The organism is Gallicola sp. Sow4_E12 (assembly GCF_052116305.1).
Taxonomy (GTDB): domain Bacteria; phylum Bacillota; class Clostridia; order Tissierellales; family Peptoniphilaceae; genus JBQKLI01.
Genome location: NZ_JBQKLI010000001.1, coordinates 1 through 57,671 on the forward strand (window position 1 = coordinate 1; position 57,671 = coordinate 57,671).

Genomic DNA, 57,671 nt, shown 5'->3' on the forward strand with positions numbered 1-57,671 from the left:
AATGAAAGAATTCAAAGCAAAACAAAATGGATGCCTCCTACAAAATATAGGCTAGCATCCACTTGTAAATAATTAATTTAATATTGTGTCCAGTTTTATGGGTACACATCATTTTCAGGACGATCTTTTTGTTATTTATTTTGTTCTTCAATATTTACAGTAGTTTCAGAAGGGTTAATTTCTTTTGTTACTTCAATTTTTTTGTTATCCTCGCTGCTGTCCACAGCTTCTTCTTTAGTTGTAGTTGTGCCTGTATAATTTTCTCTGATCTCTTTAACTGTTTTGATCTCTTTTAGTTTCACGATCTCATCTTTTACTTTGTCAGATACTGCATTTGTTCCGCCAAGAATAAAGATATTTTTAACAGAGGGTGATTCTAGATATTCTTTCGTTTCAGGTGCAAGGTAGTCTGTATTTGTAAGAAGCAGAACAGATCTGTATGCATTTACAAGGGGTGCGGCTGCTAGAGCGTCTGGATAGTTTTGTCCGCTGGCGATAATTACAGTTTGTCCTGGAGTATATGGACCTGTTAAGCGGTAAGATTCTGCAATTTTTACAGCTGTATCATAGCGGTTTAATCCTGAGAATCTCTTCTTTGCATTTTTTATTTTAGGCAGTGCTTTTTCTCCACCGAATACCATGTCTGGATTTTCTAATGTGAGAGCTGGATTATGAAGAAGAAGTGATCCTTCTTTTCCGATATAGGGTCCAGCCACCAAGGCGTCTGCATAACCCATACCAGTAGCGTAGCCCAATCGAGTTCTAGTGCTTTTATCTAAACTATTTTGGTATTCGTTGATTTCTTTTCCTGTTTCATAACGGTTGTCGCCGCTTAGTCTTGTAACAGTATAATCATTCTTTAGTACATTTTCTACTTTTTGGCTTACGGCTTTTGTACCACCCAAAATAATAACTTCTTTTACCTTAAGTCTTTTTAATTCTCTCGATACTGAATCCTTGACACTAGTCGAAGATAAAAGAATCGGTCCGTTGATTTGAATAGACAAAGGTCCTCCAGATAAAGCATCAGCATAACCGCTATCTGAAGCGATAATAGCTTTCTCAGCTTCAGGGAAAGAAGCTTTGCTGATCGCTACAGATGTTTCTACTCGGCCGCTGCCATATACTCTAGTTAAATCTCCTCCTGCTGCTTGAGATAGAGGGGAAAATGTTCCGATGGATAGTGCTGTTAATGCACAGACTGCTAATAATTTTTTCATTGTATTCTCCTTATTTAGTCTTTTTGAATGTGTTGATATTAAATTCTTTTATCGATACAGTTACTGTTTCAAAATGATCATAATAAACCATGCCGGGCTTTGCTGATCGGGATTTTTTAACATTTTTCTTTTGGGTAAAATCTACGTCTACAAATTTTTCTGAACCGGCACTGCTGTAGTAAGCTGCAAGAAATGCTGCTTCTTTAAAATCTTCTTCATTCAGCTCGTTGTTTCGCAGGATTACATGGGAGCCGGGTATATCTTTTGCATGGAAGAAATAGTCTTCCCGATTCGCTGTTTTTAAAGTTAATATATCGTTTTGCCGATTGTTTTTACCAACATAAATATCTTGTCCGTTGGAACTGATAAAGTGATAGGGTTTTGATTTTTCAAATCGTTCTTTTTTCTTTCTTTTTTTAATCAACCCGTAATCGATCATTTCTTCCCGTATCTCTTCGATTTCGCCTACTTCAGTGATATGATTCATAGAGTCTAAAAGCTGGCTGATATATTTTAATTCTTCCCTGGTTTTTGGAATCTGTACTTCCAAAAGTTTATGGCGGTTTTTCATTTTGGAATACATTTTATAATAATGCTGGGTATTTTCCCAAGGAGATTTTTTATGGTCCAGCGGGATTGTGATCTTTCCGAGATTTGGATCATAGAAATTTTCTACTTCGATAGATTTTGTACCTTTTTCGATTCTATGATTATTTGCAGATAGAAGATCGCCGAAGATTTTATACTGCTCCCGATCCTTGCTTTCAATCAACTCATTTTCCATCGTAGCTAATTTGTTGAGATCGCGATTGTACTTTCTCTGAACAATTTTTCGCAGAGAGCTTACCTTTTGAGAAATACGATCGTCTACTGCACTTTTTTTATAATATTCTTCAAGCATTTCCGAAATCGTATCAAATCTTATTTTCTCGTTTCCCAGATAACGGATATCTAGACCATGGAATTCTTTGAAACTTTCATCTTCCGGATCGAGGATAATTTGAGGGTCGATGTCTCTTTGGATTATTCGTTCATACAGCTTATAAAACTCTTTATCAATTCTTTCCCATTCTTCTTGCTCAATATAATGAAGCCTTGTGGAAGGCGCAAGGTTTGCGAGATTCGATAGTTCACGACCTAGTATGGGACTAAAGCCGGTATAGTGGCGATAGAAAAATTGAAAGAGCTTCTCATCATCCATTTCTTCGTTATAAAGCTCAGAAGGATTTTTATAACCTTGTTTTTCTAAATCCCATTTATCATCTTTTATGGTGCTGTAGGAAAGTCCTGGTATGATCTGGCGGACTCTCGAGATATCTTTTGAGATTCTTTTTAATGCATCAATAATAGTATGATCTTCTTTTACGAGGATCAGATTCGAATGTTTTCCCATCAGTTCGATAATCAGTTTTTTATTGACGGGAAGACCCAGCTCGTTAAAGGTCTTGATTCTAAATGCAATAACCCTGTCAAAACCGTCTTGTTCGATGTCTTCTATAATACCGCTTTGAATCTGTTTGCGAAGAAACATACAAAAGTTAGGAGCCGTCAGAGGGTTTTTTCGGCTTTCTGAAGAGAGATATACTCTAGGAATGCTGCTGGATACTCCAAGGAGAAGCCGATAGTTTTTTCGATTATGATAAACGGTCAGATGGATCTCGTTTCGATCCGGTTGATTGATTTTATTGATTTTTCCGCCGATTAATTTTTCTTTTAATTCATCCACTACAAAGTGGGTTACGATGCCGTCATAGCTCATCTTATCACCCTTTCTTCTACTCAGTATAGCATAAAACTACAAGTATATTATGACAATTTTGTCATAATATATTGATCTTTGCATTTTTTTGTTTTAACATATATCTACCAAGTAAAAAGATTAGGAGTTTATGCATGACGTATTCAATGACTGGTTTTGGAAGAATAGAAGGCGAAAACGAAGATTTTCAGATTAGTATTGATTTAAGAGCTGTAAATCACAAGTACTTCGATATTCAATTTAAAGCTCCTTATTTTCTTAAATTTGCAGAAGATGCAGTTAAGAGCAAAATAAAGGAATATGTTGAGAGAGGACGTATCGAAGTTTTTATTAATGCTGAAAAGAAAACTTCGGAGAAGGCAGATCTGAAAGCTGATTTTTTGTTAGCTGAAAAATATTTTCAGACAGTTGTAGCCTTAGAAGAAAAATTCAAAAGTCCTTTTAAAGACAAGCTTAAGTGGATATTAGAAAGAGACGGGATCCTTCAGGTCGAGTATGAAAAGATCGACGAGAAAAAAACAGAGGAGTTTTTGATATCCTTATTGGAAAAAGCTTTAGAAAGTTTAGATATAATGAGGAAAACCGAGGGAGAGGAGACAAAGAAAGACTTATTAAACAAACTCGACTCTATCGAGACAAAAGTTAAGATTATCGAAAAAAGATCTCCTGAAGTTTATGAGGAAATCAAAGAGCGCCTTGAAAAAAGACTGGAAGAGATATTATCTCCAGAAAATATCGATCAGAACCGAATCCTGCAGGAAGTGTGCTACTATGCGGATAAAGCAGATATCAATGAAGAAATTCAAAGAATCCGATCTCATCAGGAACAGTTTAAACAAAGTTTGAATTCCGAAGGGAGCATCGGTAAAAAATTAGATTTTATTATTCAGGAAATGAATCGAGAAGCAAATACGATGGGATCAAAATCGAATGACCCTCTTTTGACGAAAAATATTATCGAAATTAAGTCTGATATCGAAAAAATGAGAGAACAGGTACAGAATATTCAGTAGGGGGAAGTATGAAATTAGTTAATATAGGTTTCGGAAATTTTGTTTCCCTTGAGCGGGTGGTGTCTATTATCGGACCGGACTCTGCTCCTTTAAAAAGAATGATTCAGCGGGCTCGGGAAGAAGGGAAAATTATAGATGCTACTTTTGGAAGAAAAACAAGATCTATTATCAATCTAGACAGCGATCAGATCGTGCTGTCGGCTCTTCAGCCAGAGACTTTAGTAGCAAGAATCGATCCAAAAAATAATGAAGAAAACGAGGAGGAAAATAATGCGTGATGGTTTTCTATTAGTCCTTTCCGGTCCTTCCGGAGTTGGAAAAGGTACAGTTTGCGAAGCTTTGATGAAACACAGAAAAGATATAAAATACTCCATTTCAGCAACAACTAGAAAAAAACGTCCTTTGGAAAAGAATGGCGAAAATTATTATTTTATGAGCCAAGAGGAGTTTAAAGAGAGTATAGTGAATAAAGAATTTTTGGAATATGCACAAGTTCATGGAAACTACTATGGAACACCGAAGAGATTTGTTACAGAATCTGTTGATAGCGGTGATATAGTTATATTGGAAATTGACGTGCAGGGAGCTTTGCAAGTAAAAGAAAATTGTCCAGAGGCTGTATATATTTTCTTGCTGCCGCCGGATCTGCAGGAATTAAGAAATCGAATTGAGAAGAGATCTACAGAAGATGAAGATACAATTAACTTGAGAATGAACAACGCTCAAACCGAACTTACTTTTATCGACAAATACGATTATGCCGTTATCAATGACGATGTAGATAAAACAGTAGGAAAAATTGAAAGTATTATCGAAGCAGAAAAATTAAAAGTTACAAGTATACAGGGGGTAGAATTATGATAAATCCATCATTTGAAGAATTAGCAAAAATCAGCAACAGCCGTTATGCGATATCCGTAATGGTATCAAAAAGAGCCAGAAGGATTATAGCAGGTTCAGAACCTATGGCAGATGTCAAAAGAGATTCTCCAGTAACTCAAGCCTTAGAAGAAATCGTAGAAGGCAAAGTGTTTGCAGTAGAAAATGAAGACGAATAAAAAGATTCTTTTAGGGATTACTGCAGGAATTGCCATTTATAAAGTCTGCGATTTAGTTTCAAGGCTTATTAAAAGAGGTTATGAACTGGAGATTATAATGACAAAAGATGCAGCTAAGCTTGTTTCGCCATTGGTATTTGAGACGATGGGAAGATGCCGAGTATATCAAGAGATGTTTCACGACGGTCATCACGAAGAAGTGGAGCATATAGAATTAGCCTCTAGAGCCGATATCTTTTTAGTGGCACCTGCCTCAGCAAATACTATGGCAAAAATTGCCCATGGTATTGCAGATAATCTCTTAACAGCTACAGCTTTGGCTTATACAAAACCGATACACTTCGCTGTTACGATGAATACAAATATGCTTCAAAATCCAGCAACCCAAGATAATTTAGAAGTGCTTAAAAGGAGAGGCCATCAGTTCATCGAGTCTTCTGTAGGGGAGCTTGCATGCAATACCTTTGGAGACGGCCGTATGGCTGAACCGGAAGAAATTGCTGAATATATCGATGTTATTGCTTATAAAAAAGATCTTAAGGGAAAAAGAATTATTGTTACAGCTGGTCCTACCTGGGAAAGAATTGATCCAGTAAGATATTTGTCTAATGATTCCAGCGGAAAAATGGGTTATGCTATTGCAAAAAAGGCAATCCTTCGAGGAGCCGATGTGGTTTTGATTAAAGGACCTACAGCTATTGAATCTCCAAAGGGCTGCAAAACGATTGACATCACAACAACTCAAGACCTTTTAGATGCACTTCGCAATGAATTTCCAACGTGCGATGCTTTGATTATGGCAGCTGCTCCTTCTGACTATAAAGTTCCCGTTCAAGCTTTAGAGAAGATCAAAAAATCAGGGGAAGGTTTGGAAATTCAATTAATAGAAAATCCGGATATCCTAATGGAAATGGGAAAGAATAAAAAGAACCAGACGGTTATTGGCTTTGCTGCAGAAACAGAGAATTTACTTGAAAACGGAAGAAAGAAACTCCATAAAAAGAATGCGGACTATATTATCGCCAACGATGTTTCGAAAGAAGGTGCAGGATTCAATGTGGATACAAATATCGCAGTAATTTTGTCAGAGAAGGAAGAAGTTTTTCTTGATAAAATGACGAAACTGGAATTGGCTGATAGAATTTTAAATTTATTAAAGGATGAACAATAATGTTTTTTCAAGTTTTATTGAAAAACAAAACAAAAGTTACAGACCGGCTCTACACTTATTCTTATGATAAAAATATTAAAAATGGGTGCAGAGTCATTGTTCCTTTTGGAAAAGGCAATAAAAAAAGGATGGGTATCGTTGTCGGAACAGTAGAGGAAATTGAATTCGACAAGATTAAATCGATAGAGAAAGTGTTGGATGAAGAGCCGATTTTAAACGAGGAACTGATATCCATCGCTTTTTTTATGGTAGAAGAATATCTGTCAGATCTATCAAGTGCTATGCAGACTGTTCTTCCTCCTGGAAATTTTTCGGAAATTGTAGAGTATTTTTATTATGAGGGAGATTCCAAGGAAGATCTTCTCATCTATCTTAAAGAGCGAAGAAGCTGGGAAGAGATACAAATTAAATTTTCTATATCTCATCTTGAATTAATGGAAAGGGTAAAGAAGGGAGAACTGGAATTTTTTCTGGAAAGGAAAAATAGTCTTTCTGAGAAGAAAATCCGTATTGTCCGTTTAATTCAGGATTATAATAAAGATCTTGTGTCCAGCCGAGCTGTCGCCCAAAAACGTGTTGTAGATTATCTTGAGGAAAAAGGAGAGATTCTTTATGAAAATCTTTTGAGAGAAACGAATACAAGCTCTACTGTGGTTTCTGCACTTCTAGAGAAAAAAATAATTGAAGTTGAAGAGCGGAAAGTTTTTAGAAAAATTGCAGAAGATAAACCTGAAAATTATGAAAAAATCAAATTCAATGATGAACAGAAAAAGGCCTTTCAAAAAATAACCGAGCTTCGGAAACAGGGAAAAAATAAATTTCTTCTACAAGGGGTAACAGGAAGCGGAAAAACGGAACTTTATCTTCAGCTTGTAGAAAAAGCAATAAATGAAGGCAAAGGAGCCATCGTTTTAGTACCGGAAATTTCTCTTACGCCTCAGACTATCGCACGGTTTTCCGGCAGGTTTCCAGGAATGGTAGCGGTACTTCACTCGAGACTTTCTGTAAATGAGCGTTTCGATCAGTGGAAGCAGATTCAGACTGGACATTTTAAAATTATAATCGGTGCGAGGTCAGCTATCTTTGCTCCGGTTAAAGACTTAGGGCTTATCGTTGTAGATGAAGAACATGAACTTAGCTATATCAGCGAAAAAAACCCAAAATATGATGCTATAGAAGTTGCAGAGTTTAGATCCCGATATCATAATTGTCCTATAATATTAGGCTCGGCGACTCCTTCTATAGAACATTATTTCAAAACAAAAGGTAATGAATATCATCTTTTAGAATTAAAAAAACGGGCGAATAAAACAGCTCTTCCCGAAGTCCATATCGTGGATATGAGAGAAGAAATGAAAAATGGAAATTTTTCCATGTTCAGTGAGGCTTTACAAGAAGGAATCGCTGAAAACTTAGAAAAGAACGAACAAAGCATACTTTTTTTAAACAAACGAGGACATTCTTCTTATATTTTCTGCAGACGATGCGGTTATGTTATGGAATGCGATCACTGCGATGTGGCCATGACGTATCACAAAAGGCAGGGAAGACTTGTCTGCCATTTATGCGGAAGAACGAAGATAAAAGAAAATGTTTGTCCCAACTGCGGAAGCAAGGCGATTAAAGAGTTTGGTGCCGGGACAGAAAAATTAGAAGAAGAAACAAGAGCAGCCTTTCCAGAGGCTAAAATTCTAAGAATCGATTCAGATACGATGACACATAAAGATAGTTATAATCAGCTTTATAAAAAAATGAAGAATCATGAAGTAGATATCCTTATAGGAACTCAGATGATTGCTAAAGGGATGGACTTTTCGGCAGTAACCTTAGTGGGTGTAATCGCTGCAGATATTAGTTTAAATCAAGGCAATTACAGAGCATCGGAAAGAACATTCCAGCTTTTAACTCAGGTAGCAGGCAGAGCCGGCAGAGGAGATTTGAAAGGCAAGGTATTTATTCAAAGTTACAAGCCGGATCATTATGCTATCCAAGCAGGCAGACATCAAGACTTTCAAGATTTCTACGAAGAAGAAATTCAAAAAAGAAAACAATTTAAATATCCGCCCTTTTATAATTTAGTAAATATTAAAGTTTTTCACGGGAACCGCTACAGAACAAGGGAAAAAATATTTGAAGTATCAAAACTTCTTCAAAAAGAGCTCTTAGCATCGGGAGTGGAGTTTTATTTATCAGGACCGAATCCTTGTCCTGTAGAGTGGATTAATAACTTTTATCGTTTCGAAATCAATTATAAATTTCCCAAAGGAAATGATGAATATAAAAAGGTCTTAAAACGGGTATTAAATGACAATATATATAAGATCGACTGGAAAAATTATAGAATGACTATGACCATGAACCCGGTCAATTTTTATTAGAATATAGAAAGGAAGAAAATATGGCTATTAGAGAAGTAAGAATAGAAGGGGATCCTCTTTTAAGAAAGAAATCCCGAGAAATAGATGAAATCAATGATCGAATCCTTGTTCTTTTAGAGGACATGATTGATACAATGTATGAAAAAGACGGAATAGGGCTTGCAGCACCTCAGGTCGGAGTTCTTCGAAGAGCTGTCGTTATAGATATGAGAGACGATACTGGAGTATTTCGTATGATCAATCCTGTCATTGTAGAAAAATCTGAAACAGGACAAATCAATGTAGAAGGATGTCTATCTGTACCGGAACGTCAAGGCTATGTAGAAAGACCGGAGTATGTTTTGGTTGAATATACAGATGAAAAGGGAGAAAAGAAAAAAATCAAGGCTGAAGGCTATTTTGCAACCTGTATCTGCCACGAGCTGGATCATTTAGACGGTGTACTTTATATCGATCGAGAAATCGAGCTGACTCAAGAGCAGATCGATGAACTTGGTAAATCCATGGATGAAGAATAGAGGTTATTATGTGTAGAATCGTATTTATGGGAACACCTGATTTTGCAGTAGAAAGTCTTTCTTTATTATTAGAAGAAGGGTTTGAGATACCTCTAGTAGTTACTCAGCCGGATCGTCCCGGAAATCGCAAGAAAATGACTCCGACCCCCGTTAAGCTCCTTGCAGAAGAAAAAGGTTTGGAGATCATAACGCCGGAGAATGTCAACGATGCGAAAGTTGTAGAAAAAATCAAGGCTCAAGAACCGGATTTTATTGTGGTGGTAGCTTTTGGTCAGAAGATCGGAAGAGAAATCCTCGATTATATAGGGGAAAGAATCATCAATGTTCATTCTTCTATCCTTCCTAAATACCGAGGCGCAGCGCCGATCAACTGGGCTATTATCGAAGGAGAGGAAACTTCTGGGGCAACGATTATGATGATAGATGAAAAACTGGATCGGGGAGATATTCTTCATACCGTGGCCACTAGGATTGGAAAGGATGAAACTGCACCTGAACTTGAAGAAAAAATAAAAGTTTTGGGGGCGGAGGGACTTGTAGAGGTTCTGCGGAATTTTGAAAAATATTATGAAAACAGAAAGAGCCAAAAGGAAGAAGAGGCAAGTTATAGAGGTTATTTAACAAAAAGTATGGGGAAGATCGACTGGTCCGAAACTGCAGAAGTTATTTATAATAAGTATAGAGGTCTCAAACCTTGGCCGGGCATGTTTTTTGTTTATAATGGAGAAAATATAAAGGTTCATAAAATGAACATAATTAAGAATTATAATGAATCTAAAGAAATAGGCGAAGTGGCGGAAATCTGCAAAGATCATATAACAATTGCTGCAGCAGAAGGGGCAGTAGAAATATATGAACTTCAGTTTCCAGGCAAAAAAAGAATGACTGTGGAACAATTTTTAGCCGGGAACACTTTCCCTAAAGGAATTAATCTTCAAAAGGAGGTTTAGTATGTTTTATTATGATTCTAGTTTTTTATTATTAATACCAGCTTTGATAATAGCAGCCTATGCACAGTTTAAAGTCAAGTCAACCTTTCATAAATATAATAAAGTCTCCTCTCAAAAAGGATATACGGGAAGAGATGTTGCACGGAGTATATTAGACCGTTCCGGGCTGAGCGATGTACAGGTTATGGCTGTAAGCGGAGAATTATCAGACCATTACGACCCTATGCAAAGAGTTGTACGGCTCTCAGAGTCTGTCTATAATAAAAGCTCTATTGCAGCAGTTTCTGTTGCGGCCCATGAGGTAGGCCATGCTCTTCAGCATCAGGAAGGCTATGCTCCTTTAACATTCAGAACTTTTTTAGCTCCTGTAGCAGGAATCGCATCTCAATCTGTTTGGGTTTTGATTTTATTAGGAATAATTTTTTCAATTCCATCGTTAATTAATATCGGGATTGTAGTTTTTTCTGTAACGGTACTTTTTCAGATCGTTACATTACCGGTAGAGTTTAATGCCAGTTCTCGTGCGATCGTTCAATTAGAAAATGAATTTCTTACTCAGGAAGAAACAGGTTCGGCAAAAAAAGTTCTTCGTGCGGCAGCCTTAACATATGTTGCAGCAACCTTAGTTGCGATCGCCCAGCTTTTAAGACTTATATTGTTATCAGGCAACAGAAGGGATTAGTATGAAAGAAAGAGAAACGGCAATTGAAATTTTATTGAAAACCCACTATGAGAACGGGTATGCTTCTGATCTATTGAAAAATTTGGAAGCCTCTAAAGAAAATCAAAAGGAGATCGGTTTTGTTAAAAAGCTGGTTTACGGAGTTTTAGAGGAACAAAAAGCGTTAGATTATTTTATTAGAGAATACAGCAATACTCCTTTTGCTCATTTAGACAGGGAAATTTTAGAGATACTTAGAATTTCTATTTATCAGTATTTGTTTATGGATAAAGTACCGGAATATGCCATAGTAAACGAGGCTCAGGAACTGGTTGAGAAATATTCTGAAGACCGAAACAAGGCCTTTGTCAATGGAATTCTTAGAAATGCAATACGAGATGAAATCAGCAAAAGCGATATTAAACTAAAAAACAAATGGACTCGTTTGGAAGTAGAGTATTCTGTATCGAAAGATCTTTTGGATCTTTTGAGAAAGAACTATTCTGATAAAACCATCAAGAAAATTCTGAAATCCTATAATTATTCTTCAGATACTATGATTCGAGTTAATAAAAGCAAAACAACAAAAGAGGAATTAGTCAGCTTGTTAACTGAAGAGGGCTATAAACTTCGCCAGCATGAAGAAATTGATGCTGTTTTAATTCTAGAAAATTCCTTCGGTTTAACAGAAACGGAAGCTTTTAAAAAGGGGTATTTTACGATTCAAGATGCAAGTTCCGTACTCTCAGCATTCTACGCTGATCCGGAAAAAAATATGAATGTGCTGGATTTATGTGCGGCACCCGGATCTAAAACTTGCCAAATGGCTGAGATAATGAACAATACCGGCAGTATAACGGCAAATGATCTTCATCGAAACAAGCTTCGCTTTATAGAAGAAAATGCAGAAAGACTTGGGGCTGAAAATATTGAAACGGCTTCTTTCGACGGTACGGTATTCAGACCGGAATGGGAGAAACAGTTTGATCTTGTTCTGCTGGATGCGCCTTGCTCGGGAACGGGAATCATTTCAAAAAAACCGGAGATAAAGCTTCGCCGAACAAAAGAAGAAACGAAAGAACTGGTAGAGACTCAAAAGAAGCTAATTGATCAAGCCGTGAAATATGTAAAAAAAGGCGGATATCTGCTCTATTCTACCTGCAGCATTCTATCTGAAGAAAATGAAGATCAGAGGGACTATATTCTAAAGCATTATAATGTGGAAGGTTTTCCCTTGTTTTATAAAGGCGCAGAACGAGACTATCTCAAAATTATGCCGTACGAAATAGATCAAGATGGATTTTTTATCGCCAAGTTTAGAAAATTATAGTATAAAAAGAAGATTGTGTGTCGGAAGCATACAATCTTTTTTAGCGAGTGTATAAAGAAGAGCTGTTAATAAGTGTGAGAGCGTGGAGTGTTAAAAAAGAAAGAAAAGAGAAGAGTGAAGGTAGGGAAGAAAGTGGATAATCGACTTTCTGTTCGTAAAAAAATAGATACTATACTTAATCGAACGAATCGACATCATCGATCGAGTAAGATCTGCTTCTTTTACTATGGCGAAAATGAATATGTTTTTCATTTTCCACCGTAACTCCACCCTTTCGCTCTCCCGACTCTCACACTCTTTGGTTAATAATTACAAAGTCATGATGCAAACTTAATCAGGATAATAACATAGATATTACAAAAGGTCCCTATATATTTGCCGGAAAAGCATTTTTATAAGGATATCTATTTATGATATAATTTTAAAATAGGAGTATACTATGGAAATATATAATAATATGAGTTTGCTAGAACTTGAAAAAAAACTAGTACAGTGGGGGGAGAAGAAGTTTCGAGGCCGCCAGATTTATGAAGGGATTCATAAACAGGGGATTTCATCGATTGACGATATGACGAATCTATCGAAGTCTCTTAGAGAAAAGCTGAAGGAAAGAGGCACTATTGCGAAACTTGAGATTCTGGAAGTCTTTTCATCTAAACTAGATGATACAAAGAAATTTATTTTGGAATGCAAAGACGGCAATGTGATAGAGGCAGTTTACATGAAATATTCCAGCCACTCTACATTATGCATATCTTCTCAGATAGGCTGCAAGATGGGCTGTGTATTTTGTGCTTCCACAAAAGAGCGCTTTGGAAGAAATTTAGAAAAGCATGAGATGCTGGACCAGATCTATGCAGTCAATGAGTATTTAAATACTCGTATCGACAATGTAGTTCTTATGGGAATCGGAGAACCTCTTGAAAATTATGATAATGTGACAGGTTTTATTGAAATGATTTCCGACGAGAAAGGTTACGGAATGAGTATTCGTTCTATCACTTTGTCTACCTGCGGCATCGTACCGAAGATTTATCAGCTGGGAGAGGATCATTTTCCGATTAATTTAGCGATATCTCTTCACAACCCTTTCAATGAAGAAAGAAAAAAACTGATGCCTATCGGAAAAAAATATTCGATAGAAGAAATACTAGATGCTTGCGATTACTTCTTTAAAGAAACAGGACGCAGGGTAAGTTTTGAGTATACCTTGATACAAGATGAGAACGACAGCCTTAAATACAGCAAAAAACTTGTACAGCTGCTTAGGGGAAGGAATTGCCATTTGAATCTGATTCCATTAAATCCGATAAAAGAATATGACAGAAGTTCTTCCTCGGAGAAAAGCGTACAGGAATTTTACAATTACATGAACAAACACGGTATTACCACTACGATACGAAGGAAACAAGGGCAGGATATCGAAGGTGCCTGCGGTCAGTTAAGAGCAAATTATATTCGCGAGGAAAGGAGCTAAACCCTTTGAGAGTTTATTCAAATACGGATATCGGAATGATCCGAGATCTCAATGAAGATTATTATGACAATATTATTGAAGAAAATTGGGCGCTCCTAATAGTCGCAGACGGTATGGGCGGCCACAAAGCTGGAGAAGTAGCTTCGATGATGGCGGTTGAAGGGATCAAGAACTTTATCTGCGAAAACACGAGTAGGATAACAAACCGCTTAGAATTATTAGAAAAAGCGATAGAAGAAGGCAATAAGAAAATATACGGTTTAGCCACCAGTTCGGAAGACTGCAGCAATATGGGAACAACGGTTGTCTTGGCTTTTATTGAAGGGGATTGTCTATATGCTGCAAATGTGGGAGACAGCAGAGCTTATTTAATGAATGAGTATGGTTTTAAACAAATTTCTAGAGATCATTCTCTAGTCAATGATCTGCTTCATTATGGAACAATCACCGAGGAAGAGGCAAAAACCTATAATCGAAAGAATGTGATCACTAGAAGCGTCGGATTGGAAGAAGCGGTGGAAGTTGATTCTATCGCAATGGAATTTTCAAAAGGCGACCAGCTTCTTTTATGTACAGACGGCTTAAATGGACAACTGGAGGATTCTGAAATAGAAGCCGTGCTTCGAGATTCTGCCTTGGCATTAGAAGACAAGGTGGAGAAGCTTATCGACATGGCTAATGAAGCCGGAGGAGCCGACAATGTCACAGTAACATTATTTGATAATGAGGAGGTGGCAGAATGATCGGAGAGATTTTAGGAAACCGCTATGTTGTAGAAAAAAAGGTCGGAATCGGCGGTATGGCTATTGTCTATAAAGCAAAGGACACTTTGCTTAATCGTACGGTAGCTGTAAAGGTTTTAAAGAACGAGTATGTAGACGATGATGATTTTGTAAAAAAATTTGCAATGGAGGCGCAGTCTGCCGCAAGTTTGACTCATCAAAATATTGTTTCAGTCTTTGACGTAGGTTCTTCTTTGATTGATGATCGAAAATATAATTATATTGTTATGGAATATGTGGACGGTCCTACTTTAAAAGATATTATCAATGAAAAAGGCGCTTTATCTACAGAGGAAGTTGTACATTATGGAGTGCAGATAGCGAAAGCTTTGGAATGTGCACACAGAAAAAATATAATTCATAGGGATATTAAACCTCATAATATATTAATTGATGATAATAATGATGTTAAAGTAACGGACTTTGGGATAGCGAGAATTTCATCTTCATCGACTATCACCTATACATCAACAGTTTTGGGAACAGTTCATTATATTTCCCCGGAGCAGGCAAAGGGAAAATTTATAGACGAAAAATCCGATATCTATTCTTTGGGGATTGTTTTATATGAAATAGCTACGGGAAAAGTGCCCTATGACGCAGAGAACTCAGTAGGTATTGCATTAAAGCATATACAAAATCCTCTTGTTCCTCCTAATGAAATCAACGAATCCATACCAGCGGGCATCAATGCGATTATTGTAAAGGCGCTGGAAAAAAGTCCGACGGATCGTTTTCAGTCTTCTACAGAGCTAAGAAATGCCCTAGAGAACTATAAAACTTTCGGCGCTGGAGCTATAGATGAAACGAAGGAACAGACAGCGAGAATTATTCCGCCAATTCCATTGGATGAAGTAGAAGAAGAGGAAACGCCAGAGGCGGTCTATACCTTAGAACAGGAAAAAGAAGAGGAAGAAGTGCCGGAAGAAAAAAAATCTTTCTTTAAAACTTATATTCTTCCAGTCCTAGCAGCTTTGCTGTTAGTTGTGCTTTTTGTTTTTATCCGTTCTGCTATGGGGTCGAATAATCCGAATGAAGGCAAGGTGAAAGTTCCGCCGCTTATAGGACTTACTCAGGATGAAGCAGCAAAAAGGGCAGAAGAAATTGGTCTTACTTTAGAAGTTGAAGAGAGAGTTGAGGATAGTTCTGTAGAAGAAGGGCTTGTTATCAGCCAGAACCCAGAGTCTACTTCCATGATAGAAGAAGGGGGAGTGGTAAAGGTCTCTATCAGTTTAGGAGAAAAAAAGGCAACAATACCTAATCTCTCCAATATGACGATTGAAGAAGTACAAAATACCTTAAAATCAAATAATCTGACTTTAGGAGAAGTGAATAAAAAATATTCAGATCAGTATCCAGAAGGCAAAGTAATGAATCAAAACCCGGGATACGGTCAAGAAGTTCCTGAGAATACAGCTATCAGCATTACCGTTTCCAGAGGGCCGGAGATAAAGACCGTTTCAATGATAAATTTATTAGGAAAAGAGATTTCTCAAGCGACTTCTATGCTTCAAGAGGTAGGGCTAAGTGTAGGAACTTTGCAATACGAATATAATGACAGCTATGCAGAAAACTCTGTTATGTGGCAGGAGTTCAACGCAGGAACAAACTTAGAAACTGGAAGTTCTGTAAACCTTGTGGTAAGCAGAGGGAAAGATCCTACTCTTGAAGAGGATGAGCCGGATGAAAATGAAGAGAATAACGGTGAAAATACAGAAGATCAAAGGAAGATATTTAATTTCAAAATTCAACAGCCTGAAAATGTAGAAAACTACAATGTAAAGATCAAGAAAGTAGCCGATGACGGAACAGAAGAAACGGTTGTGGATCAGAATCATAAAGCAAGCGAAGGAGATATTACGATCCCAGTAAATGGTCTTACTTCGGATGAATATAATGTTTATATCGACGATAAACTAATGACTACAAATTAGGAGAGTGATTTCAATAAAGGGATTGATCATTAAATCAGACCGGGGAATATATTTTGTTAAATTGACTAACGGCGATGAATATCAATGCAAAGCCAGAGGCCTCTTTCGAAAAGAGGATAAGAAACCCCTGGTAGGGGATTATGTGGACATTAGAATTTCAGATGAGGATGGTTCCGGTTATATAGAAGAGCTGTATCCTAGAGTTTCAGAATTGTTAAGGCCGCCTGTGGCAAATATTAATCAAGTGATTATACTTATGAGCATACGGGAACCGGATATTAATCTTAGACTTCTGGATAAATATCTTTTAATGACTGAAAAAGCAGACATCAAAACGATTATTGTCTTTAATAAAACGGATTTAATCGAACAAGAAGAGAAGGATTATTATCAATCTATCTATGAAGACATCGGATATGATTTGTACTTTAATTCAAATGTAGAAGGAACAAAGCTGCATTTAAAAGAGCTTTTAGAAGATAAAACGACTGCGATAACGGGACCATCTGGAGTAGGGAAGTCAACAACCCTTTCTTATCTTTTTCCAGACAAATCTTTCCCGATAGGAGAGATCAGCCAAAAGCTGAGGAGAGGGAAAAATACCACCCGCCATACTGAAATTAAGGATATCGGGTTTGGATATATATTGGATACACCGGGTTTTAGTTCTTTAAGTCTTGATTTTATCGATAATAAAGAAGAGATTCCTTATCTTATGAAAGATTTTCAGTCCTTTATTTCAAAATGCAGATTTAAAAACTGCATGCATCTAAATGAACCGGACTGCGGCGTGAAAAAAGCTGTAGAGTCCAATGAAATCGCGGAATCCAGATATAAAAATTATGTTTCTTTTGTAGAAGAATACGAAGAAAAGAGGAGATATTAATGGCGGAATTAGCACCTTCCCTATTGGCGGCTGACTTTTATAATTTAGAAAAGCAGCTTAAAATTTTAGAGGAAGAAAAGATCAAATATTTGCATTTGGATATTATGGACGGGCATTATGTGCCGAATATTTCTTACGGTCCAGGAGTTGTAGGAAAATTAAGAGATCGAACTGACTTTATCTTTGATGTTCATTTAATGGTGGAAAAACCGGCGGACTATATCGAAGAATTCAAGAAAGCCGGAGCAGATTATTTTACCTTTCATATCGAGTCTGCAGATCACAGCCATCGCGTGATCCAGAAGATTCATGAGGCTGGAATGAAAGCTGGTATTTCTCTAAATCCTGGAACTTCTTTAGATCCTATAAAATATCTGCTTCCAGATTTGGATTTAATATTAATCATGACAGTAAATCCGGGCTTTGGCGGCCAAAAGTATATTGAGACGATGAATCAAAAGATCATAGATGTTAGAAAGATGATTGACGAGTCTGGTTATGATATACTATTAGAGGTTGACGGAGGCGTAAAGTTGGACAGGCTGGAAGATTTAAAGGAAAAAGGCGTAGATTTAATCGTCTCAGGTTCTGATATATTCAATGAAAATATTTGCCGGCAAATCGCGGATTACAAAAAAATATTAGATTAAACACTAGGGGTGCTATTGCTGAGAGTCTTCGGACAACCCTTGAACCTGTAAGGTTAATACCTGCGTAGGAATGTGATATAAAAAGTCCATTTTCTATGGGCTTTTTGTTTGTTTAAGGAGAGATATTATGAATAAAAAGACAAAAATGTTGATAGAAGGCGGAGTAATGATTGCCTTAGCTGTAATTTTGAACCAGATTAAATTATTTCAAATGCCAAATGGAGGATCCATCACTTTAGGAGGTTATGTACCTATATTTATCTATGCACTTAGATGGGGCGGTATTCCAGGGATTATATGCGGCGCTTTATACGGAGTACTAGACGGGATACTAAATCCTTTTTTCTTCCATCCAGTTCAAGTACTGTTAGATTATCCCCTTGCCTATGGGGCTTTAGGTTTAGCAGGATTTGGAAACAATGGCGGTTTGGATCATAAGCTGGAATTAAAAAATATTTTAATGATTGTATTTGCATCTTTTATGCGCTTTGCATTTGCTGTAGTTTCAGGGGTAGTGTTTTTTGCTTCCTCCCTGCCGCAAAATGTAAATCCTTGGATTGCTTCAGCAGGATATAACGGGCCATACGTTACAGTAAATACCATTGTTGCTATACTTCTATTGTTCTTGATCTGGAAGCCTCTTCAGAAGGGTTTAAAAAAATGATCGGATTGATTACAGCTGGAGGAGAGATTACGTCGCCGAAAGTATTTATGGAAGAATATAACCAGTCTGATTTTCGAATCGCTGCAGACAGCGGCGTTGAGTTTTATTTAAGAAATGGGGTTGTGCCTGACAGAGTGCTGGGGGATTTCGATTCCATTTCGAAGGAAGGCAAGAGTTTTATAAAAGAAAAGAAAATTTCAGTTTCCTCTTTTCCACCGGAGAAAGATTATACGGATCTTGAACTTTGCATCGACTTTCTTATAGAGAAAGGCTGCAAAAATATCACGATTCTTGGAGGGGTAGGAGACCGGATGGATCATAGTCTTGCGAATCTTTTTATGATGATTCGTTTTTATAAAGCGGGAATTACTATTACACTCCGAAATGATTTAATGAAAATTCAAGTCTTGGAAGGGAAACTGTCCTTAAAAAAGGAGTATGAGTTTTTATCCGTTGTTCCGGCAGATCCTTTAGGCATAGTTGCAAGTCTAGAGGGTTTCTATTACCCTTTGGATAATAGAAAGATCCCTTTAGGCAGTACCTTGGGCGTGAGTAACTATATAATAGAAGAAGAGGGACATATTGATATTGCGGAAGGAACGGCTTATATAATTCAAACAAACGAAAGGAAAGCATAAAAAAAACGTCTCACGAATGAGACGTTTTTTATTGTGGACGAACTACTTTACCAGATTTCAAGCAATTTGCACACACGTTGATTTTTTTTGTTCCACCGTTGATTACGGCTCTTACTCTTCTAATATTTGGCGACCAACTACGATTTATTTTTCTATGAGAAAAGGTAACTTTATTACCGAACACCTTGCTTTTGCCACAGATTTCGCATTTCTTAGACATACTTACACCTCCCAAGATTAAATTGACTCAATAACAAACTATATTATAACAAATCATTTTTTATCTTTCAAGAAAAAAATGCAATAAGTTTCAGAAAAGCCGAACTTCTAATGTATTTACAAGAATTCTTTTTTAAGATAAGATAAAGAATATATTGAAAACAAATTAACATCAAGGAGGTTCCTATGGCTGCAAAAATGGTCAATGAGATGGGAGTCATTACAATATCGGATCAAGTAATCACAACAATTGCCAGCAATGCTGCAATGCAGACGTACGGTATTGTGGGTTTAGCTTATAAAAATGCAAAAGACGGTCTGCTCATAATGCTTAAAAAAGACAATATGAGCAAAGGCGTGACGATTACTACTCAAGAAAACCGAATTACAATCGATTTAACAGTTGTATTGGAATATGGAGTAAGAATTGCTGTAGTATGCGAGAATATTATAGACACTGTACGTTTTAATGTTGAGAATCAGACAGGTTTGATTGTAGATGAAATTAATGTATTAGTACAAGATATGAGGATGCAAAATGTATAGGAGGCAGAGATGAGAAATATTAATGGAGAAATTTTAAGCAAATGTTTTATCTCTGCTTTCCAATACCTAGAAGTGCATAAGGAAGAAGTAAATGCTCTAAATGTGTTTCCTGTTCCAGATGGAGATACTGGAACCAATATGTCCCTTACTATGCGTTCGGCAGCGAGACAGATAAATGCTTTAGAGGAATTTACAGCAGGTACAGTTGCGAAAGCTGCAAGCAGCGGTTCTTTAATGGGAGCACGGGGAAATTCAGGGGTTATTCTTTCCCAGATCCTTCGAGGTTTTGCGGTGGGCTGCGGCGATTCTGACACCTTGGAGATAGAAACACTTAAGGATGCCTTTTCAAATGCGTATAAGACAGCATATAAGGCTGTAATGAAGCCTACAGAGGGTACAATACTAACTGTTATCCGTGCGATGGGCGAATTCGCAGAAGAAAATTATGAACATTATGATGAAATTTTTGTTTTCTTCGACGACATCTTAGAAGCAGGACAGATTGCCTTGGATAATACTCCCAATCAGCTTCCAGTGCTAAAGGAAGCCGGTGTAATCGATGCGGGCGGCCAAGGACTTTGTTATATTGTAGAGGGTATGATCCACTATGAAACAGCACCTGCATTAATCAAAGAAACAAGAAAAGAGCGAGTAGTTCAAGAAACACATCAGCCAGATCAGGATATTGAATTTGGATATTGTACAGAATTTATGATTCATTCGAATGAAGATTATGAAGCCTATCGTGATTTTATTTCATCTTATGGCGATTCTTTGATTGTAGTGGGAGCCGACGGTTTGATTAAAACCCACATTCATACAAATAATCCTGGAGAAGTTATCGAAAAGGCGCTGCAGTTGGGAAGTCTAAGCGATATTAAAATCGACAATATGAGAATACAGCATCAGCATGTCTTAGCTACTGACGAGGAGCTTAAAAAGAATACGGAATCAAAACCTAGAGAAAAATATGGTTTTATTGCTATTTCCAGCGGAAAGGGCCTGGATAAGATATTTACAGAACTTTCAGTAAATAAGATTATATCCGGGGGTCAGACCATGAATCCTTCTACCGAAGATATACTAAAAGCTATCGATGAAGTTCATGCGGACAATGTTTTTGTGTTTCCGAATAATAAAAATATTATTCTAACAGCAAAACAAGCGAAAGATCTTTCCGATAAAAACATTATTGTCATCGAAACGACTTCTATCCCAGAAGCTTACTCTGCTATTTTGGCCTTTGATGAAGACAATGAGCCGGAGAAAAACGAAGCAGATATGAATGATGCCATCGTAGAAATCAAAACAGCACAGATAACTTACTCTGTGCGGGATACAACGGTTGAAGGTATAAAAGTAAAAAAAGGCGACTATTTATGTATTCTAGATAACAAAATCATAAACAGCGGCTCAGATATAGAGAATATGTTCAAAGAACTTTGCAAGAAAGCGATTGACGATGATGTTTCTATTGTAACAATTTATTGTGGAGAAGATTCTGATTCCTTAACTTCGGCGAATCTTAGAGCATTTGTCGAAGAAGAGTATGAGGATCTCGATATCGATGTAGTAGAAGGCGGCCAGCCTGTATATTCCTACTTGATTTCCTTTGAATAGGAAAGAAGAGGTTTGAATAGTTAAATAGATTTTAGAAAGCCTTACAGTTTGTAAGGCTTTTTGTTAGGAGTTTTAATGAAAGTTGAAAATTTAAAAGGAATTGGACCTAAAAAAAAGCAGTTCCTTGAGAAACTATCTCTTTCCGATACGAGAGATCTGCTGGATTATTATCCTAAAGGTTATGAGGATCGCTCGACATTATATCATGTTAATCAAACAGAAGATAAAAAATCATATTTATTAAGATTAAAAATAATCGATGGCGGAAACCTCAGATTTTCCGGTCGAAAATCTGTTTTAACCTTTAAAGCAGCAGATGATACAGGTTCCTGCCAGATAGTCTGGTTTAATCAGCCATACTTGAAATCAAAGATAAAAATAGGAGAGGTTTATTATTTTTATGGAAAAATCAGCAGAAAAAACAATCGTATAGATCTCCAGACGCCTATAGTAAACAAAACTTTAAAAAAGGAACTAGGAAATTTTACAGCTGTCTATCCTTTGACAAAAGGATTGACGCAGAAAGATTTTCGAAACATAATTTGCCAGGCATTGGAAATTGAAAAAATCGAGAATATAATTCCGGAGGAAATCCGCCTCAAAGAAAATCTTTTAGATCGACAGCATGCCTATAGAGAAATCCACGCACCAAGTTCTCTTCATTTCCAAAAAGCTGCGAAAAGAACTTTAATTTTTGAAGAGCTTTTGATCGTTCAGCTAGCTATGAAAATGCTTAAAAATAAAAAGAGACGCAGAGGTTACGCCTTTGTATATGATAAAAAAATAGAAGAGTTGATTGGAAGTCTTGACTTTCCCTTGACACATGCCCAAGAACGCGTCCTTCAGGAAATTTTTCAAGATATGAAAAAGCCGATTTCTATGAACCGCCTTGTGCAAGGCGATGTGGGCTCTGGAAAAACAATTATAGCTGTTGCTGCCATCTATTTATGTTTTTTGAATCAGAAACAGGCTGCATTTATGGCACCAACAGAGATCTTGGCAGCTCAGCATTATGAGTCTGTTTGTGGAATTTTGGATTCTTTCGGTGTCAAGACTGCTTTGCTAGTGGGAAGCTTAAAGAAAAAAGAAAAAGAAGATATTATCCAGCGTTTAAAAGAGGGAGATATTGATCTTATTATCGGGACCCATGCAGTGTTGGAAGACTATGTGGAATTTCAAAATCTTGGACTTGTGATTACCGATGAGCAGCACCGTTTCGGTGTAAAGCAAAGAGCAGTATTGACCGGGAAAGGTGAAAGTCCAGATACATTAGTTATGACAGCAACACCTATTCCAAGAACTTTGTCCCTTGTTTTTTATGGGGACTTGGATGTTTCAAGTATTGATGAACTTCCCCCTGGAAGAATACCCATCAAGACATATGCTGTACCAATTTCAATCGAAGAGAGGATTATGAAATTCTTGATCGATCATCTAGAAAAAAGAAAACAAGCATATGTCATTTGTCCTTTAGTTGAGGAGAATGAAGAACTGCCTTTAAAGTCGATTGAGAAGATGCAGATCTATCTCAAGAGAAAATATTTTAAAGATTTCAAGTTGGGAGTCATTCACGGAAGAATGAAGGCCGAGGAGAAAAATCGTATTATGGAAGAGTTTTCAGAAAACAAGATTCAGATTCTTCTTGCGACTACCGTTATAGAAGTGGGGATCAATGTTCCAAATGCTGTGATAATGGTTATATATAATGCAGAAAGATTTGGATTGTCCCAGCTTCATCAGCTGCGGGGCCGTGTGGGACGGGGAGACAGCGAATCCTATTGTATCTTAATCCATGAAGGCAGAAGCATGATTTCAAGGGAAAGAATGAGAATTATGCAGCAGACCACAGACGGCTTTCTGCTTTCAGAAAAAGATTTGGAATTAAGGGGTGAGGGGGATTTATTAGGCACGAATCAATCTGGACTTCCCCAGTTTCGAATAGCCGATCCTTTTAACGAAGGAGAGCTGGTTCGAAAGATTGCTGAAACTTGTTCGGAAATTTTAGAGAAGGATCTTTTGTATACAGAGAATTTTGAAAATTTATACAAAGAAGCAGAAAGTTTTTTAAATAGATTGTCAGAAAATATAATTTTTAATTAAGAAAGGAACATTTATGAGAGTAATATCAGGAGAAAAAAGAGGGAAAAAGTTATTTTCCCCTTCTGAATCAACAAGACCCACAGAGGATCGTGTAAAAGAGGCTCTTTTTAATATATTGACAGAAATCGAAGAGGGTTCGGCGGTACTGGATCTTTTTGCAGGCTCGGGGGGAATCGGAATAGAGTTTCTTTCTAGAGGAGCTGACAGAGCTGTTTTTTCTGAATATAAAAGAGAGAATATCAACACGATAAAGAAAAATCTGGAACATGTAGGATATGAAGAAAAAAGTGCTATCTATTCAGGAGATTATAATAGAAACCTTTATCAAATTTCTCAAAGCCGATACTCTTCTTTTGATTATATTTTTATCGATCCTCCTTTTGATAAGATTGAATATTACGATAATGCATTGGAACAGATTAATAACTTATCATTGCTTAAAAAAGATGGTATAATTATTCTGGAGTCTAGAGGAGACCTTAATTTGGACTTGGATGTTTTCGAATGTATTAAGGAAAAGAAATACGGAAAGCATATAAGACTTTATTTTCTAAGAAGGAGAGATCAAGATGAGAGTACTGTATCCAGGTAGTTTTGACCCTATTACAAACGGGCACCTCAACATCATAAAAAGATCCTCCAAAATTTTCGACGAAGTCTGCGTTGCGATACTTAACAATCCTGGAAAGTCTTCTTTATTTACAGTAGAAGAAAGAATGAAGATGATCAAGGATTCCTGTTATAATATTCCTAATATTATTGTAAGTTCTTTCAACAGTCTGACAGTGGATGCAGCCAGAGAGTTGGAATGCAGTATTATTATTAGAGGACTTCGGGCAGTCACTGATTATGAGAGCGAAATGCAGATGGCTTTAGTGAATAAAGAGTTGAATGATGAAATTGAAACTTTTTTTATGGTAGCTGATGGAGAGTATTCTTTCTTAAGCTCTAGTATAATAAAAGAAATTGCATCTTTCGGGGGAGATTTCGAATCTTTGGTTCCGGAAAATGTATCAAAAAAATTATTGGAAAAATATGGGAGGAAGTAAAATGGATCTAATTCAATTAATTGAAGAGATGGAAGATTTAATGGACGGGGCGTCGACGGTGCCTTTTTCAAAGAAAGTTATGGTAGATGCGGACGAGGTTTTGGAAATCTTAACAGAAATGAGAGAAGCGCTGCCAGAAGAAATTAAACAAGCACAATGGGTAACAGAAGAGAAAGAAAGAATTGTAACAGAAGCAGAAAGAGAAGCTGATGCAATTCGCAAGGGTGCTCAAAAAGATGCAGATGATATGAATAAAGATGCTCAAAAACGTTTTGAAGCTTTGATTAACGAACATGATATTACAAAACAAGCAGAAAAATACGGCGAAGAGATCGTGTCGAAAGCAGAACAAAATGCAAGAGTACTTAAAATGCAATCTATTACTTATGTTGACGAGATGCTTGCAACCACTCAAAACAAAATCCAAGATCTTTTAATTGTATTAGAGGACAATAGAAAAGAATTAAAGAAAGATAAATAAATTTATTTTATTATCTCTATAGATCTGTTATAATCACAAACATAAATAAGAGGAGGTGTCACATGAAAGGAATATTTACCATTATACTTGCGATTGCCAGTGTTGCAGTAATAATAGCTGTTTTATTGCAGGATTCAAAATCTGACGGGATAGCATCCCTATCTGCTGAATCTACAAATATCGCAGGACAGGGATCTCACAATACTAAAGAGACCTTCCTCAATAAAATTGTAGTAGGAGCAGGGATTATTTTTATGGTCTCAGCTTTAGCACTAGCGATTATTGCATAATCGCTAGTTTTCAATTAAAAGGAGAGTGTCAAAAAATGAATGATTTTAGTATGGTAGGAATTGCAGCAATTGTCGTCGGTGTTATCGCCTTGGCTTTCGCAGGGCTGAAGTACACAAGTATTACAAAAAAAGACGAAGGCAACGAACGAATGCGGGAAATTTCAAAATATATCCAAGAAGGTGCTATGACCTATCTTACCCGCCAATATAAATCATTATTGATTTTTGTTGTTGCTGTAGCAATATTATTAGCAGTATTTATCAGTTTATATATGGCAATTTGTTTTATTATTGGTGCTATATTTTCTGTATTAGCCGGATATTTCGGCATGCAGGCGGCTACAAAGGCAAATGTCAGAACTACAGAAGCCGCAAGATCTTCTGGAATGGGCAAGGCTTTAGACATTGCGTTTTCAGGCGGTACTGTTATGGGGATGAGTGTTGTCGGGCTGGGAATTATAGGAATTACCGGAGTATATCTTATTTTCAAAGATCCTGCAATCGTTACAGGATTTAGTTTCGGGGCTTCATCTATAGCGTTGTTTGCCAGAGTCGGCGGCGGTATCTATACAAAAGCAGCTGACGTAGGTGCGGATTTAGTAGGGAAAGTCGAAGCGGGTATACCAGAAGACGATCCTAGAAACCCTGCTGTTATCGCTGATAACGTTGGAGATAATGTAGGGGATGTTGCCGGAATGGGTGCGGATTTATTCGAATCCTATGTTGGAGCGATTCTTTCAGGAATTACTTTAGGGGTGATCGCATATGGCAACAATGGAGTTTATTTCTCTATTGCAATAGCTGCCATAGGTGTAATCGCATCTATTTTAGGAGTATTCACGGTTAAAGGAGACAAGGATCCTCAAAAAGCGTTAAATAGAGGTACCTATGCAAGTTCCATTTTAACAATTATAGGAAGCTACTTCCTTTCTGTTATGATATTAGGAAATATGAGACCCTTTATCGGTGTAATAACAGGCGTTGTTGTCGGTTTGTTAATTTCATTTTTCACAGAGTATTATACTTCAGGAGATAAAAAAGAAGTTCAGAAAGTGGCAGAAGAATCTCAAACAGGAAGTTCAACAAATATTATCCAAGGACTTGCTGTAGGAATGAAGTCGACAGCAGCACCTTTGATTATCATTGCAATCGGTATAATTATCGCATTTACATCAAACAACGGTGCATTAAACCAGCGTGAAGGATTGTTTGGTATAGCAGTTGCAGCGATTGGGATGCTTGCAACATGCGGTATGACGATTGCAGTTGATGCGTATGGTCCGATAGCTGACAACGCTGGCGGTATTGCTGAGATGTCAAATTTAGATGAAAGTGTTCGCGATATTACAGACAAACTGGATGCAGTAGGAAACACAACTGCAGCGATCGGCAAAGGTTTTGCAATAGGTTCTGCAGCCTTAACAGCACTATCCTTATTTGCTTCTTATACTGAAGTAGTACAGCTTACAGCGATTAATATTGGACAGCCCCAGGTAATGGCCGGAATGTTTATCGGCGGAATGCTTCCATTTTTATTCTCTGCATTGACTATGGAAGCTGTTGGAACAGCGGCAAATGAAATGATTCAGGAAGTAAGAAGACAGTTTAAAGAGAATCCAGAGATAATGGCGGGTACTATGATTCCCGATTATGCAAAATGTGTAGATATTTCTACTTCTGCTTCTTTGAAACAAATGATTCTTCCTGGAGTTATTGCAGTAGTTACTCCTGTTTTAGTCGGATTCCTATTAGGGGCAGAAGCATTAGGAGGCCTGTTAGGAGGAGCTTTAGTTACAGGCGTGCTGATGGCAATCTTTATGTCGAACTCAGGCGGAGCATGGGATAACGCTAAAAAGCATATAGAAGATGGAAATTTCGGTGGAAAAGGTTCAGAAGCCCATAAAGCGGCAGTCGTAGGAGATACAGTAGGGGATCCGTTTAAGGATACATCAGGTCCTTCTTTAAATATTTTGATAAAATTAATGACTGTAGTTTCTCTTGTGTTTGCACCATTGATTCTTCAGCTTGGAGGAATCTTATTCTAAAGAATTTAATGTAATAAAAAAGACTTTTCAAAGCGCATCTGTTTTGGAGAGTCTTTTTTTTGTTTTGAAGTCGAAAAGGATTCTGGTCAGCTGGAGATCTTATATGATATTATAAGAGTAGTTTTATTTTATTAAGGAGGAAATTATGGATCCAGATCCCAGTTATATTTCACAAATTTTAATCGTTTTATTTTTAATTATTGCACATGGTTTTTTTGCTTCGGGAGAGCTTCTTGTTGTTTCTAAAAATAAAAGAAAATATCATCATAATAGCGAAAAAAACAATAGCCGAAACTCTAAAAAACTGACTCAAATGGTTTCTGAACCGTCGAAAGCTATCGCAAGTATGGAAGCAGGTATGATCCTAACAGAATTCTTAGCAGCCTGTGCTTCTTTTGTTTATTTTTATCCTTTGTGGAGAGATTATCTCTTGTCATGGAATATTCCATATCCCTCGGTGATCGCATTTATTACTGTTATATTTGTGCTGGCTTTTTTAATGGTGATCTTCGGAGTCTATGTTCCTAAAAGAATTGCGATGCATTATTCAGAGAGTTTTGCATCAGTGGCTGCCTTTCCTCTTCTTCTATTTATAAAAATCATGAAGCCTTTTGTAATCGTAACGCAAAAAATTACGATACTCTTAAGCAATATACTTGGTATTTCAGGTACAAAGATGGAAGAACGTATCACGATGGAAGAAATAAGAACGATTGTTGATGTGGGTCAGGAGCAGGGAGTTATCAATAGCTTGGAAAAAGAAATGATTAATTCAGTGATCAATTTTGACAACAAATATGCAGAAGATATTATGACCGCACGGACAGAAGTATTTATGATCGATGTGGAAAGTCCTATAGAAGAATATGTAGGGGAAATGCTAGAATTAAGATATTCACGTATCCCTGTATATGAAGGGGACATTGACAACATAATCGGACTTCTTTACGTAAAAGATTATCTGCTTCATGCTTATCAGTACGGCTTTACTAAAGTGAATCTTCGAAAACTGATTCGTCCGGCTTATTTTATACCGGAGAGAAAAGGGATAGATGAATTATTTTTAGAACTTCAAGAAACAAGGAAGCATATGGCGGTGCTTATCGACGAATACGGAGGATTTTCCGGGGTTGTTACAATGGAGGATATTTTAGAGGAAATCGTAGGCGATATCGATGATGAATACGATCACGATGAGCCGGATATCCGTATTATAGATTCGAAAAATTTCTACGCAAGGGGTTCTGTCTCTATAAAGGAAATTAATTCAAAATTAGGAACGGATTTCGATGAAAATTCAGACGATTTTGATACTTTAGGCGGATTATTGATTACAGAAATGGGTTATATTCCCGAAGAAGAGGAACATAAAACAATAGAAATTATGAATGCACGTTTTTTTATCCATAGAATAGAAGACAAGCGGATTATGACTGTCCGTATAGAGCTGCTGGATGAAGAAAATACAGACGAAGAAAATGAAAGCAGGGAGGAATCAGATTGATCATCATTAAGACAGAGGAAGAAATCGAAAAAATGGATCGGGCTGGAGATATTGTTTCCGGTATGCATGAGGCGTTAAGAGATTTTATCGAGGTTGGGAAAACTACAAAGGAAATCAATGATTTCTGCGAAGAATATATAAGAAGCCATGGAGGGATTCCTTCTCAGATAAATTATCAGGGCTATCCTTATGCTACCTGTACTTCAGTGAATGACGAGATCTGCCATGGGTTCCCTACGGATTATAAACTGCAGAATCATGATATTATTACAGTAGATACTGTTGTTGAATTAGACGGTTTTCTAGCAGACTCCGCATGGAGCTATCAAGTAGGAGAGCCTACCGAATTAACAAAAAAACTTATGGATGTAACAAAAGAAGCTTTATATATCGGTATCGAACAGGCAGTCGTTGGAAACAGACTTGGAGATATCGGTTTTGCTATTCAAGATTTTGTAGAATCTCAGGGATTTTCAGTCGTAAGAGATTTTACGGGCCATGGTATCGGCAAAGAGATGCACGAGGATCCTATGGTTCTTCATTATGGAAAAGCAGGAAGAGGACAGCGTTTGATAGAAGGAATGGTTCTGACCATAGAACCTATGGTGAATACTGGAAAGTGGAACAGCAAACTGGATTCTAATGGTTGGACAGCCCGTACTGTGGATAAAGGTTTATCCTGCCAGTACGAGCATACTCTAGCGATTACAAAAGACGGTCCAAGGATTTTAACGCTGCAAAAAGACTAATCTTTTATAATTATGGGGATTTGGCGAAAATAATCTCCAAAATTATCCTTGGAAAAATAATATAGATTGCAGCTGTCAACCTCTTTATCAAATTGTTTTTTTCCGAAATCGGATAAAGCATTATATTGTTTATATTGGGTCAAGAAGATCATGTCGCTTTCGTTTTTCGAAGAGTGAAGAAAATCTTGGCCTTTTTTATTGAAACCGAGCACCCGCACCCATTCAGGTATTTCTCTTATAGATTGATCGATGAATACTTTTTTGTTATCCAAAAGCATATTGATTATAAATCTTTGGATTCTGTTTTTGCGATATCTTGATGTTGTGCTGTTTTCAATAAACTCATCATAAGAGGATGATTTCATGAGATTTTTTCGAAGATGACCGCTCAAACCTTGTTCAAAGCCTGTTATAGTTTCAAGAGGGATGCTTTCGATGATCAGTTTATACTTTATTAAATCAAAAAGTGTATTTTTATCGATAAAACGGCTTTGGATTAGACCGGAGTAGCTTTCTTTCGGAAGTATATTTTTCACTTTTCCGGGCGCTTCTTTGAAATGCTTTCGAATAGCTGTGGCACTGGGAAGTTTTTCTTCCAGTATTTCAGTATCGTTATAACGTTGGCCTGATCTCTTAATACTAATCGCAGAAATAGAGGATTTTAATTTAATCAGAGATTTTATATATTCCAAAGCGAGTATATTATTGGATTGAAAAAGATCTTGTGAGATTTTCATATCATTTTCATCGGCAATAGCACAGCAGGCTTTAATCAACCCTTGATTAAAATTCAAACCTTCTTTCATAAATTCTATTCTCTTTTCGTCAATAGATAGCCCATTATCCATTTGGAATCGGGCGAAATTATAGAGCTCAGAATAATCCGATTCAGCTCCAAATACAAGGTGGTCAATATGTTTAAACCGATTTAAAATAGAGACAGCACCATAAGCAAAATGTTCAGCGGACTGGAGACTATAAATCGAAGGCAGTGCAAGAACAAGATCTGCGCCGTTTTTTAAGGCTGAGGCTGTTTTAAATTTCGGGTCGAGATATGAGGGTTCTCCGCGCTGGACAAAAAAAGTTGATATAATAACAATTATAACCGCTTTCGGATCCATTTTTCTGATCATGTTTATTTGATACAAGTGGCCGAAATGAAATGGGTTATATTCAGCAATAATAGCATAGTTTTTCATAAAAACCTCCTTAATTCTTGTTCTATTATACACAATTAAGGAGAAGCAGTATATTTCAGGGGGGATCATATGGATATTCGTTTTACCGATAAAAATATTTTTGAAGCAGAGGCGCAAAGTATTGTGTTTTTTACAGATCATTCATTATTAGGAAACAAGACTACAAGCTTGATTGAAAGAGCAGGAGAAAGAATAATAGAACCGCTGATTAAACAATCTGGATGCGCTACAGGAGAAGTTAAAATCGTTCCTGGTTTTGATTTGTACTCAAATTATGTTTTGCTATCTGTCCTTCCGACAAGAGATCATCCTCTTGCTGAAAAAATATTTGAAGATATGTTATTTCAAATATTTAACATTCTCGCAGAGTATAATATTCACTCTGCAGCTATTGATTTATTTTATATTCAGAAGGTTTTTGATCAGGAGTATGTAGCCCTTTTAAACGATGTAGTAAAGAAAAACAGAAGAGAAAACACGGATGTTTTATTGTATCTATGCAAGGGAGAATTCGTTGACAACAGGCTTTGATTGCTTTATTATAGAGTAAGACGTTAGAAAGGACGTGTTTAAAATTTTCCCACAAACTCATAAAATTATAGCAAGCGAAATAAATAAAAACATAAAAAATGAGCATCATATTGTATTAGATGAAAAGGTGATACGAAAAAGTTCTGTGATTCCCGATTTTTCACTTAAATACAAATTAATCCGCCATTACCAAGATGAAAGTTTAGATTTTATTGCTAGTGAGATTGTCAACTTGATTTACATTTCCAAATTTTTAAATTATACTGCTTTGGACCGAATTAACAGAAAATTATTAAGCACAAAAATTGGTGTTATCAGCCACTATCTTTCTGACTATGTATGTCTTCCTCATAGAGAAAGATGGACGTTTAAAGACTCTATGAGTCAGCATGTCCGATATGAAAGTCAATTGGGAAAAGTTGCATTAAATCATGAGTTTAATAAAAATATTTTAACAGTAGAGGATATGGATCCATTCCATGGAAAATCAATCAATCTAAAAAAAATGGTTAAATCTTATATTGAACAAGTAGTTGAAGAATATTCTATTAAGAGAGACTATCAAAGAGATTTAGATTTTGCCTTATCCTTGAATATAAAAATAACAAACTTCATTATTGAAGTTGTGTTAGAAATGAACAAACAAGAAAGCTTGGCGAAATCCTTAGTATTTTAATCGCTGAGTGCAGCGAATAGATATTGAAGGAGTCCGCAATGACTGCATCTGAATACACGGATATAGAAATAAAAAAAGAATTAGAGGCACGTTTTCTATATCATGACGATGTAGATGCTATGGATCTTTTATTATCCATTATCGATCATAATCAAAATTGCAATACGCTTAAACCGAAATATGTCTGTACCGATCGTGTCCGAACGAGTCTAAGGAGAATGCTGTACTATAGAGAGGACAGAGAACTTATAATCTCGGCTGTACTGCAGGGAGTGCATAATGATATCAATCGTATGGAATTATCTTTGTACTTGGATTACTATACGGAAGGATATAATTATAAGGAAGGCGTAGATCTTTTGGAGAGAGAAGTTCTAAAACGCTATTCTGCGGCATCCTTAGCAGATAAAGGCAAACTGTATCATGAAACCAATGATCTAAAAATGCGGAAGCTTAAAAAAGAAATTTTAAAAAATTTTAGCGACAGCAATACAGCCTATTATACGTTGAGATTAATTGAGAATTATTGTGAAAAAACCATGAAGCCTAAGATTATGCAGCTTAATAAATCGATGAATAAACAGCTTCGGTTTTATTATGACAGTAATAAAATCTATATTCACGACGAAGTGTTTTTATCGAAAAAACTTTTAAATAAAATGTACCGAAGAGTTTTGTCCACATTTACTAATGTTTTATTAAGAACAGCAGCAAATGCTGTATGGTATGGTGTAAATGACAGAGTTTTAGAGCGCTATAAATAAAGCATCGTTTTATACGGTGCTTTTTTTGTGCAAATAAATATTGAAAAATACGCTTTCCTAAATTTAAAAATTAGGAGTGTTTTGCCCTGGATTGAAGAAATCGCTGAATAAGCAAATTTTTTTTGCCTAATCATTTAATTTATACTATAATAATAGTAGTAAAATTTATTTTGGGAAAACGAATTTTACAATTGATTAATGAATTTTAATTATGAAAGGATGATTAGAAATGGGAGATTTTAAAAGCGATATCGAGATTGCTCAAGCTACCGAGCTGTGGCCGATAGAAAAAGTTGCTGAAAAGATTGGCATATCAGCAGACGAACTTGATTTTTATGGTAAATACAAAGCTAAGGTAGACTACAATGAATTAGGTGCAAACAGAGAAGACAAAGCGAAATTAGTTCTTGTTACTGCGATCAACCCTACACCAGCAGGTGAAGGAAAAACAACTACAGTTGTAGGTTTAGGAGATGCATTAAACAAAATCGGCAAAAAAACGATTTTAGCATTGAGAGAACCATCTTTAGGACCGGTATTCGGAGTTAAAGGGGGAGCTGCTGGCGGCGGTTATGCCCAAGTAATTCCAATGGAAGATATTAACCTTCACTTTACAGGGGACTTCCATGCAATTGGAGCTGCAAACAACTTATTAGCAGCACTTATTGACAACCATATCCAACAAGGAAATGCTTTAGGTATTGATAATAGAAAAATCACTTGGAAACGCTGCGTTGATATGAACGACCGTCAATTAAGAAGCATTGTTTGCGGTCTTGGCGGAAGAGGCAACGGAGTACCAAGAGAAGATGGATTTGATATTACTGTAGCATCAGAAATTATGGCTATTCTTTGTCTTTCTACAGGAATAGAAGATTTAAAACAAAGACTTTCTGATATTATCATCGGTTATACTCGCGACGATCAACCCATTACAGCAGGCCAATTAAACGGACAAGGCGCTATGGCTGCTCTTCTTAAAGAAGCTATCAAGCCAAACTTAGTTCAAACATTAGAACACAACCCTGCATTTATCCACGGTGGACCATTCGCGAATATTGCACATGGCTGTAACTCTGTTATGGCTACAAAACTTGCGATGAAATTCGGTGATTTCGTAGTTACAGAAGCAGGATTCGGTGCTGACCTTGGAGCAGAAAAATTCTTAGATATCAAGTGTAGAATGGCAGACCTTAAACCATCTGCAGTTGTTATCGTAGCTACAATCAAAGCTCTTAAGATGCACGGCGGTGTTGATAAGAAAGATTTAGGACCTGAAAATCTTGAAGCATTAGAAAAAGGACTTCCAAACTTATTAAAACATATCGAAAATATCACAAAGAACTTCGGTTTGCCAGCAGTTGTTGCTATCAATAAATTCCCTACAGATTCAGATGCTGAGTTAAAATTAGTAGAAGATAAATGTAAAGAATTAGGCGTTAATGTTGCTTTATCTGATGTATGGGCAAATGGAGGCGCTGGTGGAGAAGAATTAGCAAAAGAAGTTGTTCGTCTATGCGACGAAGAAAACAGCTTTGATCAATTATATCCGCTTGATATGTCTATCAAAGATAAACTTAACGAAATTGTTACAAAAGTTTATGGCGGAGACGGAGTTGAATATTCTCCAAAAGCAAACAAAGAAATTGCAAAACTGGAAAAACTTGGTTTCGGCAATGTACCTATTTGTATGGCTAAAACTCAATATTCATTATCTGATGATCCTTCCCTATTAGGAAGACCAGAAGGTTTCAAAGTTACAATCCGCGATATCAAAATTTCTGCAGGTGCTCGTTTCATCGTAGCATTAACTGGAGAAGTAATGACAATGCCAGGATTGCCAAAAGTTCCATCTGCTGAAAAGATTGATTTATTAGAAGATGGTACAATCACTGGTTTATTCTAAGAAATTAAATATCAATAAGACTATCCATCTAGGGTAGTCTTATTTTTTATTTATCAGGAGGATATATGGATAGAAATCCAGTTAAAAGTTTAGAACTTTTAAAAAAATATAATAAAGAGCCCTTTCATATCAAGCATGCTATTACAGTAGATGAAGTCATGAAATATTTTGCTGAAAAACATGGTGAAGATGAAGTTTTTTGGGGGAATGTTGGACTTCTTCACGATATAGATTTTGAAGAGTATCCCGAAGAGCACTGCTCGAAAGCGGCTGCGATTTTAAAAGAGGAAGGCTACAGCGAAGATTTTATTCGTGCTGTGACAAGCCACGGCTACGGTATTGCTTCCGACACAAAACCGGAGCATTTTATGGAAAAGGTTCTCTTTGCAGTAGATGAACTGACAGGTTTAATCGGTGCAGCAGCATTAATGCGTCCTTCTAAAAGTTTTCAAGATATGGAGATTAAATCTGTAAAAAAGAAATTCAAAGATAAGAAATTTGCTGCCGGATGTTCAAGAGAGGTAATTTCAGAAGGGGCAGATCGGCTAAACTGGTCTTTAGAGGAGCTAATGAAAGAGACATTGGAAGCGTTAAAAGTTTCTGAAAGTAACATCGATCATAGACTAAAAGCGGCGTTTACATTATAGTTCTAATATCGTTTAAACTTTGACAAATACCTGTTTTTAAGCCATTAATAAATTGACAAAACAGGTATTGTTCTATATTATTATATAAGGGGTATGTTCCATATTTGGAACATCTATTTATTGATTTAAGGAGGTCAGTATGGAGTTTAAATTTGATTATGATGAAAATAAAGAAAAGTTAGAAAAACTAGAAGACGTGATTAAAGCCAACAGAGATAAAAGAGGTGCTTTAATGACTGTTCTTCACCAAGCCCAGCATTTATTCGGCTATCTTCCACTTGAGGTTCAGGAAATCATTTCCAGTAAAATGTTTATTCCTTTATCTGAAATTTATGGGGTAGTAACATTCTATTCTCAGTTTTCCCTAACACCCAAAGGAAAATATGAAATCGGGGTATGCGAAGGTACAGCCTGTTATGTAAAAGGTTCTCAAGCGATTAAGGAAAAGGTTATGGAATCCTTAAATATCGCTGTAGGAGAAACTACACCTGATTTGAATTTCTCTATGCAAGCTACGAGATGTATCGGGGCCTGCGGTCTTGCACCTGTTATGACTATTGGCGGCGATGTGTACGGAAAGCTTAAAGCGAATGATATAGAAGAAATTTTAGAAAAATACAGAAGTAAATAATCAGGGGGCTAAAATGATAAGTTTAGATGGTTTAAATAAAATCCAACAGGAAACTCTTCCAAAGATGGTCTATCGTAAGGAAGAATGGGAAGGTATTGAAAGTACATATAAAAAGCAGGTTTTGATTTGCGGCGACACTGGTTGTAAATCTTCCCGTTCCGACGTAGTGGAAGAGGAAATTCGTGCGGTAATAGAAGAAAAAGGCGAAACAGATAATATAGATGTTGTAAGAGTAGGGTGCTTTGGTCTTTGCGAAGCGGGTCCTATCGCTATCGTATACCCAGGTGGAAAATTCTATGCTCGTTTGCAAGAAGGGGACGGCAAAAGAATCGCTGAAGAAGATCTTTTAGGCGACAATACAATAGAAGAATTAATCTATGAAGAGTCTTTAACAACGGATCAGATGAAATCCATTTATGAAGTTTCTTTCTACGGCAAACAATACAAGATTGCTCATAGAAACTGCGGTTTGATCAATCCGGAGAGTTTAAATGAGTATATCGCTGTAGATGGATATAAGGGTTTAAACAAAGCTGTAACAGAAATGACTCCTCAAGATGTAGTAGATGAGATTAAAAAATCAGGTCTTCGCGGAAGAGGGGGCGGCGGTTTCCCAACAGGATTAAAATGGGAATTTACTGCAAATGCCCAAGGTGATCAAAAATACGTTATTTGTAATGCGGATGAGGGAGATCCAGGGGCATTTATGGACCGTTCTATCTTAGAAGGGGATCCTCATTCAGTGTTGGAATCTATGGCGATAGCAGGATATGCAATTGGGGCGAATCAAGGTTATATCTACATCCGTGCTGAGTATCCATCAGCAGTTGCGAGACTTGAAAAATCGATCGAAGAAGCAAAAGAGCTTGGAGTTTTAGGAAATAATATTTTCGGAACAGAGTTTTCTTTTGATATTGAATTAAGACTAGGTGCGGGAGCATTTGTCTGCGGGGAAGAGATGGCTTTAATAGAATCTATTGAAGGAAAAAGAGGTATCCCTCGGAACAAACCGCCATTCCCTGCAAATGAAGGACTTTGGGGAAAACCGACATTAATTAATAACGTAGAAACATTCGCAAATATCTGGAAAATCATTTACCAAGGAGCGGACTGGTTCTCTTCTATCGGAACAGAAAAATCTAAAGGGACAAAATTGTTTACATTAGCTGGTGATATCGTACGTACTGGTATTATCGAAGTTCCAATGGGTCTTACATTAAGGGAGATTGTATACGATGTAGGAGGCGGAATACCTAACGATAAACCTTTCAAGGCTGTTCAAACAGGAGGACCTTCAGGAGGATGTATTCCTGCAGAGTATCTAGATACGCCAATCGATTACGATAACCTTGCAGCTCTAGGATCTATTATGGGATCCGGCGGAATGATCGTAATGGATGAAAATACTTGTATGGTCGATATTGCTCGATTCTATTTAGAGTTTACTGTAGAAGAGTCCTGCGGAAAATGTACTCCTTGTAGAGAAGGAACGAAGAGAATGCTTGAAATGCTTGAAAAAATCACTTCAGGCAATGGTACATTAGAAGATATCGATGCTCTAGAAAACTTGGGACAAGTGATCAAGATTTCAAGTCTTTGTGGTTTAGGACAATCTGCACCAAACCCTGTACTTTCTACAATTCATTATTTCAGAGACGAGTACGAAGCTCATGTTGTGGATAAAAAATGTCCAGCAGGACAATGCCAAGATCTTTTAGAATACTATATTACAGATGCTTGTATCGGTTGTACTAAATGTGCGAAAAACTGTCCTGTAAGCTGTATCGATGGAAAAGTGAAAGAAAGACATGTTATTCGAACAGAAGAATGTATAAAATGCGGCAACTGTATGGAAGTTTGTCCAGTAGCAGCGGTTATCAAACGATAGGAGGCTTTTATGGCAACTGTTTCATTAACAATTGATGGAATGGCGGTAAAAGTTCCTCAAGGAACGACTATTTTAGAAGCCGCCAAAAAAATAAAAATTGAAATACCTGCATTGTGCTACGATAAAAATTTAGATATCGTTTCTGCCTGCAGACTTTGTTTGGTAGAGATAGAAGGGATGCCTAAATTAATGACATCTTGTTCTACACCGGTATCAGAAGGTATGGTAGTTTTTACAGAATCAGAAAAAGTAATTGAAGTTAGAAGAACTATTTTACAGCTGCTGTTAGACAATCATCCCAATGATTGTTTAACATGCCAAAAAGCTGGAGAATGTCTGCTACAAAAATATTCTTTTAAATACGATGTTCAGTTTAGAGATCATAACGGTGCAAGACGAGGACAAGAATACGCTTCTTGGACAGATACCTCAAGCCCATATGTATTCAGAGACGAGTCAAAATGTATCCTATGCGGAAAATGCGTTCGAACCTGTGCAGAAGTGGAAACAAGAAATGTTCTTACATTTGCAGACAGAGGATTTGAAACAACAATTGCTGCGGACGGAGATCAGTCTATGGAAGAATCTACATGCGTTTCCTGCAACCGTTGTGTTGTAGCCTGTCCTGTAGGTGCTCTTATGGACGGACGAACAGTAGGAATGCCTCGTGTATGGGAGACAACTTCCAAAACTGTAAAATGCAAACAGTGCGATTTCGGATGCAATATGTCCGTGTTCTATAAAAATAATAAAGTGGTCGGAGTAAGAGCGAAAGATGCTGCGATGGGACGGCCTTTATGTTTAAAGGGCAGACTTCGTACAGAGCTGGAATATAAAAGTATGCCTGCTGCACCTTTTGTTAAAGTGGAAACACCAGAAGGAAGACGTTTTGTGGAAACAACTTGGGTAGAAGCTTTAGAACTGGATAATATATTAGACAAAATAGAAAATAAATAGGAGATATTTATGAATAGAGAAGAACTGAAAGCAATTATTGAATTTGCAGTAAACTCAGAAGAGGAATCCAATGCGTTTTACTTAGAAGCAAAATCTAAAGTTGAAGATTCTGCGCTAAAAGATCTTTTTCAAGATCTTGCAGACGAGGAATTAGAGCATAAAAAGTTCTTAAGAGACTTCTTAGAAACAGGAGCTGATACCATTCGTATTTCTCCATCTAGCGATTATAAACTAGCAGAAGCTATGGAAGCTCCTGAGTTAACTACAGATGTCACTTTCCCGGATGCGATTATGATAGCGATCAAAAATGAAGAAAGCGCTATGTATATGTATCAGGGTCTTGCAGATTCTTGTGAAGATGCGGAAGAAAGAGATATATTTATAGGTCTTAAAAATATGGAGCAAATGCATAAAACAAGATTAGAAGAGATCTATACAAACGTAGCTTATAGAGAAATCTGGTAAGCTTTTAGAAAGAGGAAGGAGAATAGAATGGTTAATTTAACCATAGATGGACAACTATTTTCGGTGGATAACGATAAAACCATCTTAGATGTCTGTCGTGAGAATAATATAGATATTCCTACTCTGTGTCATGATGAATCTTTGAAACCTTTTGGCGGCTGCAGATTATGTGTCGTTGAAGTCGAAGGACGCAGAAACTTAATGGCTTCTTGCAGTGTTAAAGTGGAAGAAGCCATGGTAATAAAAACAAGAACAGATAAAGTAATTAACGCTCGTAAGACAGTACTTGATTTAATGATATCGAATCACCCAATGGATTGCCTTACTTGTGATAAAGTAGGAGATTGCGGATTACAAAATTATTGTTATGAATATGATGTAATTGCAACTCATAAAGGGGAAAGAAAGCAATATCCTATTGAGGCGTTAAACCCTGTAATGATCCGAGATCAAAGCAAATGTATTCTTTGCGGAAAATGTGTAAGAGTCTGCGAAGAAGTACAAGTAACTCACGCTATAGATTTTATGGGCAGAGGATTCAACTCCAAGATCGGTGCTGGTTTTGATATGCCTTTAGATGATAAAAACTGCCGTCTTTGCGGACAATGTATTTCTATGTGTCCAACAGGAGCTATATTAAACAAAGATCTTGTAGGTTATAGACCTTGGGAAATCAAAAAAGTTAAAACAACCTGTCCTTTCTGTGGAGTAGGCTGTAATTTTGACTTAAATGTAGCAAGAGGAAAAGTAGTTGGTGTTACTCCCAATGAAGATTCTGTAGTAAATGGAAAATCTCTTTGTGTAAAAGGACGTTCTCATACAGACTTTATCTACAGCGAGGCTCGTATAAAAACACCTCTTATCAAAAAGAACGGGGAGTTTGTGGAAGCGACCTGGGATGAAGCGTTGTCAATGATAGCGGATAATTTTAATCGTATTAAAAAAGATCATGGTGCCGATGCTTTCGCAGGATTATCTTCTGCCAGAACCTGCAACGAAGACAACTTTGTTTTCCAAAAATTTATGAGAGTAGCATTGGGTACGAATAACGTAGACCATTGCGCACGAACCTGACACGCTCCCACTGTCGCAGGTCTTGCGACTACATTAGGTAGTGGAGCGATGACAAACTCGATCAATGAAATACTTGATGCAGAGTTGATGTTTGTTATCGGGTCAAATGCAACAGAAGCACATCCTATTTTAGGAAATAAGATGAAAGTTGCGAAAAAACATCGCGGAGCGAAACTTATTGTTATCGATCCAAGACAAACAGAACTTGCCCGAATGGCTGATCTATGGCTTCCTTTGAAAAACGGTACAGATGTTGCGTTAATCAATGGAATCATGAATATTATCATCCGCGAAGGATGGCAAGATCAGGAATTCATAGATAAAAGAGCAGAAGGCTATGATGAGTTAAAAGAATTAGTAGCGGAGTATACTCCTGAAAAAGTAGCAGAAATTACTGGTATCAGCGAAGAACTTCAGTACGAAGTTGCTAAAATGTATACGAGCTATGAAAAAGCAGGTATATTCTATACCTTAGGAATTACAGAACATACGACAGGTACTGAAAATGTAATGACATTATCCAACTTGGCTGTTTTAACAGGACATCTTGGAAAAGAAAGTGCCGGTATCAACCCTCTAAGAGGACAAAATAACGTACAAGGGGCATGTGATATGGGTGCATTGCCTAATTCCTACCCAGGATATGGTTCTGTAGCAAACGAAGAACAAGCGAAAATATTCGGTGAATTCTGGAATACAAAAATGTCAACAGAAATCGGATACAAAATACCGCAAATGTTTGATGCTGCAGTCGCAGGGGAATTAAAAGCTATGTATGTTATGGGTGAGGATCCAGTTCTAACAGATCCAAACGCAAATCATGTTAAGAAAGCTTTCGATAGTTTAGAGTTCTTAGTAGTACAGGATTTATTTATGACTCCTACAGCTAAATATGCAGATGTATTCTTACCAGCTTCCTGCTATGCAGAAAAAGAGGGTACCTTTACCAACTCTGAAAGACGTGTCCAAAGAGTTCGTAAAGCTGTTGATACACCAGGAGAAGCAAGAGTAGACTGGACTATTATTGCTGATATTGCAAAAGCTATGGGTATGACAGAACAGTTCCACTGGAGAACTTCAAGCGAAGTATTCGATGAAATTGCGAAAGTAACTCCTTCCTATAGAGGAATGTCTTTTGCAAGAATCGATAAAGACGGTTTACAGTGGCCATGTCCGACACCAGAGCATCCAGGGACTAAATTCCTTCATAAAGGTATTTTTGCCCGAGGAAAAGCAAAATTCATGCCTGCAACATATAAAGAGCCTAAAGAAATGCCGAATGAAAAATATCCATATATCTTGAATACTGGAAGAAACTTGTATCATTATAATATTACAACAAGATATTCCACACGTTTAAATGATATTCGTCCAGGGGAATTGATGGAAATCAATGCTGTGGATGCGGATAAGCTGGGATTAAAGGAATACGACTGTGTAAGGGTTACATCTAGAAGAGGTTCAATACGCTCTAGAATTACTATTACAGATAAAGTCCAGCCAGGTCAGACCTTTATGTCTCTGCATTTCAAAGAATCTCCAGTCAATGAATTAACATCTGAACATATGGATCCAATTACCATGACAGGAGAATATAAAGTAGCAGCTATTCAGATCGAAAAAATTGAGGATCAAAAAGATCTTCCAATACCACAATTTAGAAACATTCTAAATTCTGTGAAATTCGCTCCTGAAAATAAGAAAGAGAATATCAGAGAAAATATATTCTAAATACAGAGCCGAGGATATTACCTCGGCTTTTTTATTGCATTAATATGGAGGTGAAAATGGTAAATAATTTAAAATATTATTAAACTAAAAAGTTGGTTATATGGAAGTTTTCGCATACTAGACTTTTGAAAAGGGTGGTATTATTTTTGAATATAAGGAGTAGATATGAATTTTCGAGGCTTGTAATCATAAAATACAGCTACTTTTCTCTATGAAATATCGTAAAAAGAGGTGGTGAATTCTATTGGATTTCAAATTATAATGTCAGATTATGGACAATCCATATGCAATTATAATCTACTTGACTGTATAGGATTAACTTAATATGATTAATTGTAAGTATCCTATTCTCATCGGTATACTCGTACAAATATATCGAATTGTGTCTTTTGTTCGCAGTATAAGAGAGGAATACTTGTATCAATAAAAAACGGAAAAAATAGGGGGAAATATAGTGCTGACAATTACTATTGATCGAAATGAATATAGTTCAGATGGCAATAAAACGATTTTAGAAATATGCCGAGAGAACACGATATCGATACCGACTCTTTGCGAGGATGAATCTTTAAAGCCTTTCGGCGGCTGCAGATTATGCGTAGTAGAAGTTCAGGGTCGTAAAAATCTTATGGCCTCATGCAGTGTTAAAGCAGAAGAAGGAATGGTGATTAATACAAATAGTGAAAAGGTTACCAACGCTAGAAAGACGGTCTTAGATCTTCTTGTATCAAATCACCCTATGGACTGTTTAACCTGCAGTAAAGTAGGTCAATGCGATCTGCAGGAATATGCTTTTCAATATGGAGTTAATCCTTCTTTTGAAGGAGAAAAGAAAAACTATCCGAGAGAAAGTTTAAACCCGGTTATGATGAGAGATCAAAGCAAATGCATACTATGCGGTAAATATGTACGTGTATGCGAAGAAGTTCAAGTAACCCATGCTATATAGATTTTTCTGGAAGAGGGTTACATTCGAAAATTACAGCAGGTTTTGATTTACCTTTAGATGATAAAAACTGCCGTCTGTGTGGACAATGCATTTCAGTTTGCCCTACTGCTGCAATTATGGATAAGAATTTTATAGGAGTCAGACCTTGGGATGTGAAAAAAGTTAAAACTACATGCCCATTTTGCGGAGTCGGATGCAATTTTGATTTGAATGTAGTCAATGGGAAAGTTGTAGGGGTTACGCCAAATGAAACATCTATCGTAAATGGGAAATCTCTTTGTGTCAAAGGAAGGTCTCATACTGACTTTTTATATAGTGAAGACCGTATAACAACACCTTTAATCAAGATAAACGGAAAGTTTGAAGAAGCTTCTTGGGAGGAAGCTATTCAAAAAATTTCTGAAAATTTCTTAAAGATAAAAAAAGAATCCGGTTCAGATGCATTTGCAGGTTTATCGTCAGCCCGTGCCTGCAATGAAGATAATTATGTATTTCAAAAATTTTTCAGAGCTGTGTTGGGGACTCATAATATCGATCACTGTGCTAGAACATGTCATGCTCCTACAGTAGCGGGTCTTGCTGCTACATTGGGAAGCGGTGCGATGACAAACTCTATAAATGAAATATACGATAATGAAATGATGCTTGTAGTGGGATGCAATGCAACAGAAGCCCATCCTATTATCGGAAATAAAATGAAAGTTGCAAAGAAGCACAAAGGTGCAAAACTGGTCGTGGTAGATCCAAGAAAAACAGAACTTGCACGAATGGCGGATATTTGGCTGCCGCTAAAAAACGGAACAGATGTTGCTTTGTTTAACGGTATAATGCATACTATTATAAAAGAAGGTTGGGAAGATCAGGAATTTGTTCAAAGCCGTTCGGAAGGATTTGAAGAATTAAAAAAACTGGTAGAAGGTTATACTCCAGAAAGAGTTGCGGACATTACTGGAATTAGTCCAACACTGCAATATGAAGTAGCGAAAATGTACACAAGCTATGAGAAAGCAGGGATATTTCATACATTAGGAATTACAGAACACTCAAGCGGTACTGAAAATGTTATGACTTTATCCAATTTAGCAATTCTTACAGGACATTTAGGGAAAGAGGCAAGCGGGATCAATCCTCTAAGAGGTCAAAACAATGTACAAGGATCCTGCGATATGGGAGCGTTGCCAAATACATATCCAGGGTATGGTTCCGTAGCTGATGAAACTTGAGCTGATGAAACTTGGGCGAAGTTTTACAGTGAGCTGTGGAATACGGAACTCTCTACAAATATCGGATATAAAATTCCTGAAATGATGGATGCTTGTGTCGAGGGTGAAATTCGTTCGATGTATATTATGGGAGAAGACCCGATATTAACCGATCCGAATGCAAATCATATAAAGAAAGCATTGAATAATTTGGACTTTTTGGTAGTACAAGATTTGTTTTTAACTCCAACAGCAGAATTAGCAGATGTATTTTTACCCGCAGCCTGCTATGCCGAGAAGGATGGTACCTTTACGAATACAGAAAGAAGAGTTCAAAGGGTTAGAATAGCCTGCGATGCTCCTGGAGAGGCACGGGTGGATTGGGAAATTATTGCACAGATCGCTAGAGAAATGGGAATAAAGGAACAGTTTCATTGGGGAAATTCTTCGGAAGTCTTCGATGAAATCGCTCTAGCAACACCGTCTTACAGAGGTATGAGCTATGTACGGATCGATAAAGAAGGACTGCAGTGGCCTTGCCCGACTAAAGAGCATCCTGGAACAAAATTCGTTCATAAAGGGATTTTTGCAAGAGGTAAAGCTTTATTTATGCCTGCGGAATACAGAGAACCAGGCGAGCTTCCCTGTGAAGACTATCCATATTTATTGAATACGGGACGAATGCTCTATCATTATAATATTACGACGATACATTCAGAAACATTAAGCAGCATACGGCCTGGAGAGTTGATGGAAATTCATCCGAAGGATGCCAAGCTTCTTGGATTGAAACAGTATGACTGTGTTAAAGTAACCTCAAGAAGGGGATCTGTAAGCTCAAGAATTACTATTACCGATAAGGTACAACCTGGACAAACCTTTATGACTATTCATCATGCAACGACTCCTACGAACGAATTAACGACTGAATCAGTAGATAATATCACAATGACAGGGGAATACAAAATCTGCGCAGTTCAGATTGAGAAAATAGAAGATCAAAAAGACCTTCCGATTCCTCAATATCGAAATATCCTGCATTCTGTAAAATTTGCTCCTGAAAATAAAAGGGATAATATTAGAGAAAATATATTTTAGCTGAAAACCGAGAGAAAGCTCTCGGTTTTTTTGTTGAAAAAAGCACAAATGTTCTTTTTGTTTTACTTAAAGAATTCCTTATGATAAAATTTATAAGCGAGGTGCTTAAATGAGGATACTAGGAATTGATCCGGGTATAGCGATTGTAGGGTATGGAATAGTTGACATAAAAGGCAATTCTATCTCTATGGTGGAGTATGGATGTATTACAACTTCATCAAAATCCAGATTACCGGATCGACTTTTTTTTATAATGAATGAAATGACAGATATTATCAACGAATTTAAACCAGACGAGATGGCGATAGAGGAACTGTTTTTTAATAAAAATACGAAAACTGCCATTACAGTTGCGGAGGCTAGAGGTGTTGAGATTCTAGCCGCAAAACAATCAGGGCTTGAGATTTATGAATATACACCGCTTCAGATTAAACAGGCGGTTGTAGGATACGGCAGAGCTGAGAAACAGCAGGTTCAGGAGATGGTTAAAATACTCTTGAATTTGTCTGAAAGACCGAAGCCCGATGATGCTGCGGATGCGTTGGCAGTTGCTATATGCCACAGTTTAAGTCATAAATTCAAAGATCTTTATAAAATCTAATGGAGGATATTATTGATAGATTATATTTACGGTGAAGTTGCGGGAATATACGAAAACTATATCGTATTGGAAAATCAAGGATTAGGTTATCGCATATTTACTTCAAACACGACAAAGGACCGTCTTTTAGTCGGCGAGACGAGCAAGATCCACACTGAAATGATTGTTAGAGAAGATAGTTTATCATTATATGGTTTTGATACTATGGAGGAAATGGAGATGTTTCGTCTATTAATTACAGTAACCTCTATCGGTCCAAAAAATGCACTAGGCATACTTTCGTCTATGCATACAGAAATTATCAAGTACTGTATTGTAGAAAATGATATTGATAAATTAACTGAAGCTCCGGGTGTTGGAAAGAAAACAGCAGGTCGAATCGTTTTGGAATTAAAAGATAAAATAAAATCTTATGATATCGAAGAAGATGCAGGGATGCCGATAAAAAATGATGATTACGAATTTGCATTAGACGCATTAGTAAATCTTGGATATCAAAGAAATGAAGTAGTGAAATTCCTACAGAAAGAAGCGATACAGGATCTTCCGATAGACCAGATGATTAAGGAAGCGATGAAGGGCTTAGAACATAAGGAGTGATTTCTATGTTAGATGAAAATAATAGAGTAGTCGGACAGGCCTTTAATCAAGAAGACGAGGAAACTGAATATACTCTTCGTCCAAAATGGATGAATGAATATATCGGTCAGGATAAAGCAAAAAAGAATCTTGAGCTTTTTATTAAGGCTGCGAAACAAAGAGGAGAGCCTCTGGATCATGTTCTTCTCCACGGACCTCCGGGGCTAGGCAAAACGACCTTGGCAAATATTATCGCAAATGAAATGGGAGTAAATCTTCGAATAACAAGTGGCCCGGCTATAGAAAAACAAAGCGATTTGGCATCGATTTTAACAAATCTAGGAAGAGATGATGTGCTTTTTATCGATGAGATTCACCGAATGAACCGCAGTGTAGAAGAAATATTATATCCATCTATGGAAGATTTTTCTCTTGATATAATTATCGGGAAAGGGCCATCTGCGAGAAGTCTTCGTATCGACTTGGAGAAATTTACATTGATCGGTGCCACCACACGATCAGGCCAGCTGACGTCCCCCTTGAGAGACCGTTTTGGCGTTTTGTTAAAACTAGAACTTTATGATATAGAAAGCTTGAAAGAGATTATTCTAAGATCCAGCAAAGTGTTAAAGATTCCTACAGATGAAGAGGGTGCTTTAGAGATAGCAAAAAGGAGCCGGGGAACGCCAAGGATTGCAAACCGTCTTTTAAAAAGGGTTCGAGACTATGCGGAAATCGAAGGCAATGGAACAATTACGGGAAAATCAGCTATAGAAGGTTTAAATCTTCTTGAAGTTGACGAGATAGGCTTAGATCATGTAGATAGAAAGATACTTTCAACAATCATTTATAATTTTAACGGCGGTCCAGTAGGGGTCGATACGATTGCAGCATCTACGGGAGAAGAAAGAATCACGATAGAAGATGTATATGAACCTTATCTGCTTCAAATAGGCTATTTAAATCGTACGTCCAGAGGTAGAATAGTAACTCCGAAGGCTTATGAGCATTTAAATATAAAATATACAAAATAGGAGAGCATTTTGAAAACAGATGATTTTGATTATCAATTAGAAGAAGAGCGGATAGCACAGGTCCCCATTAAGGAAAGAGACCATTCTAAACTTCTTGTTTTAGGAAGAGAATCAGGAAAAATAAAGCATGACCATTTTTATAATATTTTAGAGTATATAAATCCAGGGGATGTTCTAGTTCTAAATAACACGAAGGTGCTTCCAGCTAGACTTTTCGGTTCACGCTTAGGCAAAGATGAAAAAATCGAAGTTCTTTTGTTAAAAAGAGAAAGAGACATATGGGAATGTTTGGTCCGTCCTGGAAAGAAAATGAAGATCGGAACAGAGGTCGAATTTGGAGAGGGAATTCTTAAAGGGAAAGTTCTGGATATTCTAGAAGACGGCACTCGAAAGATTGAGTTCTATTATTCCGGTATTTTTGAAGAAATTTTAGATCAGCTTGGACAGATGCCTCTTCCTCCTTATATTAAAGAAAAATTAGAAGATAAAGACCGCTATCAGACTGTCTATGCCAAAGAAACAGGATCGGCGGCGGCACCAACTGCCGGTCTCCATTTTACGAAGGAACTGCTTGAAAAAATCAAAGAAAAGGACGCTTCTATCGCTTATATTACTCTTCATGTAGGTTTGGGTACGTTTCGTCCAGTTTCCGTAGAGGATGTAACAGAACACAAGATGCACAGCGAGTATTATTCTTTAGAAGAAGAAAATCTACGAATAATAGAAGAAGCAAAGAAAAAAGGGGGGCAGATTATCGCCGTAGGCACTACAACAATCCGTACCCTTGAAACCATTGGAGAAAAATTTAATGGACGTTTAAAAGCTGACAGCGGTTGGACAGATATATTTATATATCCAGGCTTTGAGTTTAAAATAGCCGACAGCTTAATTACGAATTTTCATCTGCCCAAGTCTACTTTGATGATGCTTGTTTCCGCTTTTTCTTCAAAAGAAAATATTATGAATGCCTATGAAGAAGCAAAAGAGAAAGAGTATATGTTTTTTAGTTTCGGAGATGGTATGTTTATTAGAAAGGAAAATTTATGTTCGAATTTGAAATAAAAAAGAAATCTTCAGAAACGAGAGCTCGAACAGGTGTCCTTCAAACACCCCATGGAGAAATAAAGACACCGGTGTTTATGCCGGTAGGAACTAGAGCTACAGTAAAAACATTATCCAGCGAAGATGTAAAGAAATTGGGTGCGCAGATTATCCTCGGAAACACCTATCATTTATATTTGCGCCCAGGCCAAGAAATCATAAAACTTGCAGGGGGGCTTCACAAGTTTATGAATTGGGATAAGCCGATATTAACAGACAGCGGCGGTTTCCAAGTATTCAGCTTAAGCAAAAACAGAAAGATTACCGAAGAAGGTGTTGAAATTCGTTCGCATATCGACGGCTCCAAGCATTTTCTATCACCAGAAAAAGCGATGGAAATTCAAGAAGATTTAGGCAGCGATATTATGATGGCCTTTGATGAATGTGCCCCTTATCCAGCTGATTACGATTATATAAAGAACTCCATGGAGAGGACGCTCCGGTGGCTTGAACGGTGCAAGGAGTATCATTCCGATATGAGCCGACAGGCTTTATTTGGTATTGTTCAAGGAGGGATGTATCCGGATCTTCGTGAAATCAGCGCCAAGGAAACAACTAATATAGATCTTCCCGGCTACGCAATAGGCGGACTCTCTGTAGGGGAACCTAGAGAATTGATGATAAAGTTGTTAAATCACACGACTCCATTCCTTCCGGAAAATAAACCCAGATATTTGATGGGGGTAGGAACTCCCGATTATCTATTTGAAATGGTTGAAGCCGGCATTGATATGGCGGATTGTGTTCTTCCAACAAGAATAGCGCGAAACGGAACAGCCATTACATCCAAAGGAAATCTAGTAATACGAAATGCTAAATTTGCAAAGGATTTTAGCCCCATAGATGAAGAATGCGACTGTCCTGTTTGTCAAAATTATACAAGAGCTTATGTGAGGCATTTGATCAATGTGGATGAAATCCTGGGTGCTCGTCTCTTGACAATTCACAACTTATACTTTTTAATTAATATGATGGAGAAAATTCGACTTTCTATAGAAGAAGATCGTTTTTTAGAATACAAAAATGAATTTTATGATAAGTTCGGTTATACTTATCATAAGTAAAGGAGGATGGCTATGGAACAATTAGGTTTGATCGGTGGATTTTTACCTTTAATCATCGTGTTGGTGCTTATGTACTTTATGATGATTCGACCTCAGCAAAAGCAGCAGAAAAAACTTGCGGAGATGAGATCTAGTCTTGTGATTGGAGACAGAATCGTTACGATTGGCGGAATCAAGGGCTCTGTTGTAAAGATTTCAGATGACTCTATTACAATTGAGTCAGGAAACGGCGCAAAGCTTGATATTGTTAAAACTGCAGTAGGCCAAGTTCTACAAAAAGATACAGCAGGAACAGACATTATACAAGAATAATAAACGACTTTAAGAAATATTTGTTTTCAGATATTTCTTTTTGTTTATATAAAAGGAGTTCAAATGGCAAAATGGTATGTTAAAAACTTAAAAGAAGACATAGCCGGTATATCAAAAGAGACAGGGATTCATCCAATACTTGTGCGGCTTATGCTTAATCGTAAAATACCTGAAGATAAGATGAATGATTTTTTGAAACCTACTTTAGAGAATTCTTCCCATGATCCTTTTTTAATGAAAGATATGGACAAAGCCTTAGATCTCTTGATAAAGCACATTGATGCAGGAAGTTCGATTCTGATTGTTGGGGACTATGATCAAGACGGTAATTCCGCAACGATGACATTACTAGACGGGCTGATGCTCTATACGGATAATATTTCTTATGCGATTCCCAACCGGCTTACAGACGGCTACGGGATTTCAATGTCAATTATTGAAAAAGCAAAAGAAGGCGGAGCAGGCTTGATTATTACCTGTGATAATGGAATTTCGGCCTTTGAAGAAATCGAAAAAATAAAAGAACTCGGGATGGATGTTATAATTACCGACCATCATCAAGTTCCGGAAGAAGGAGAACTGCAGGTTGTCCCGCAGGCGGATGCTGTATTAAATCCTCAGCAATGGGACTGCAATTATCCCTTCAAAGAATTATGCGGAGCTGGTGTTGCCTTTAAGTTTATCCAAGGTTTATATACAAAATTAGATGGAGATATGGATTATCTTTCGGATCTTTTAGAGTATGTATGTATGGGTACAGTCTGCGATATTGTCGATTTAGTCGACGAAAATAGATATATCGTAATTGAAGGACTTAAGAAAATCAATAGTACTGAAAATTACGGCATGAAATCACTTATTAAAGAAACGGGAATAAAAGGAGACGTTTCTGTTTATTCTTTGGGATTTATTATGGGTCCTTGTATCAATGCGGCAGGAAGACTTGATACGGCATCCAAAGGAATCGAATTGTTTTACGAAGAGAATATGGAAAAGGTCGAGGAAATTGCAAAGGAACTGGTATCTTTAAACAATGAACGGAAAGATTTAACGGAAATCGGATATGAAAGAGTTAAAGAAAGTGTACTGCGATTAGAAAAACTGCCGGAAATTCTAGTGCTTAAAGACGAAGAAATTCATGAAAGTATTGTGGGAATTATAGCTGGGAGAATAAAAGAGTTTTTCAGCCGACCGACGATTCTTTTTACAAAGGCACAAGAAGAAGGTGTACTGAAAGGTTCCGGAAGAAGTATCGAACAGTACAATATGTTTGAAGAAATCAATCCGTATAGGGAAACACTGGTATCCTTTGGTGGACATGCTATGGCTGCTGGGATGTCTATATCGGAAGATAATTTTGAAGAATTCAGCAGGGTTTTAAATGAGAGTTCAAAACTTAAAGAGGAAGACTTTCAGCCTAAGATTTATTTGGACAGCAGTTTAAATATCGAGATGCTAAATTTCGATTTAGTCGATGAGATTGAAAAGCTGAGTCCTTTTGGAAAAGGAAATTCTAGACCTTTATTTGGAGATAAAAAGATTCTTCTTAAAAAACTGGACGTTATCGGTAAAAATAAAAATGTACTTCGTTTTTCCCTAGAAAAAAAAGGCAAACTATTTACAGGGATTTCTTTTAGGGACACAGAAGAAACCTTGGATTATCTAGCGGAAAAGTTTGGTCCGGAGGGGCTGGAGAAAATCCGATTAGGACTTGATCATAATTATAGAATCGATATATGCTATTATCCGCAAATTAACGAGTTTAATCAGAAGAAAACACTTCAGCTTCATATTAAAGATCTACGTTAAAACTGTAGTTTTCCATGATTGTTATGATATAATGATTTCAATATATTAATGTTTACGTTTCGGGAGGTAGAGAGATGCTCAGTGACTTACTGACAAAAATTAAATCATATAATCCTAATTGTGATGAGAAGAAAATAGAGAAGGCCTATAAACTGTCGGAAGAGGCACATGAAGGACAATTAAGAAGTTCCGGCGAGCCTTATTTTATACATCCCGAAGCTGTCGCTTTAATTCTTTCAGATTTAAGCATGGATGATGATACAATTATTTCTGGTCTTCTTCATGATGCCTTAGAAGATACAGAGATGACCTTTGAAGAATTAGAGGAAATGTTTGGTACTAATGTAGCCGAGCTTGTAGAAGGGGTCACAAAACTTAAAAAAATAAAATACAAATCCAAGAAAGAAAATCAGGCTGAGAATCTTAGAAAAATGGTCCTTGCTATGGCAAAGGATATCCGGGTTGTTATTATCAAACTCGCCGACCGTCTGCACAATATGAGAACACTTGAGTATATGACCCGTGTGAAGCAGATTGAAAAGGCCACTGAAACTTTGGAGATCTATGCGCCTTTAGCCCATAGACTTGGGATTAGTACTGTTAAATGGGAACTGGAAGATTTATCGCTGCGTTATTTGGAGCCGGAAAAATACTATGATCTTGTAAACAGAATCCAAAAAAATAGAGCAGAGCGGGAAAATGTAATTCAAGATATTATCGTGGTTCTAAATGTTGCCATGGATGAATTGGGCATCAAAGGAGAAATCAACGGGAGGCCTAAAAGCATCTATAGTATCTATAAAAAAATGTATCAGCAGAATAAATCTTTTGAAGAAATATTTGATCTGTCTGCAGTTCGAGTGATCGTAGATACGAAGAAGGACTGTTACGGTGTTCTGGGAGCCGTTCACTCTTTATGGAAGCCGATTCCCGGCAGATTTAAAGACTATATTGCGATGCCGAAAGCAAACATGTACCAATCTCTTCATAGTACTGTGATTGGGCCGAGAGGCGATATTTTTGAAGTTCAGATTCGTACATGGGATATGCATAAAACAGCAGAATATGGTATCGCCGCCCATTGGAAATACAAAGAAGGCAGCACAGAAAAACAGTCGAATTTTGATGATAAGCTGACTTGGATCCGACAGTTGATGGATTGGCAAAATGATATCGCAGATTCCAGAGAATTTATAGATGTATTCAAAGAAGAGTTTTCAAACGATGAAGTCTTTGTATTCTCCCCTAGAGGAGATGTTATAGACCTTCCTGAAGGTTCGACGCCTATCGATTTTGCTTATCGTGTCCATTCTGCTGTAGGAAATCATTGTATCGGAGCAAAAGTAGATGGAAAGCTTGTTCCTTTGAATTATAAATTAAAGAATGGGAATATCGTTGAGATTCTCACATCAAGCGGATCCAGCGGTCCTAGCCAGGACTGGCTGAAGATTGTAAAGTCTTCTCAGGCACGGACAAAAATTAAACAGTTTTTCAAAAAAGAGCAGAGAAGTCAAAATATTGTCCGAGGCAGGGATGCTTTGGAGAAAGAAGTCCGGAAACAAGGCTTTACTTTTAATAAAATTTTAAAAGAAGAATGGTTAAAAGAGATATCTGAAAGACTTAGTTTCTCTTCGATAGATGATATGTATGCTGCTTTAGGATTTGGAAGTCTTCAGCTTACTCAAATAATGCCGAAATTAAAAGAATACTATAAAGACTATTACAAGGTAGAGGATGCTCTAGAACAGTTTAAAGACTTAGAAGAAAGACCGAATCCTCAGCATCGGGAGTCTTCTGCCCACGGTGTAGTTGTAAAGGGCGTAGACAATCTGGAAATAAAATTGGCTAAATGCTGCAATCCGGTGCCAGGAGATGATATAGTAGGCTATATTACGAAAGGCAGGGGAGTTTCGGTTCATAGAAAGGATTGTTCCAACCTTAAAAGTTTGGAAGAAGCAGACCGGATTATAGATGTAGCTTGGGACAATACTTCGAATATCAACTATAGTGTAGAAATTAAGATCATAGCTTTCGATCGTCCGGATTATTTGGCAGCAGTGACTCAAAAATTAACGGAAAAGAATTTTACAGTTACAGGTATGAATGCAAGAAAAGATAAGGATAAAACGTATATTATTAATATTAAAGTTGAAATAAACGACACCAATCAAATCAAAGAGCTGATTGGTACGATACTTTCGATTAAAGGCACTTTAGATGTATACAGAGTCAAATCTTAGGAGTGGTATATGAGAGCAGTAGTTCAGAGGGTTTCAAAAGCAAAGGTTGAAATCAACGGTAAAATCAATGGAGAGATCGGCAAAGGGTTTCTGATATTTGTTGCAGTGCATAGGGATGACGAAATTTCGGATATTGATTATTTGGCTAAAAAAATAGAAAACCTTAGAGTTTTTGAAGATGAAGATGGGAAAATGAATTTATCCATTCAAGATATCCGTGGAGAATTGTTAGTCGTATCTCAGTTTACTCTTTACGGGGATTGCAGAAAAGGCAATCGGCCAAGTTTTATACAGTCGGCAAAATCTCCAAAATCCCTCGATAATTATGAAATCTTTTTAGAAAAGCTTAGGAGTACTGGTTTGAAGGTGGAAACAGGCGAATTTGGGGCGGATATGGATGTTTCTTTAGTCAATGACGGACCGGTTACGATCCAATTAGACAGCTCTAAAATTTATTAGGAGGCTTTTTTTGGAAATAAAAATTTTTACAACCTACTCGATGGGAGAAAATATTTATGTTTTAATTGAAAAAGATCATGCAGCAATTGTAGATCCAGGAGGGAATTATGAAGAAATATCTTCTTTTTTAAAGGACAATCATTATGTTTTGGATTATATACTTTTGACCCATGGACATGCAGATCATATCGGAGCGCTGAATCCTTTAAAAGAAGAATTCGGGGCAGAGGTGATAGCTCATATAGAAGAGAAAGAACTTCTCGAAACCCCAGAAATGAATTTATCCGGGCGAGGCGCTTCTGGGATAAAAGTCTATCCAGACCGCTTTGTATCGGAGGGGGGTGAACTGGAATTCCAAGAAAACAAAATCCATTTTATTCATACACCGGGACATACAGCTGGAAGCATGCTGATACTAATCGGAGATAAAATGTTTAGCGGGGATATGTTATTTAAAGGGACAGTAGGGAGATCGGATCTACCAACATCAGATCCTTCAGCTATGGAAGAGTCCATTCAGAAACTTTTAGACATGGATTTCGATTATAAAGTATTTCCAGGTCACGGAGAAGCAACGACTCTAATGCATGAAAAGAAATACAACGCTTACTTAAAATAGTACATTCTTGCGCAAATATATAGGATAAGTTATTATGATAGTAATCGAATAATTGCGATGAAAAAGAGGAGTAGTCTGCGAAAATTTTACAGAGAGGAAGCAGGGTGAGATCTTCCAAAGGGAAGCAGATGAAGGTTGCTTTGGAGCAATATCTATTAAGGGTCATTATTGAAATTTAGGTGGTACCGCGGAAACTCTTCGTCCTAAAAACGAAGGGTTTTTTTATGTAAAGGAGAGAATAGAATTGAAAAATTTAGAAAAAGTATATCAGCCGAAATCCTTCGAGGATCGGATTTATAAAAAGTGGAAAGAAGACGGGTATTTCACAGCGAAAGTGAATCCTGAAAAAGAACCTTATACTATAGTGATGCCCCCTCCAAATGTTACAGGAAAACTTCATTTAGGCCATGCGATGAATAATACGATTCAAGATATTATTATCCGCCATAAAAGAATGGATGGGTTTGAAGCACTATGGGTACCTGGAACGGACCATGCATCGATTTCTACAGAAGCAAAGGTTGTAAATAAAATCACATCTGAAGGGAAATCAAAAGAATCGCTGGGGAGGGAAGGTTTCTTAGAAGAAGCTTGGGCGTGGACAGAAGAATACGGCGGAAATATTAAAAATCAGCTTGAAAAACTGGGAGTATCCTGCGACTGGTCCAGAGACAGCTTTACACTAGATGAAAACTTATCCAGAGCCGTAACAACATATTTTATAAAGCTATACGAAGATGGTTTGATTTACCAAGGAAATCGTATTGTAAACTGGTGTCCATCCTGCGGTACAGCTATATCCGATGCAGAAGTGGAATACGAAGAAGAAGAGGGCCACTTATGGCATATACGCTATCCTTATAAAGACCGGGAAGGATATATCGTTATAGCAACAACAAGACCTGAAACCTTATTGGGAGATTTGGCAGTTGCAGTAAATCCTGAAGATGAACGCTATAAAGAGATATTGGGTGAAAAATTAATCCTGCCGCTGGTTGGGAGAGAGATTCCTGTTATTGCGGATGATTATGTAGATAAAGAGTACGGAACGGGTATGGTTAAAATCACACCAAGCCACGATCCTAACGATTTCGAAGTAGGAGCACGCCATGATTTAGGTCAATGTATCGTGATAGAAGAAGATGCAGCGATCAGTAAAGGATATGGTAGATACAGCGGTTTGGAGCGCTTAGAAGCTCGAAAATTAATCGTAGAGGACTTAGAAAAGGAAGGCCTTCTAGAAAAAACAGAGCATCTTCATCATACTGTAGGACACTGCGAGAGATGTAATGAAACTATCGAGCCGCTGATTTCAAAACAATGGTTTGTTAAAATGGAATCTTTAGCAAAGCCTGCACTAGAAGCTTATAAGAATGGCGACTTAAATCTTATTCCTAGCCGTTTTGGGAAAGTGTATACAAATTGGCTGGAAAATATTAGAGACTGGTGTATCTCAAGACAGTTGTGGTGGGGACATCGGCTTCCAGTCTATTACTGCGAGGACTGCGGCGAAGTAATCGTTAGTGCGGAAAAACCCGACACCTGCAGTAAATGCGGAAGCTCTAACCTTATACAAGATCCAGACACATTAGACACATGGTTCTCTTCTGCACTATGGGCATTCTCCACATTAGGCTGGCCGAAAGACACAGAAGATTTAAAATATTTCTTCCCTACAAATACCCTTGTTACGGGATATGACATTATTTTCTTCTGGGTAATTCGTATGGTATTTTCCACTCTTTATAATATGGGCGAGCTTCCATTTACGAATGTATATTTCACAGGTTTGATCCGAGACTCTCAAGGAAGGAAAATGAGCAAGTCCTTAGGTAACGGTATTGATCCGATAGTAGTTATTGACGAGTATGGAGCGGATGCCTTAAGATTTACATTAATATCCGGAAACTCTCCAGGAAATGATATGCGTTTCTATATGGAAAAGGTGGAATCCAACCGTAATTTTGCAAATAAGTTATGGAATGCCACAAGATTTGTATTGATGAATTTAGACGAATCGAAGATTAAACCTCTTGAAGAGTTGGAGTTGGAAGCAGAAGATAAATGGATTTTAAGCTGTTTAAATACAGTCACAAAGCAGATCTCCCAAAACTTGGAAAAGTTTGAATTCGGAAATGCGGGAAATGCTATATATGAATTTATTTGGAATGAGTTCTGCGACTGGTATATCGAGCTTGTAAAACCAAGATTATACAATGACGATCTTCAGGGCAATATTACGGCACAAAGTACATTAAATGCTGTTCTTATGAATATCATTAAACTGCTTCATCCCTTTATGCCTTTTATTACAGAAGAAATCTACTCATATCTGCCAGATAAAAAAGATATGCTGATCAACGAATCTTGGCCGAAATATAAAGAAGAATGGGTATTTGAAAAAGAAGAAGAGAAAATTACTTTAGCGATCGATGCCATAACT

Annotated in this window: 51 protein-coding genes, 2 pseudogenes and 1 other annotated feature (1 of these 54 running past the window's edge); of the genes and pseudogenes, 49 read left to right on the forward strand and 4 right to left on the reverse strand. The window is 37.1% G+C overall.

Annotated features, from left to right (window positions below):
• Positions 1-131: 131 nt before the first annotated feature.
• Together ACTQ46_RS00005 and ACTQ46_RS00010 are read right to left on the reverse strand one after the other, a co-directional pair.
• On the reverse strand, positions 132-1,220 hold the full coding sequence (locus ACTQ46_RS00005; RefSeq protein WP_441746404.1) for a cell wall-binding repeat-containing protein: 1,089 nt from the start codon (positions 1,218-1,220) through the stop codon (positions 132-134).
• Between the two features lie 10 nt (positions 1,221-1,230).
• Positions 1,231-2,979, reverse strand: coding sequence for an Rqc2 family fibronectin-binding protein (locus ACTQ46_RS00010; protein ID WP_441746406.1), 1,749 nt, complete (start codon positions 2,977-2,979; stop codon positions 1,231-1,233).
• Positions 2,980-3,113: 134 nt separating this feature from the next.
• On the opposite strand from ACTQ46_RS00010, the gene ACTQ46_RS00015 reads away from it, so the two are divergent.
• The 17 genes from ACTQ46_RS00015 (at position 3,114) to ACTQ46_RS00095 (ending at position 19,089) form a co-directional block, all read left to right on the forward strand.
• A complete protein-coding gene (locus tag ACTQ46_RS00015; protein ID WP_441746408.1) occupies positions 3,114-3,992 on the forward strand; it encodes a YicC/YloC family endoribonuclease in 879 nt (292 codons plus the stop codon).
• A gap of 8 nt (positions 3,993-4,000) precedes the next feature.
• Entirely contained in the window at positions 4,001-4,270 is a 270-nt protein-coding gene (locus ACTQ46_RS00020) for a DUF370 domain-containing protein (RefSeq protein WP_441746410.1), read from the forward strand.
• On the forward strand, positions 4,263-4,853 hold the full coding sequence (gene gmk / locus ACTQ46_RS00025; protein ID WP_441746411.1) for a guanylate kinase: 591 nt from the start codon (positions 4,263-4,265) through the stop codon (positions 4,851-4,853). The genes ACTQ46_RS00020 and gmk overlap by 8 nt, the downstream gene beginning before the upstream one ends.
• The gene (rpoZ, locus tag ACTQ46_RS00030; protein ID WP_441746413.1) at positions 4,850-5,050 is read left to right on the forward strand and encodes a DNA-directed RNA polymerase subunit omega; all 201 of its coding nucleotides are present in this window, start codon (positions 4,850-4,852) and stop codon (positions 5,048-5,050) included. Before gmk ends, rpoZ begins: the two co-directional genes overlap by 4 nt.
• Positions 5,037-6,221, forward strand: coding sequence for a bifunctional phosphopantothenoylcysteine decarboxylase/phosphopantothenate--cysteine ligase CoaBC (gene coaBC, locus ACTQ46_RS00035; protein WP_441746415.1), 1,185 nt, complete (start codon positions 5,037-5,039; stop codon positions 6,219-6,221). Before rpoZ ends, coaBC begins: the two co-directional genes overlap by 14 nt.
• Positions 6,221-8,599, forward strand: a complete 2,379-nt coding sequence (gene priA / locus ACTQ46_RS00040; RefSeq protein WP_441746417.1) for a primosomal protein N' — start codon at positions 6,221-6,223, stop codon at positions 8,597-8,599. The genes coaBC and priA overlap by 1 nt, the downstream gene beginning before the upstream one ends.
• A 20-nt stretch (positions 8,600-8,619) precedes the next feature.
• A complete protein-coding gene (gene def / locus ACTQ46_RS00045) occupies positions 8,620-9,117 on the forward strand; it encodes a peptide deformylase (RefSeq protein WP_441746419.1) in 498 nt (165 codons plus the stop codon).
• 8 nt (positions 9,118-9,125) lie between these two features.
• Positions 9,126-10,067, forward strand: coding sequence for a methionyl-tRNA formyltransferase (fmt, locus tag ACTQ46_RS00050; RefSeq protein WP_441746421.1), 942 nt, complete (start codon positions 9,126-9,128; stop codon positions 10,065-10,067).
• A 1-nt stretch (position 10,068) separates the two neighbouring features.
• Positions 10,069-10,749 carry a zinc metallopeptidase gene (locus ACTQ46_RS00055; RefSeq protein WP_441746423.1) on the forward strand — a complete coding sequence of 227 codons (681 nt, stop codon included), beginning with the start codon at positions 10,069-10,071 and terminating at the stop codon, positions 10,747-10,749.
• A 1-nt stretch (position 10,750) separates the two neighbouring features.
• Positions 10,751-12,058, forward strand: a complete 1,308-nt coding sequence (gene rsmB, locus ACTQ46_RS00060) for a 16S rRNA (cytosine(967)-C(5))-methyltransferase RsmB (protein ID WP_441746424.1) — start codon at positions 10,751-10,753, stop codon at positions 12,056-12,058.
• Positions 12,059-12,497: 439 nt separating this feature from the next.
• Positions 12,498-13,535, forward strand: a complete 1,038-nt coding sequence (rlmN, locus tag ACTQ46_RS00065) for a 23S rRNA (adenine(2503)-C(2))-methyltransferase RlmN (RefSeq protein WP_441746426.1) — start codon at positions 12,498-12,500, stop codon at positions 13,533-13,535.
• Positions 13,536-13,540: 5 nt separating this feature from the next.
• The gene (locus ACTQ46_RS00070) at positions 13,541-14,278 is read left to right on the forward strand and encodes a Stp1/IreP family PP2C-type Ser/Thr phosphatase (protein WP_441746428.1); all 738 of its coding nucleotides are present in this window, start codon (positions 13,541-13,543) and stop codon (positions 14,276-14,278) included.
• Positions 14,275-16,251, forward strand: a complete 1,977-nt coding sequence (gene pknB, locus ACTQ46_RS00075; protein ID WP_441746430.1) for a Stk1 family PASTA domain-containing Ser/Thr kinase — start codon at positions 14,275-14,277, stop codon at positions 16,249-16,251. The genes ACTQ46_RS00070 and pknB overlap by 4 nt, the downstream gene beginning before the upstream one ends.
• Positions 16,252-16,255: 4 nt before the next feature.
• The gene (gene rsgA / locus ACTQ46_RS00080) at positions 16,256-17,137 is read left to right on the forward strand and encodes a ribosome small subunit-dependent GTPase A (protein WP_441746432.1); all 882 of its coding nucleotides are present in this window, start codon (positions 16,256-16,258) and stop codon (positions 17,135-17,137) included.
• A complete protein-coding gene (gene rpe, locus ACTQ46_RS00085) occupies positions 17,137-17,787 on the forward strand; it encodes a ribulose-phosphate 3-epimerase (RefSeq protein ID WP_441746433.1) in 651 nt (216 codons plus the stop codon). Before rsgA ends, rpe begins: the two co-directional genes overlap by 1 nt.
• 127 nt (positions 17,788-17,914) lie before the next feature.
• A complete protein-coding gene (gene thiT / locus ACTQ46_RS00090) occupies positions 17,915-18,451 on the forward strand; it encodes an energy-coupled thiamine transporter ThiT (RefSeq protein WP_441746435.1) in 537 nt (178 codons plus the stop codon).
• A complete protein-coding gene (locus tag ACTQ46_RS00095; protein WP_441746437.1) occupies positions 18,448-19,089 on the forward strand; it encodes a thiamine diphosphokinase in 642 nt (213 codons plus the stop codon). Before thiT ends, ACTQ46_RS00095 begins: the two co-directional genes overlap by 4 nt.
• A 28-nt stretch (positions 19,090-19,117) precedes the next feature.
• Here ACTQ46_RS00095 and rpmB read toward each other — a convergent pair whose 3' ends face one another.
• Positions 19,118-19,309 (reverse strand): 50S ribosomal protein L28, encoded by a 192-nt coding sequence (gene rpmB, locus ACTQ46_RS00100; protein ID WP_441746439.1) that lies wholly within the window; start codon positions 19,307-19,309, stop codon positions 19,118-19,120.
• A gap of 185 nt (positions 19,310-19,494) precedes the next feature.
• Between rpmB and ACTQ46_RS00105 the strand changes: the two genes are divergently transcribed.
• The 10 genes from ACTQ46_RS00105 to map all read left to right on the forward strand — a co-directional run bounded on the left by ACTQ46_RS00105 (position 19,495) and on the right by map (position 29,692).
• On the forward strand, positions 19,495-19,854 hold the full coding sequence (locus ACTQ46_RS00105; protein ID WP_441746441.1) for an Asp23/Gls24 family envelope stress response protein: 360 nt from the start codon (positions 19,495-19,497) through the stop codon (positions 19,852-19,854).
• A gap of 9 nt (positions 19,855-19,863) precedes the next feature.
• On the forward strand, positions 19,864-21,474 hold the full coding sequence (locus ACTQ46_RS00110; protein ID WP_441746443.1) for a DAK2 domain-containing protein: 1,611 nt from the start codon (positions 19,864-19,866) through the stop codon (positions 21,472-21,474).
• A 75-nt stretch (positions 21,475-21,549) separates the two neighbouring features.
• Entirely contained in the window at positions 21,550-23,574 is a 2,025-nt protein-coding gene (recG, locus tag ACTQ46_RS00115) for an ATP-dependent DNA helicase RecG (protein WP_441746445.1), read from the forward strand.
• Between the two features lie 13 nt (positions 23,575-23,587).
• Positions 23,588-24,166: a 16S rRNA (guanine(966)-N(2))-methyltransferase RsmD gene (gene rsmD / locus ACTQ46_RS00120; protein ID WP_441746447.1), complete on the forward strand. Its 579-nt coding sequence runs from the start codon at positions 23,588-23,590 to the stop codon at positions 24,164-24,166.
• Positions 24,144-24,623, forward strand: coding sequence for a pantetheine-phosphate adenylyltransferase (gene coaD / locus ACTQ46_RS00125; protein ID WP_441746449.1), 480 nt, complete (start codon positions 24,144-24,146; stop codon positions 24,621-24,623). Before rsmD ends, coaD begins: the two co-directional genes overlap by 23 nt.
• A 1-nt stretch (position 24,624) precedes the next feature.
• Positions 24,625-25,104, forward strand: a complete 480-nt coding sequence (locus ACTQ46_RS00130; protein ID WP_441746451.1) for an ATPase — start codon at positions 24,625-24,627, stop codon at positions 25,102-25,104.
• A gap of 62 nt (positions 25,105-25,166) precedes the next feature.
• Positions 25,167-25,394: a preprotein translocase subunit SecG gene (gene secG, locus ACTQ46_RS00135; protein ID WP_441746453.1), complete on the forward strand. Its 228-nt coding sequence runs from the start codon at positions 25,167-25,169 to the stop codon at positions 25,392-25,394.
• A gap of 35 nt (positions 25,395-25,429) precedes the next feature.
• Positions 25,430-27,439 carry a sodium-translocating pyrophosphatase gene (locus ACTQ46_RS00140; RefSeq protein ID WP_441746455.1) on the forward strand — a complete coding sequence of 670 codons (2,010 nt, stop codon included), beginning with the start codon at positions 25,430-25,432 and terminating at the stop codon, positions 27,437-27,439.
• A 145-nt stretch (positions 27,440-27,584) separates the two neighbouring features.
• A complete protein-coding gene (locus ACTQ46_RS00145) occupies positions 27,585-28,943 on the forward strand; it encodes a hemolysin family protein (protein WP_441746456.1) in 1,359 nt (452 codons plus the stop codon).
• Entirely contained in the window at positions 28,940-29,692 is a 753-nt protein-coding gene (map, locus tag ACTQ46_RS00150) for a type I methionyl aminopeptidase (protein ID WP_441746458.1), read from the forward strand. The genes ACTQ46_RS00145 and map overlap by 4 nt, the downstream gene beginning before the upstream one ends.
• On the opposite strand, the gene ACTQ46_RS00155 is transcribed toward map, so the two are convergent.
• Positions 29,689-30,891, reverse strand: a complete 1,203-nt coding sequence (locus tag ACTQ46_RS00155) for a tRNA(Met) cytidine acetate ligase (RefSeq protein WP_441746460.1) — start codon at positions 30,889-30,891, stop codon at positions 29,689-29,691. The two genes, map and ACTQ46_RS00155, sit on opposite strands and share 4 nt — an antisense overlap.
• A gap of 69 nt (positions 30,892-30,960) precedes the next feature.
• Between ACTQ46_RS00155 and ACTQ46_RS00160 the strand changes: the two genes are divergently transcribed.
• From ACTQ46_RS00160 to ACTQ46_RS00265, 22 genes and pseudogenes are all read left to right on the forward strand, one after another.
• Entirely contained in the window at positions 30,961-31,422 is a 462-nt protein-coding gene (locus ACTQ46_RS00160) for a hypothetical protein (protein WP_441746462.1), read from the forward strand.
• Between the two features lie 34 nt (positions 31,423-31,456).
• Positions 31,457-32,098, forward strand: coding sequence for a zinc dependent phospholipase C family protein (locus tag ACTQ46_RS00165; protein ID WP_441746464.1), 642 nt, complete (start codon positions 31,457-31,459; stop codon positions 32,096-32,098).
• 38 nt (positions 32,099-32,136) lie between these two features.
• Positions 32,137-32,862: a hypothetical protein gene (locus tag ACTQ46_RS00170; protein WP_441746466.1), complete on the forward strand. Its 726-nt coding sequence runs from the start codon at positions 32,137-32,139 to the stop codon at positions 32,860-32,862.
• A 229-nt stretch (positions 32,863-33,091) separates the two neighbouring features.
• Positions 33,092-34,768 carry a formate--tetrahydrofolate ligase gene (locus ACTQ46_RS00175; RefSeq protein WP_441746468.1) on the forward strand — a complete coding sequence of 559 codons (1,677 nt, stop codon included), beginning with the start codon at positions 33,092-33,094 and terminating at the stop codon, positions 34,766-34,768.
• 65 nt (positions 34,769-34,833) lie between these two features.
• Positions 34,834-35,415 (forward strand): HDIG domain-containing metalloprotein, encoded by a 582-nt coding sequence (locus ACTQ46_RS00180; protein ID WP_441746470.1) that lies wholly within the window; start codon positions 34,834-34,836, stop codon positions 35,413-35,415.
• A gap of 139 nt (positions 35,416-35,554) precedes the next feature.
• Complete coding sequence (locus ACTQ46_RS00185; RefSeq protein ID WP_441746472.1) at positions 35,555-36,046, forward strand: NADH-quinone oxidoreductase subunit NuoE family protein; 492 nt, start codon at positions 35,555-35,557, stop codon at positions 36,044-36,046.
• 13 nt (positions 36,047-36,059) lie between these two features.
• Positions 36,060-37,934 (forward strand): NADH-quinone oxidoreductase subunit NuoF, encoded by a 1,875-nt coding sequence (gene nuoF, locus ACTQ46_RS00190; protein WP_441746474.1) that lies wholly within the window; start codon positions 36,060-36,062, stop codon positions 37,932-37,934.
• 9 nt (positions 37,935-37,943) lie between these two features.
• Positions 37,944-38,891, forward strand: a complete 948-nt coding sequence (locus tag ACTQ46_RS00195; protein ID WP_441746475.1) for a 2Fe-2S iron-sulfur cluster-binding protein — start codon at positions 37,944-37,946, stop codon at positions 38,889-38,891.
• Between the two features lie 9 nt (positions 38,892-38,900).
• A complete protein-coding gene (locus ACTQ46_RS00200; RefSeq protein ID WP_441746477.1) occupies positions 38,901-39,356 on the forward strand; it encodes a ferritin family protein in 456 nt (151 codons plus the stop codon).
• Between the two features lie 27 nt (positions 39,357-39,383).
• A pseudogene (gene fdhF, locus ACTQ46_RS00205) lies at positions 39,384-42,059 on the forward strand (formate dehydrogenase subunit alpha); the annotation flags it as partial.
• A gap of 556 nt (positions 42,060-42,615) precedes the next feature.
• Positions 42,616-45,308, forward strand: a pseudogene (fdhF, locus tag ACTQ46_RS00210) (formate dehydrogenase subunit alpha); the annotation flags it as partial.
• A gap of 211 nt (positions 45,309-45,519) precedes the next feature.
• Positions 45,520-46,011, forward strand: coding sequence for a crossover junction endodeoxyribonuclease RuvC (gene ruvC / locus ACTQ46_RS00215; RefSeq protein WP_441746479.1), 492 nt, complete (start codon positions 45,520-45,522; stop codon positions 46,009-46,011).
• A 12-nt stretch (positions 46,012-46,023) separates the two neighbouring features.
• A complete protein-coding gene (gene ruvA / locus ACTQ46_RS00220; protein WP_441746481.1) occupies positions 46,024-46,611 on the forward strand; it encodes a Holliday junction branch migration protein RuvA in 588 nt (195 codons plus the stop codon).
• 5 nt (positions 46,612-46,616) lie between these two features.
• On the forward strand, positions 46,617-47,624 hold the full coding sequence (gene ruvB / locus ACTQ46_RS00225) for a Holliday junction branch migration DNA helicase RuvB (protein ID WP_441746483.1): 1,008 nt from the start codon (positions 46,617-46,619) through the stop codon (positions 47,622-47,624).
• 9 nt (positions 47,625-47,633) lie between these two features.
• A complete protein-coding gene (queA, locus tag ACTQ46_RS00230) occupies positions 47,634-48,686 on the forward strand; it encodes a tRNA preQ1(34) S-adenosylmethionine ribosyltransferase-isomerase QueA (RefSeq protein WP_441746485.1) in 1,053 nt (350 codons plus the stop codon).
• Positions 48,668-49,789: a tRNA guanosine(34) transglycosylase Tgt gene (tgt, locus tag ACTQ46_RS00235; protein ID WP_441746487.1), complete on the forward strand. Its 1,122-nt coding sequence runs from the start codon at positions 48,668-48,670 to the stop codon at positions 49,787-49,789. Before queA ends, tgt begins: the two co-directional genes overlap by 19 nt.
• A gap of 12 nt (positions 49,790-49,801) precedes the next feature.
• On the forward strand, positions 49,802-50,101 hold the full coding sequence (yajC, locus tag ACTQ46_RS00240; RefSeq protein WP_441746489.1) for a preprotein translocase subunit YajC: 300 nt from the start codon (positions 49,802-49,804) through the stop codon (positions 50,099-50,101).
• A gap of 63 nt (positions 50,102-50,164) precedes the next feature.
• On the forward strand, positions 50,165-51,910 hold the full coding sequence (gene recJ / locus ACTQ46_RS00245; protein ID WP_441746491.1) for a single-stranded-DNA-specific exonuclease RecJ: 1,746 nt from the start codon (positions 50,165-50,167) through the stop codon (positions 51,908-51,910).
• 74 nt (positions 51,911-51,984) lie between these two features.
• Positions 51,985-54,150, forward strand: coding sequence for a RelA/SpoT family protein (locus ACTQ46_RS00250; RefSeq protein ID WP_441746493.1), 2,166 nt, complete (start codon positions 51,985-51,987; stop codon positions 54,148-54,150).
• A 9-nt stretch (positions 54,151-54,159) separates the two neighbouring features.
• Complete coding sequence (dtd, locus tag ACTQ46_RS00255) at positions 54,160-54,609, forward strand: D-aminoacyl-tRNA deacylase (RefSeq protein ID WP_441746495.1); 450 nt, start codon at positions 54,160-54,162, stop codon at positions 54,607-54,609.
• A gap of 10 nt (positions 54,610-54,619) precedes the next feature.
• Positions 54,620-55,228, forward strand: coding sequence for an MBL fold metallo-hydrolase (locus ACTQ46_RS00260; protein WP_441746497.1), 609 nt, complete (start codon positions 54,620-54,622; stop codon positions 55,226-55,228).
• 48 nt (positions 55,229-55,276) lie between these two features.
• Positions 55,277-55,437 (forward strand) — a binding site (T-box leader).
• A gap of 35 nt (positions 55,438-55,472) precedes the next feature.
• Positions 55,473-57,671, forward strand: the 5' portion of a protein-coding gene (locus ACTQ46_RS00265; protein ID WP_441746498.1) for a valine--tRNA ligase. 453 nt of this gene lie beyond the right edge of the window; 2,199 of the gene's 2,652 nt are visible here — the first part of the coding sequence; it begins with the start codon at positions 55,473-55,475; its stop codon lies off the right edge, out of view.

Bases quoted from the DNA above. Each gene is read 5' to 3' on its own strand.
- ACTQ46_RS00175 (WP_441746468.1), top strand. From the start codon at position 33,092: ATGGGAGATTTTAAAAGCGATATCGAGATTGCTCAAGCTACCGAGCTG.
- rpoZ (WP_441746413.1), top strand. From the start codon at position 4,850: ATGATAAATCCATCATTTGAAGAATTAGCAAAAATCAGCAACAGCCGT.
- secG (WP_441746453.1), top strand. From the start codon at position 25,167: ATGAAAGGAATATTTACCATTATACTTGCGATTGCCAGTGTTGCAGTA.
- nuoF (WP_441746474.1), top strand. From the start codon at position 36,060: ATGATAAGTTTAGATGGTTTAAATAAAATCCAACAGGAAACTCTTCCA.
- coaD (WP_441746449.1), top strand. From the start codon at position 24,144: ATGAGAGTACTGTATCCAGGTAGTTTTGACCCTATTACAAACGGGCAC.
- ACTQ46_RS00145 (WP_441746456.1), top strand. From the start codon at position 27,585: ATGGATCCAGATCCCAGTTATATTTCACAAATTTTAATCGTTTTATTT.
- ACTQ46_RS00105 (WP_441746441.1), top strand. From the start codon at position 19,495: ATGGCTGCAAAAATGGTCAATGAGATGGGAGTCATTACAATATCGGAT.
- rpe (WP_441746433.1), top strand. From the start codon at position 17,137: ATGGCGGAATTAGCACCTTCCCTATTGGCGGCTGACTTTTATAATTTA.
- ACTQ46_RS00140 (WP_441746455.1), top strand. From the start codon at position 25,430: ATGAATGATTTTAGTATGGTAGGAATTGCAGCAATTGTCGTCGGTGTT.
- ACTQ46_RS00005 (WP_441746404.1), bottom strand. From the start codon at position 1,220: ATGAAAAAATTATTAGCAGTCTGTGCATTAACAGCACTATCCATCGGA.
- priA (WP_441746417.1), top strand. From the start codon at position 6,221: ATGTTTTTTCAAGTTTTATTGAAAAACAAAACAAAAGTTACAGACCGG.
- recJ (WP_441746491.1), top strand. From the start codon at position 50,165: ATGGCAAAATGGTATGTTAAAAACTTAAAAGAAGACATAGCCGGTATA.
- ruvC (WP_441746479.1), top strand. From the start codon at position 45,520: ATGAGGATACTAGGAATTGATCCGGGTATAGCGATTGTAGGGTATGGA.
- thiT (WP_441746435.1), top strand. From the start codon at position 17,915: ATGAATAAAAAGACAAAAATGTTGATAGAAGGCGGAGTAATGATTGCC.
- rsmD (WP_441746447.1), top strand. From the start codon at position 23,588: ATGAGAGTAATATCAGGAGAAAAAAGAGGGAAAAAGTTATTTTCCCCT.
- ruvB (WP_441746483.1), top strand. From the start codon at position 46,617: ATGTTAGATGAAAATAATAGAGTAGTCGGACAGGCCTTTAATCAAGAA.
- ACTQ46_RS00020 (WP_441746410.1), top strand. From the start codon at position 4,001: ATGAAATTAGTTAATATAGGTTTCGGAAATTTTGTTTCCCTTGAGCGG.
- recG (WP_441746445.1), top strand. From the start codon at position 21,550: ATGAAAGTTGAAAATTTAAAAGGAATTGGACCTAAAAAAAAGCAGTTC.
- yajC (WP_441746489.1), top strand. From the start codon at position 49,802: ATGGAACAATTAGGTTTGATCGGTGGATTTTTACCTTTAATCATCGTG.
- ACTQ46_RS00180 (WP_441746470.1), top strand. From the start codon at position 34,834: ATGGATAGAAATCCAGTTAAAAGTTTAGAACTTTTAAAAAAATATAAT.
- ACTQ46_RS00010 (WP_441746406.1), bottom strand. From the start codon at position 2,979: ATGAGCTATGACGGCATCGTAACCCACTTTGTAGTGGATGAATTAAAA.
- ACTQ46_RS00055 (WP_441746423.1), top strand. From the start codon at position 10,069: ATGTTTTATTATGATTCTAGTTTTTTATTATTAATACCAGCTTTGATA.
- pknB (WP_441746430.1), top strand. From the start codon at position 14,275: ATGATCGGAGAGATTTTAGGAAACCGCTATGTTGTAGAAAAAAAGGTC.
- gmk (WP_441746411.1), top strand. From the start codon at position 4,263: ATGCGTGATGGTTTTCTATTAGTCCTTTCCGGTCCTTCCGGAGTTGGA.
- ACTQ46_RS00195 (WP_441746475.1), top strand. From the start codon at position 37,944: ATGGCAACTGTTTCATTAACAATTGATGGAATGGCGGTAAAAGTTCCT.
- ACTQ46_RS00155 (WP_441746460.1), bottom strand. From the start codon at position 30,891: ATGAAAAACTATGCTATTATTGCTGAATATAACCCATTTCATTTCGGC.
- coaBC (WP_441746415.1), top strand. From the start codon at position 5,037: ATGAAGACGAATAAAAAGATTCTTTTAGGGATTACTGCAGGAATTGCC.
- ACTQ46_RS00130 (WP_441746451.1), top strand. From the start codon at position 24,625: ATGGATCTAATTCAATTAATTGAAGAGATGGAAGATTTAATGGACGGG.
- rsmB (WP_441746424.1), top strand. From the start codon at position 10,751: ATGAAAGAAAGAGAAACGGCAATTGAAATTTTATTGAAAACCCACTAT.
- rlmN (WP_441746426.1), top strand. From the start codon at position 12,498: ATGGAAATATATAATAATATGAGTTTGCTAGAACTTGAAAAAAAACTA.
- def (WP_441746419.1), top strand. From the start codon at position 8,620: ATGGCTATTAGAGAAGTAAGAATAGAAGGGGATCCTCTTTTAAGAAAG.
- ACTQ46_RS00170 (WP_441746466.1), top strand. From the start codon at position 32,137: ATGACTGCATCTGAATACACGGATATAGAAATAAAAAAAGAATTAGAG.
- fmt (WP_441746421.1), top strand. From the start codon at position 9,126: ATGTGTAGAATCGTATTTATGGGAACACCTGATTTTGCAGTAGAAAGT.
- tgt (WP_441746487.1), top strand. From the start codon at position 48,668: ATGTTCGAATTTGAAATAAAAAAGAAATCTTCAGAAACGAGAGCTCGA.
- ACTQ46_RS00185 (WP_441746472.1), top strand. From the start codon at position 35,555: ATGGAGTTTAAATTTGATTATGATGAAAATAAAGAAAAGTTAGAAAAA.
- ACTQ46_RS00200 (WP_441746477.1), top strand. From the start codon at position 38,901: ATGAATAGAGAAGAACTGAAAGCAATTATTGAATTTGCAGTAAACTCA.
- ACTQ46_RS00110 (WP_441746443.1), top strand. From the start codon at position 19,864: ATGAGAAATATTAATGGAGAAATTTTAAGCAAATGTTTTATCTCTGCT.
- dtd (WP_441746495.1), top strand. From the start codon at position 54,160: ATGAGAGCAGTAGTTCAGAGGGTTTCAAAAGCAAAGGTTGAAATCAAC.
- ACTQ46_RS00095 (WP_441746437.1), top strand. From the start codon at position 18,448: ATGATCGGATTGATTACAGCTGGAGGAGAGATTACGTCGCCGAAAGTA.
- ACTQ46_RS00015 (WP_441746408.1), top strand. From the start codon at position 3,114: ATGACGTATTCAATGACTGGTTTTGGAAGAATAGAAGGCGAAAACGAA.
- ACTQ46_RS00250 (WP_441746493.1), top strand. From the start codon at position 51,985: ATGCTCAGTGACTTACTGACAAAAATTAAATCATATAATCCTAATTGT.
- rpmB (WP_441746439.1), bottom strand. From the start codon at position 19,309: ATGTCTAAGAAATGCGAAATCTGTGGCAAAAGCAAGGTGTTCGGTAAT.
- ACTQ46_RS00160 (WP_441746462.1), top strand. From the start codon at position 30,961: ATGGATATTCGTTTTACCGATAAAAATATTTTTGAAGCAGAGGCGCAA.